Origin of the sequence: Kitasatospora sp. NPDC088346, assembly GCF_044740765.1 — a bacterium.
In the GTDB taxonomy this organism is placed as follows: Bacteria; Actinomycetota; Actinomycetes; order Streptomycetales; family Streptomycetaceae; genus Kitasatospora.
Genome location: NZ_JBIURH010000022.1, coordinates 56905 through 114021, shown reverse-complemented (window position 1 = coordinate 114021; position 57117 = coordinate 56905). Strand labels below are relative to the sequence as shown.

The 57117-nt window shown below is 72.5% G+C and carries 50 protein-coding genes and 1 tRNA gene (2 of these 51 cut by a window edge); 22 read left to right on the top strand and 29 right to left on the bottom strand.

Annotated features, from left to right (window positions below; translation table 11 throughout):
• The 11 genes from ACIOFR_RS25580 to ACIOFR_RS25530 form a co-directional block, all read right to left on the bottom strand.
• Positions 1–575, bottom strand: partial view of an aldehyde dehydrogenase family protein gene (locus ACIOFR_RS25580; RefSeq protein ID WP_401001204.1) — the beginning only. Its footprint begins 811 nt before the window's first position; the window shows 575 of its 1386 coding nt (coding positions 1–575); it begins with the start codon at positions 573–575; its stop codon lies beyond the left edge, outside the window.
• On the bottom strand, positions 576–1676 hold the full coding sequence (locus ACIOFR_RS25575) for a phenazine antibiotic biosynthesis protein (protein ID WP_401001202.1): 1101 nt from the start codon (positions 1674–1676) through the stop codon (positions 576–578).
• A 72-nt stretch (positions 1677–1748) separates the two neighbouring features.
• Complete coding sequence (locus tag ACIOFR_RS25570) at positions 1749–2141, bottom strand: YybH family protein (protein ID WP_401001200.1); 393 nt, start codon at positions 2139–2141, stop codon at positions 1749–1751.
• 6 nt (positions 2142–2147) lie between these two features.
• Complete coding sequence (locus ACIOFR_RS25565) at positions 2148–2951, bottom strand: arylamine N-acetyltransferase (RefSeq protein ID WP_401001198.1); 804 nt, start codon at positions 2949–2951, stop codon at positions 2148–2150.
• Between the two features lie 75 nt (positions 2952–3026).
• Positions 3027–4040: a 3-oxoacyl-ACP synthase III family protein gene (locus ACIOFR_RS25560; protein WP_401001197.1), complete on the bottom strand. Its 1014-nt coding sequence runs from the start codon at positions 4038–4040 to the stop codon at positions 3027–3029.
• 168 nt (positions 4041–4208) lie between these two features.
• Positions 4209–4547 carry a hypothetical protein gene (locus ACIOFR_RS25555; RefSeq protein ID WP_401001195.1) on the bottom strand — a complete coding sequence of 113 codons (339 nt, stop codon included), beginning with the start codon at positions 4545–4547 and terminating at the stop codon, positions 4209–4211.
• Positions 4544–6424 (bottom strand): anthranilate synthase family protein, encoded by a 1881-nt coding sequence (locus ACIOFR_RS25550; protein WP_401001193.1) that lies wholly within the window; start codon positions 6422–6424, stop codon positions 4544–4546. The genes ACIOFR_RS25555 and ACIOFR_RS25550 overlap by 4 nt, the downstream gene beginning before the upstream one ends.
• Complete coding sequence (locus tag ACIOFR_RS25545; protein ID WP_401001192.1) at positions 6421–7014, bottom strand: isochorismatase family protein; 594 nt, start codon at positions 7012–7014, stop codon at positions 6421–6423. Before ACIOFR_RS25545 ends, ACIOFR_RS25550 begins: the two co-directional genes overlap by 4 nt.
• Positions 7015–7078: 64 nt before the next feature.
• Positions 7079–7849 carry a 2,3-dihydro-2,3-dihydroxybenzoate dehydrogenase gene (locus ACIOFR_RS25540; RefSeq protein WP_401001191.1) on the bottom strand — a complete coding sequence of 257 codons (771 nt, stop codon included), beginning with the start codon at positions 7847–7849 and terminating at the stop codon, positions 7079–7081.
• 74 nt (positions 7850–7923) lie between these two features.
• The gene (locus ACIOFR_RS25535; RefSeq protein WP_401001189.1) at positions 7924–9147 is read right to left on the bottom strand and encodes a 3-deoxy-7-phosphoheptulonate synthase; all 1224 of its coding nucleotides are present in this window, start codon (positions 9145–9147) and stop codon (positions 7924–7926) included.
• Between the two features lie 115 nt (positions 9148–9262).
• A complete protein-coding gene (locus ACIOFR_RS25530; RefSeq protein ID WP_401001187.1) occupies positions 9263–9880 on the bottom strand; it encodes a flavodoxin family protein in 618 nt (205 codons plus the stop codon).
• A gap of 266 nt (positions 9881–10146) precedes the next feature.
• On the opposite strand from ACIOFR_RS25530, the gene tal reads away from it, so the two are divergent.
• Positions 10147–11343 carry a transaldolase gene (tal, locus tag ACIOFR_RS25525; protein WP_401001186.1) on the top strand — a complete coding sequence of 399 codons (1197 nt, stop codon included), beginning with the start codon at positions 10147–10149 and terminating at the stop codon, positions 11341–11343.
• Here the strand turns inward: tal and pabB are convergent.
• Together pabB and ACIOFR_RS25515 are read right to left on the bottom strand one after the other, a co-directional pair.
• Positions 11270–13417: an aminodeoxychorismate synthase component I gene (pabB, locus tag ACIOFR_RS25520; RefSeq protein ID WP_401001217.1), complete on the bottom strand. Its 2148-nt coding sequence runs from the start codon at positions 13415–13417 to the stop codon at positions 11270–11272. The genes tal and pabB overlap by 74 nt on opposite strands.
• 14 nt (positions 13418–13431) lie before the next feature.
• On the bottom strand, positions 13432–14199 hold the full coding sequence (locus tag ACIOFR_RS25515; protein ID WP_401001184.1) for a 50S ribosomal protein L11 methyltransferase: 768 nt from the start codon (positions 14197–14199) through the stop codon (positions 13432–13434).
• Between the two features lie 264 nt (positions 14200–14463).
• Here ACIOFR_RS25515 and ACIOFR_RS25510 point away from each other — a divergent pair, with 264 nt between their 5' ends.
• Positions 14464–16416: a helix-turn-helix domain-containing protein gene (locus tag ACIOFR_RS25510; RefSeq protein WP_401001183.1), complete on the top strand. Its 1953-nt coding sequence runs from the start codon at positions 14464–14466 to the stop codon at positions 16414–16416.
• A 7-nt stretch (positions 16417–16423) separates the two neighbouring features.
• Here ACIOFR_RS25510 and ACIOFR_RS25505 read toward each other — a convergent pair whose 3' ends face one another.
• From ACIOFR_RS25505 to ACIOFR_RS25495, 3 genes are all read right to left on the bottom strand, one after another.
• A complete protein-coding gene (locus ACIOFR_RS25505) occupies positions 16424–17671 on the bottom strand; it encodes an IS701 family transposase (protein ID WP_401001181.1) in 1248 nt (415 codons plus the stop codon).
• A gap of 326 nt (positions 17672–17997) precedes the next feature.
• Positions 17998–18852 carry an NAD(P)H-binding protein gene (locus ACIOFR_RS25500; RefSeq protein WP_401001179.1) on the bottom strand — a complete coding sequence of 285 codons (855 nt, stop codon included), beginning with the start codon at positions 18850–18852 and terminating at the stop codon, positions 17998–18000.
• Between the two features lie 59 nt (positions 18853–18911).
• Positions 18912–20111, bottom strand: a complete 1200-nt coding sequence (locus tag ACIOFR_RS25495) for an acyltransferase family protein (RefSeq protein ID WP_401001178.1) — start codon at positions 20109–20111, stop codon at positions 18912–18914.
• Positions 20112–20419: 308 nt separating this feature from the next.
• Between ACIOFR_RS25495 and ACIOFR_RS25490 the strand changes: the two genes are divergently transcribed.
• The 5 genes from ACIOFR_RS25490 to ACIOFR_RS25470 all read left to right on the top strand — a co-directional run bounded on the left by ACIOFR_RS25490 (position 20420) and on the right by ACIOFR_RS25470 (position 28215).
• Positions 20420–21430 carry an NADPH:quinone reductase gene (locus ACIOFR_RS25490; RefSeq protein WP_401001177.1) on the top strand — a complete coding sequence of 337 codons (1011 nt, stop codon included), beginning with the start codon at positions 20420–20422 and terminating at the stop codon, positions 21428–21430.
• A gap of 5 nt (positions 21431–21435) precedes the next feature.
• Positions 21436–22911 (top strand): MFS transporter, encoded by a 1476-nt coding sequence (locus tag ACIOFR_RS25485; RefSeq protein ID WP_401001175.1) that lies wholly within the window; start codon positions 21436–21438, stop codon positions 22909–22911.
• A gap of 192 nt (positions 22912–23103) precedes the next feature.
• A complete protein-coding gene (locus tag ACIOFR_RS25480) occupies positions 23104–23883 on the top strand; it encodes an alpha/beta fold hydrolase (RefSeq protein WP_401001174.1) in 780 nt (259 codons plus the stop codon).
• A gap of 183 nt (positions 23884–24066) precedes the next feature.
• Positions 24067–28038 carry an ATP-dependent RNA helicase HrpA gene (gene hrpA, locus ACIOFR_RS25475; RefSeq protein WP_401001172.1) on the top strand — a complete coding sequence of 1324 codons (3972 nt, stop codon included), beginning with the start codon at positions 24067–24069 and terminating at the stop codon, positions 28036–28038.
• Positions 28039–28141: 103 nt separating this feature from the next.
• Positions 28142–28215 (top strand) — tRNA-Asp (locus ACIOFR_RS25470).
• A gap of 366 nt (positions 28216–28581) precedes the next feature.
• Here the strand turns inward: ACIOFR_RS25470 and bldC are convergent.
• On the bottom strand, positions 28582–28788 hold the full coding sequence (gene bldC / locus ACIOFR_RS25465) for a developmental transcriptional regulator BldC (RefSeq protein ID WP_014137253.1): 207 nt from the start codon (positions 28786–28788) through the stop codon (positions 28582–28584).
• 535 nt (positions 28789–29323) lie between these two features.
• Entirely contained in the window at positions 29324–30247 is a 924-nt protein-coding gene (locus ACIOFR_RS25460; RefSeq protein WP_401001170.1) for a hypothetical protein, read from the bottom strand.
• 172 nt (positions 30248–30419) lie between these two features.
• On the opposite strand from ACIOFR_RS25460, the gene ACIOFR_RS25455 reads away from it, so the two are divergent.
• Entirely contained in the window at positions 30420–31580 is a 1161-nt protein-coding gene (locus ACIOFR_RS25455; protein ID WP_401001168.1) for a Glu/Leu/Phe/Val dehydrogenase dimerization domain-containing protein, read from the top strand.
• Positions 31581–31945: 365 nt separating this feature from the next.
• The gene (locus ACIOFR_RS25450; RefSeq protein ID WP_371498438.1) at positions 31946–32194 is read left to right on the top strand and encodes a DUF3073 domain-containing protein; all 249 of its coding nucleotides are present in this window, start codon (positions 31946–31948) and stop codon (positions 32192–32194) included.
• A gap of 146 nt (positions 32195–32340) precedes the next feature.
• Here ACIOFR_RS25450 and purM read toward each other — a convergent pair whose 3' ends face one another.
• The 3 genes from purM to ACIOFR_RS25435 all read right to left on the bottom strand — a co-directional run bounded on the left by purM (position 32341) and on the right by ACIOFR_RS25435 (position 36197).
• Entirely contained in the window at positions 32341–33426 is a 1086-nt protein-coding gene (gene purM, locus ACIOFR_RS25445; RefSeq protein WP_401001166.1) for a phosphoribosylformylglycinamidine cyclo-ligase, read from the bottom strand.
• 152 nt (positions 33427–33578) lie between these two features.
• Positions 33579–35156, bottom strand: coding sequence for an amidophosphoribosyltransferase (purF, locus tag ACIOFR_RS25440; RefSeq protein WP_401001165.1), 1578 nt, complete (start codon positions 35154–35156; stop codon positions 33579–33581).
• A gap of 219 nt (positions 35157–35375) precedes the next feature.
• Complete coding sequence (locus ACIOFR_RS25435; protein WP_401001164.1) at positions 35376–36197, bottom strand: diacylglycerol kinase; 822 nt, start codon at positions 36195–36197, stop codon at positions 35376–35378.
• A 126-nt stretch (positions 36198–36323) separates the two neighbouring features.
• On the opposite strand from ACIOFR_RS25435, the gene ACIOFR_RS25430 reads away from it, so the two are divergent.
• Together ACIOFR_RS25430 and ACIOFR_RS25425 are read left to right on the top strand one after the other, a co-directional pair.
• On the top strand, positions 36324–37607 hold the full coding sequence (locus tag ACIOFR_RS25430; RefSeq protein WP_401001162.1) for an adenylosuccinate synthase: 1284 nt from the start codon (positions 36324–36326) through the stop codon (positions 37605–37607).
• Between the two features lie 145 nt (positions 37608–37752).
• A complete protein-coding gene (locus ACIOFR_RS25425) occupies positions 37753–38358 on the top strand; it encodes a GNAT family N-acetyltransferase (protein WP_401001160.1) in 606 nt (201 codons plus the stop codon).
• 7 nt (positions 38359–38365) lie between these two features.
• Here ACIOFR_RS25425 and ACIOFR_RS25420 read toward each other — a convergent pair whose 3' ends face one another.
• Positions 38366–38788 (bottom strand): DUF350 domain-containing protein, encoded by a 423-nt coding sequence (locus ACIOFR_RS25420; RefSeq protein ID WP_401001158.1) that lies wholly within the window; start codon positions 38786–38788, stop codon positions 38366–38368.
• Positions 38789–38867: 79 nt separating this feature from the next.
• Here ACIOFR_RS25420 and ACIOFR_RS25415 point away from each other — a divergent pair, with 79 nt between their 5' ends.
• Positions 38868–39179, top strand: a complete 312-nt coding sequence (locus ACIOFR_RS25415) for a hypothetical protein (protein ID WP_401001156.1) — start codon at positions 38868–38870, stop codon at positions 39177–39179.
• Positions 39180–39184: 5 nt separating this feature from the next.
• Entirely contained in the window at positions 39185–40408 is a 1224-nt protein-coding gene (locus tag ACIOFR_RS25410; RefSeq protein WP_401001153.1) for a glutathionylspermidine synthase family protein, read from the top strand.
• Between the two features lie 7 nt (positions 40409–40415).
• On the opposite strand, the gene ACIOFR_RS25405 is transcribed toward ACIOFR_RS25410, so the two are convergent.
• Positions 40416–40901: an LURP-one-related/scramblase family protein gene (locus ACIOFR_RS25405; RefSeq protein ID WP_401001150.1), complete on the bottom strand. Its 486-nt coding sequence runs from the start codon at positions 40899–40901 to the stop codon at positions 40416–40418.
• Between the two features lie 233 nt (positions 40902–41134).
• On the opposite strand from ACIOFR_RS25405, the gene ACIOFR_RS25400 reads away from it, so the two are divergent.
• Positions 41135–42955 (top strand): NHL domain-containing thioredoxin family protein, encoded by a 1821-nt coding sequence (locus ACIOFR_RS25400; RefSeq protein WP_401001147.1) that lies wholly within the window; start codon positions 41135–41137, stop codon positions 42953–42955.
• Between the two features lie 42 nt (positions 42956–42997).
• On the opposite strand, the gene ACIOFR_RS25395 is transcribed toward ACIOFR_RS25400, so the two are convergent.
• Positions 42998–44302, bottom strand: coding sequence for a M18 family aminopeptidase (locus ACIOFR_RS25395; protein WP_401001144.1), 1305 nt, complete (start codon positions 44300–44302; stop codon positions 42998–43000).
• A 376-nt stretch (positions 44303–44678) separates the two neighbouring features.
• Entirely contained in the window at positions 44679–46508 is a 1830-nt protein-coding gene (locus tag ACIOFR_RS25390) for an acyl-CoA dehydrogenase (RefSeq protein ID WP_401001141.1), read from the bottom strand.
• A gap of 215 nt (positions 46509–46723) precedes the next feature.
• On the opposite strand from ACIOFR_RS25390, the gene ACIOFR_RS25385 reads away from it, so the two are divergent.
• Complete coding sequence (locus tag ACIOFR_RS25385; RefSeq protein ID WP_401001138.1) at positions 46724–47227, top strand: SseB family protein; 504 nt, start codon at positions 46724–46726, stop codon at positions 47225–47227.
• Positions 47228–47380: 153 nt separating this feature from the next.
• Complete coding sequence (locus ACIOFR_RS25380) at positions 47381–48331, top strand: pirin family protein (protein WP_401001135.1); 951 nt, start codon at positions 47381–47383, stop codon at positions 48329–48331.
• Positions 48332–48469: 138 nt separating this feature from the next.
• On the opposite strand, the gene ACIOFR_RS25375 is transcribed toward ACIOFR_RS25380, so the two are convergent.
• The gene (locus ACIOFR_RS25375; protein WP_401001132.1) at positions 48470–49198 is read right to left on the bottom strand and encodes a protein phosphatase 2C domain-containing protein; all 729 of its coding nucleotides are present in this window, start codon (positions 49196–49198) and stop codon (positions 48470–48472) included.
• Positions 49199–49634: 436 nt separating this feature from the next.
• Here ACIOFR_RS25375 and ACIOFR_RS25370 point away from each other — a divergent pair, with 436 nt between their 5' ends.
• Positions 49635–49856 carry a DUF5302 domain-containing protein gene (locus ACIOFR_RS25370; RefSeq protein WP_401001130.1) on the top strand — a complete coding sequence of 74 codons (222 nt, stop codon included), beginning with the start codon at positions 49635–49637 and terminating at the stop codon, positions 49854–49856.
• Positions 49857–49993: 137 nt separating this feature from the next.
• Here ACIOFR_RS25370 and ACIOFR_RS25365 read toward each other — a convergent pair whose 3' ends face one another.
• The 3 genes from ACIOFR_RS25365 to ACIOFR_RS25355 all read right to left on the bottom strand — a co-directional run bounded on the left by ACIOFR_RS25365 (position 49994) and on the right by ACIOFR_RS25355 (position 52301).
• Entirely contained in the window at positions 49994–51292 is a 1299-nt protein-coding gene (locus tag ACIOFR_RS25365; RefSeq protein ID WP_401001128.1) for an amidase, read from the bottom strand.
• Positions 51293–51340: 48 nt separating this feature from the next.
• Positions 51341–51574, bottom strand: coding sequence for a hypothetical protein (locus tag ACIOFR_RS25360; protein ID WP_401001126.1), 234 nt, complete (start codon positions 51572–51574; stop codon positions 51341–51343).
• Between the two features lie 79 nt (positions 51575–51653).
• Positions 51654–52301, bottom strand: a complete 648-nt coding sequence (locus ACIOFR_RS25355) for an ATP-binding protein (RefSeq protein WP_401001124.1) — start codon at positions 52299–52301, stop codon at positions 51654–51656.
• A gap of 303 nt (positions 52302–52604) precedes the next feature.
• On the opposite strand from ACIOFR_RS25355, the gene ACIOFR_RS25350 reads away from it, so the two are divergent.
• The 5 genes from ACIOFR_RS25350 to ACIOFR_RS25330 all read left to right on the top strand — a co-directional run.
• On the top strand, positions 52605–53465 hold the full coding sequence (locus ACIOFR_RS25350) for a hypothetical protein (RefSeq protein WP_401001122.1): 861 nt from the start codon (positions 52605–52607) through the stop codon (positions 53463–53465).
• A 165-nt stretch (positions 53466–53630) separates the two neighbouring features.
• On the top strand, positions 53631–54386 hold the full coding sequence (locus tag ACIOFR_RS25345) for a YcnI family protein (protein ID WP_401001120.1): 756 nt from the start codon (positions 53631–53633) through the stop codon (positions 54384–54386).
• Positions 54387–54488: 102 nt separating this feature from the next.
• Positions 54489–55196: an SCO family protein gene (locus ACIOFR_RS25340; RefSeq protein ID WP_401001117.1), complete on the top strand. Its 708-nt coding sequence runs from the start codon at positions 54489–54491 to the stop codon at positions 55194–55196.
• Entirely contained in the window at positions 55193–55708 is a 516-nt protein-coding gene (locus tag ACIOFR_RS25335; RefSeq protein WP_401001115.1) for a copper chaperone PCu(A)C, read from the top strand. The genes ACIOFR_RS25340 and ACIOFR_RS25335 overlap by 4 nt, the downstream gene beginning before the upstream one ends.
• A gap of 3 nt (positions 55709–55711) precedes the next feature.
• Positions 55712–57117, top strand: the 5' portion of a protein-coding gene (locus ACIOFR_RS25330) for a FixH family protein (RefSeq protein ID WP_401001112.1). 856 nt of this gene lie beyond the right edge of the window; the window shows 1406 of its 2262 coding nt (coding positions 1–1406); its start codon is at positions 55712–55714; its stop codon lies off the right edge, out of view.

The window sequence follows — 57117 nt, the reverse complement described above, 5'->3', positions numbered from 1 at the left end:
TGCGGGGTGAACGGCTCGCGGCGCGACGGGCGGACGGCGACCCGGTAGCCGAGCGCCAGGGCCTCCAGCCAGAGCGAGTGCGGGCCGGGGTGGTTGCCCGCCGCGTGCACCGCGAACACCTGACCGCGGCGGGCCCAGACGGCGCTGCCGCGCAGGGTGGCGTCGGAGCGCCACTCGCTGACGGCCCCGGCGGGCTGGGCCTGGTAGGCGGCGTAACCGGCCTGCTCGGCGGCGTCCACGATGGCGGCGGTGGCGTCCCGGACGACCGAGATCGGCACCCCGGAGACCCGGGCGACGGTGTGCTCGTAGGTGGCGAAGTCCAGTCCGTCGATGGTCTCCTCGGCGAAGATCCGGCCGGCCCGGGCGAGGGCGGCGATCCGTTCCTCGGCGGGCAGACTGGTCGCCCGGTGCAGGGCGGCCATCGTCCGGGTGACGAACAGTGCCGGCACCAGGCCGAGTTCGGCCACCGGCCGGCCGGTGACGTCCGGCACCACGATCCGGTTGCGGGCCCGGAAGGGCCCGTTCGGGCCGAGCGCGTCCAGCGCGATCAGACCCTCGTTCTCCTGCCGGGCCATCTAGTAGACCCCCTCGATCACGGTCTCGTTGTCGAACTCCTGGACGGGTGCGATGTCGGCGACCGAGTCGCCGATCTGCCCGGGCAGCGGCTCGATCCGGATGCCGGTGTCGCGCTCCAGGTTGTTGGGCATCAGCAGGCTCTTGCTGAGGTGGTGCATGACCACCTGGCCGCGCTCGCCGTAGCCGACGGTCCCGCCGGTCGCCGGGTCGACCACGCCGAAGCTCATGTACGGCGAGTACGGGTCGTAGATGCACGGGTCGTCGTCGGTCAGGCCGTGCCGCTCGCTGGCGTTGCCGAGGATCATCGTGCTGCCGTAACCGCTGTACAGGACGGCGTTGGGGAACACCTCGGTGCGGTAGAGGTGGCGGGTGTCCGGGTCCATCTGGGTGCCGACCCAGTTGATCGCCTTCACCTTCTCGTCGACCAGCTTGGCCAGGTCGGGGCGGCGGGCGATCCGCTCCAGCACCGGCGGGGTGCACATCAGCACGCCGATGTCCTGGGTCTCCAGCAGGTAGCCGACCTGGTCGACGATGTGCTCGGCGTACGCGCCGGCCTCGGCGCCCTTGCCCTCTGAGATCAGCTTCTTGACCCAGCGCGGGTCCAGGTCGACGGTGAAGGACAGGCCGCCGCGGACGGCGGTCTGCTGCTTGATCACGTCACCGACCATGTGCGGGCCGTTGGGCGCGACGGTCAGCCAGTTGACGCCCTGCGGCACGCCGTGGCCGTCCAGCTGGGCGCTGCTCCAGGCGAGCAGCTTGTCCAACCAGTCGCGCAGCAGCACGATCCGCTTGGGGGCACCGGTGGTGCCGCCGCTCTCGTAGACACCGACGACGTCGGGCCGGTCGCCGTAGCCGCGCGGGATGAGGTCCTCGGCCCGGACGTTGCGCAGCTCGTTGGCGAGGTTGGGGAAACGCGTCAGGTCCTGGTGGGTACGGATGTCGGTGAGCGGGTCGAAGCCCAGGTCCCCCGCCCGCTCCAGCCAGAACGGGGAGCCGGTCTCGGGCGAGAAGTGCCAGCGCATGGCGGCGCGGAGGAACTCCTCCGGGTCGGGCTGGGCGTCGAAGGGCAGGTCCAGCACCGGGTCAGCAGCGGGCGACACAACGGTTCCTTCCAACGGAGGGCGACGGATGGCGGGGGATGGCGGGGAGCGCGGGGAGCGCGGGCCCGGGACTCAGCGGTCGGTGCCCGGCGGGTTGTCGATGGCGTACCGCCAGACGCCGTCCGCGCCGCGGCGGGCCACGTCGGTGGCGGTGCCCCGGTCGTGCACCGGGGTGCCGTCGGGGGCGGTGCCCTCGATCAGGTAGTCGCCGATCAGCAGGGCGAGGTCGCCGTTGACGTAGGCGTGCCGCAGGGTGAGCCGGATCGGGAGCCCGAGGGCGAGGAACTCGGCGTTGGCGGCCCGGCGTTCGTCGCCGGCGACGGTCCGCCCGGGGGTGGTCACGAAGAGCGCCCCGGGTTCGAAGAGCCGGTCGACGGCGGCGAGGTCGCCGGAGTTGAAGGCCGCCTGGAACGCGTACGGCAGGTCGGCGGCCTCGGTGGGCAGCGGGCGGAGGGCGGTGGTCACGGCCGCTCAGCCCGTCTGCACGCCGGCCGTGGCGCCCGCGGTCTGCGGCGGGCTCGGCAGGCGGTCGAGGCTGAAGCCGAAGTGCGTCTTGTAGGCGGCCAGCACGGCGGCGTCGTCGGCGAGTTCCTCGCTGGAGCGCTCGCGGCCGGCCGCGAAGGAGAGCTGGTTGCCCTTGAGGGTGATCCGGCCGTCCTCGGTGCGGAGCGAGCAGAACACGTCCTGGAGGAACGGCGACTCGGGCGAGGTCCGCCACCACCACAGGGTGGGGGCGAAGTCGTCGAGGCGGGTCGGGCGGTCGTCCAGGCGGTACAGCGGCTTGCCGTTGAGGTGGATGTCGACGCCGCCGCCGGGGGCGTCGTGCAGTTGGTAGGCGCCGTCCGGGTCCTGCTGGACCTCGCGGGAGTCGAGCAGCAGCGGGTGGCGGCTGTTGCGGCCGAAGCCGACGTCCACCAGCCAGTCCACGCCGTCGAGTTCGACCTTGAGGGCGAGGTGGCACAGTGCCGGCCCGTACACCCCGCCCGGGCGGAAGACCCGGCCGGGGAGGATCTCGACCCGGTAGCCGAGCGCCTCCAGCAGGAAGGAGAAGGCCGGGTTGACCTCGTAGCAGCCACCGCCGCGGTGCTGGCGCACGATCTTGTCGAGCACCCGCTCGTCCATGTGGATCTGCTCGTCGAGGTGGTAGCCGAGGTTCTCGAACGGGACCGACAGGACGTGCCGCTCCTGAAGGTGCCGCAGGCCGTCGAGGTCGGCCCGCTCGGGCCGCCGGGCGCCGATCCGGCGCAGGTAGTCGTCCACCAGGGTGTCGTCCATCACCGTCTCCTTGGGTCAGTGGGGGTCTTCGGGGTGCCGGGCGGCCGGCCGCGGGCGGGACGCCCGCGGCGGCGGCTACCAGCGGAGCAGGGCCAGTCCCATGGCCATCCCGCCACCGAACCCGGCCAGCAGGACGAGGTCGCCGGGGGCGAGCTCGCCGGCCCGGGCGGCCTGGTCGAGGGTGATCGGGACGGACGCCGAACCGGTGTTGCCGAATTCCTCGAATGTGGTGCAGGTCCGCCCGGCGGGGATGCCCAGTTCGGCCGAGAGGTTTTCCAGCATCCGGCCGTTGGCCTGGTGCGGGACGAAACGGGACAGGGCGGCGGGGGTGGTCCCGGCGTCGGCGAGGAATTCGCGGACCGCGCCCGGGACGTTGTCGGCCACGAAGTCGCGGACGCCGCGGCCGTTCATCGTGAAGTAGTGCAGACCGCGCTCGACGGTCTCGTGCGAGGCCGGCAGGCGACTGCCGCCGGCCGGCACCTCGATCAGGTCGCGGTCCGCGCCGAAACTGGCGAGCCGGGTGGTCACCACCGCACCGCCGCGGGACGGGCCGAGCACGACCGCGCCGGCGCCGTCGCCGAACAGGATCGCGGTCCGCCGGTCGGCCGGGTCCAGGATCCGGGAGTACACGTCCGCGCCGATCACCAGGGCGTACCCGTCCGAGCCGGTCAGGATCCGCTCGGCCGTGGTCAACGCGAAGACGAAGCCGCTGCACACCGCGTTGACGTCGAAGGCGGCGGTGCCGGGCAGGGCGCCCAGCTCGTCGGCGACCACACAGGCGGTGGGCGGCTGCGGGGAGTCGGGGGTCGAGGTGGCGACCACGATCAGCGAGATGTCGGCGGCCCGCAGCCCGGCGCTCTCCAGCGCCGCCCGGGCGGCGATGACGGCGAGGTCCGAGGTGGCCTCGTCCGGCTTGGCGCGGCGCCGGTTGCGAATTCCGGTCTTTCCGTGAATCCACTCACCGGTGACGCCGGCCGGTTCTCCGGCCTCGTCATTGGTGATCACATGAGCCGGAAGGTACGAGCCGGTGCCCAGGACGGCGATCGCGGAAGATGACCGGGCCGGCGGGATCGTGCCCGTCGTGATCATTGTTCTTTTCCCCTCGTTTTCCTCGGGCTCATCCGTATCCGATCGTCCCGCGCGGGGAACTTCCGGAGCAAAGCCCTCGATCCGACCTTGTCAGGTAAATCACCGAAGTCCTCGGCGGTGGCGGGAATTCGGTGCGTCGGCCCGCGCCGGCGGCGGGCCGACGCACCGTCAGGCCAGGGCCGGGCCCAGCCCGGCCAGCCCGGCCGGCGCGGCCACGCCGTTCGGCCCCGAAGTGGTCGCCTCCAGGTCGAAGACCAGCCGCTCGGTGGGCGGGTACCCGATCAGCTCGGCGGCCCGGGTGGACAGCGGCTGCCCCAGGGCCTCCGCGGACTCCCACAGCTGGACGGCGCCCCACCGGTCGTTCTCCCGGTCGGCGATCCAGGCCTTCAGCAGCAGCCCCTCGAAGCCCGCCCAGCGGTCCACCGCCTCGTCCCGCAGGAAGGCCCGCAGCGAGTCGATGCTCTGCTCGGAGCCGGCCAGGTCCCACCACGCGACGACGACCTTCACCGGGCCGCCACCGCGCCCGCGCCGAGCACGTCGGCGATCATCGCGCCGACGATCCGCACGCCGTCCTGGGTGAGCACCGACTCGGCGTGGAACTGCATGCTGGCGAAGTGCGGGCCGCGCAGCGCGTGCACCTCACCGGTCTCCGGGTCCCGGCTGACCTCCACGGCGCCGACGCCGGGGGCGTCGAAGCGGTCGGCCGGGCTGAGCGCGGAGAAGGTGTTGTAGTAGCCGACCCGCTCGCGGGCGCCGAACAGGTCGATCTCCCGCTGCACGCCCTGGTTGGGCACCTCCCGGCGGCGCAGCCCGAGGCCGAGCGTCAGGCTGAGCACCTGGTGGCTGAGGCAGACCGCCAGGAACGGGCGGCGTTCGGCCAGCAACTGCCGTACGGCGGCGTGCAGGTGGGCCACCTTGGGATGGTCCAGGTCGCCCGGGTCGCCCGGCCCGGGGCCCATCAGCACCAGGTCGTAGCCGTCGAACGCGTACGGCTCGTCGAAGCGGCGCACCGTCACGTCCAGCCCGAGGGAGCGCAGTTGGTGGTCGGTCATCGAGGTGAAGGTGTCCTCGGCGTCCACCACCAGGACGCGGCGGCCGGCCAGTTCCGGGTGCGGGCGCTCGCGCTCGGCGTCGCCGGCCAGCCAGAAGCCGGCGATGGTGCCGTTGCGCTCCTGGAGGGCGGCCCGGACGCTGGGGTGCGAGCCGAACCGGGCCGGGCCGTCCGCCTCCAGGGCGGCCAGCAGCCCGGCGGCCTTCGCCCTGGTCTCGGCGACCTCGGAGAGCGGGTCGGAGTGGCGTACCAGGGTGGCACCGACGCCGATCCGCACCCGTCCGCCGGCGTCGATGTCGGCGGTCCGGATCAGGATCGCGGAGTCGAGGCTGCGCCCGCCGCGCTCGTCGCGGCCGATCAGCGCGGCGATGCCGCTGTAGTAGCCGCGGCCCTCGGGCTCGTACTTGTTGATCACCCGGGCGGCGCTCTCCAGCGGGCTGCCGGTGACCGTCGGGGCGAACAGCGTCTCGCGCAGGATCTCGCGCGGGTCGCGGTCGGTGCGGCCCTCGATGAAGTACTCGGTGTGGGCGAGCCGGGCCATCTCCTTGAGGTAGGGGCCGACCACCCGGCCGCCGGTGTCGCAGATCCGGGCCATCATCTTGAGCTCTTCGTCGACCACCATGTAGAGCTCGTCGGCCTCCTTGCGGTCGGCCAGGAAGTCCATCACCTCGGGCAGGCTGGGCCCGGCCGGCGGGTACCGGTAGGTGCCGCTGATCGGGTTCATCACGGCGGTGCCGCCCTGCACGCTGATGTGCCGCTCGGGGCCGGCCCCGACCAGGGTCCGGTCGCCGGTGTGGACCAGGAAGGTCCAGTAGGCGCCGGACTCCCGCTGCATCAGCCGGCGGAAGAAGGCGAGCGCCGCGCCGGTGCCGTACTCGGTGATGTCGGCGACGAAGTCACGCTTGATCACGAAGTTGGCGCCCGCGCCCTGGCCGATCTCCTCGGCGATCACCCGGCGCACCGTCTCGGCGTACTCCTCGTCGCCGATGTCGAAGTGGCCGCCGGTGAGTTCGATCCGGACGTCCGGGATCCGGGCCAGCGCCTCGGCGACCGGCACGGTCTCCTGCTCGGTGACGGACATCGCGATCAGCGGCGCCCCGTCGTCGGCGGCCTCGAACCGGCGCTCGGCCAGCTGCCGGTACGGGACCAGCACCAGCACCTCGTGCCGGCCGGCCGGACCGTCCTCGGCGAGCGGGATGTCGGCCAGCGTCGGCGGCAGCGAGACCTCGCCGGTCAGCACGTCGATCGCGCCGGCCGTGCCGGTCTCCGGCCGGTGCAGCAGGGCGAACGCGGGCGGCAGCTCCGCCAGCACCCGGCCCAGCAGGTCTCTCATGGCAGGATCTCCTTCGCGGTGAGGACGACGGCGCAGCGCCGGGCGGCGTACTCCAGCGCCATCCGGTGGTGGGCCTGGGAGAAGTCGGCGACGGCGTCGGCGACCAGGAAGGGCTGGATGTCGTTGGTGAAGGCCTCCACGGCCGTCATCAGGACGCCGACGTGCGCGTAGACGCCGCAGACGACCAGCTGGTCGCGGCCCTCGCGGCGCATCCGCTCCAGCAGGTCGGAGCGGAAGAAGGCGCTGTAGCGCCACTTGGTGAGCACCCAGTCCTCGGGCCGCGGGGCGAGCGGGTCGACGATCAGCCGGTCGGCCGGGTCGACCCGCATGCCCGGGCCCCAGAAGTCGGCGAGCAGGCCGCGCTCCTCGGGGGACATGCCGCCGGGCTGCGCGGTGTAGGCGACCGGTACGCCGAGCGCGGCGAGCCGGTCGCGCACCAGGGTCGCGTTGCGGACCAGGTCGTCGCCGGGTCCCTCGGCCGGCAGCGGCTTGAGGAAGTACCGCTGCATGTCGTGCACCAGCAGGACCGCGCGGTCGGGGTCGACCGTCCAGTCGGCGGTGTTGGCGGGCAGTTCGCCCGCGGTCGGCATCGGGTACGGCGTGATGGCGGGGATGCCCGCCGCCGGCCGTTCGGTCGTCGGGGTTGGCGTGCTGCTAGGCACCGAGACTCGCGCCTCCGTCCACGGTCAGGTCGTGCAGGGTGATGTGGCCCGCCTCGTCCGAGAGCAGGAAGACGACGGCGTTGGCGACGTCCCCGGGCTCGGCGAGCTTGCGCAGCGGGATCCCGACCCGGTACGCGTCGGGCCGGCCCTCGATGGTGTTGGTGCGCCCGGTGTCGTCCTGCCACATCGAGCTGAGCATCGGTGTGTCGGTCGATCCGGGGGCGACCAGGTTGCAGCGGATGCCGTGCCGGGCGACCTCCAGGCCGAGGCTCTTGGTGAAGAGCGTCGCCGCGGCCTTGGACGCCGCGTAGGCGGCCATCTCGCTGCGCGGGGTGACGGCGGCGTTGGAGGCGACCGTGACGATCGCCCCCCGGCCGCGCGGCACCATCCGGTTGACCACGGCGCGGGAGGTGTGGAAGACCCCGTTCGCGTTGACCGCGAAGGTGGTCCGCCAGTCCTCGTCGCTGAAGGTGCGCACCTCGCCGAGGCGCAGCACCCCGGCCGCGTTGACCAGGTACTCGATCGGGCCGAGCCGCCGTTCGACGTCCTCGACCACCGCCTCGACGGAGGCGGAGTCGGTGACGTCGGCGGGGCAGGCCTCGGCGCGGACGCCGTCGGCGGCCAGCTTCTCGACGAGTTCGGCGAGCCGCTCGGCGTCCCGGTCCACGGCGGCCACCAGGACGCCGCGTCGGCCCAGGGCCAGGGCGACGGCGGCGCCTATGCCGCCGGCCGCCCCGGTCACCAGGGCTACCTTGTTCTCCATGGGTCGGACCTCCCTACGTGCCGGTCCCGCCGCGCGGGCCGGCTGGTGTGGTTGGGGATGTCCGCGATCCGTCGTCAGCCCCGCCAGGCCAGGACCACGGACATGGCCTGGACCGGGTTGAGCCGCGGGTCGCAGAAACTCGTGTACCGCTCGCCGACCCCGCCGACCGTGCCGGCGTCCGCCGCGCACTCGGTGACGTCGTCCGGGGTGGTCTCCAGGTGGAGGCCGCCGGCGGTGCCGCCGGCCGCGAGGACGGACTGCTGGAAGCCCTCGACCTCGCGGACCACGGTCTCCAGCAGGCGGGTCTTCAGACCGCCCGGTGCGGTGACGGTGTTGCCGTGCATCGGGTCGGTGAGCCAGATGACCGGGTGGCCGGCCGCCCGGACGGCGTGGACCAGGGCGGGCAGGCGGTCGGTGACGGCCTGCGCGCCCATCCGGGCGATCAGGGTCAGCCGGCCGGGCTCCCGGTCCGGGTCGAGGATCTGGCACAGGGTCAGCAGCTCGTCGGCGGTCATGCCGGGACCGACCTTGCAGGCGACCGGGTTGGCCACCCGGGCGAGCAGGGCGACGTGCGCCCCGTCCACCTGGCGGGTGCGCTCGCCGATCCACGGGAAGTGCGTGGAGGTCAGCAGCAGGCTGCCGTTCTCGTCGCGCCGGACCATCGGCAGCTCGTAGTCGAGCAGCAGCGCCTCGTGGCTGGTCCACACCGGCGGGCAGATGGTGGAACGCTGGGCGGGGTCGAGCCAGCCGAGGTGGCCCATGGCGCGGGCGGCGGCCCGGTAGCCGGCCAGCAGGCGCTTCGGATCGGGCCGGCGGGCACCCGCCACCGGCTCCGGACCGTTGACCATGTGCCCGCGGTAGACCGGGAGTTCGAGGCCGTCGACCAGCTCGGTGTGGCTGGAGCGGGGCTTGCCGAACTGGCCGGCCATCCGGCCGACCCGGACCACCGGCTTGTAGGTGGCCATCTTGAGGACGCCGGCCAGGGCGTCCAGCAGCCCGGCCTTGCGGGCGACGTAGTCCTCGCCGCACTCCGCCGGGTCCTCGGCGCAGTCGCCGGCCTGCACCAGGTGCGCCTCGCCGTCGGCCACCTGGGCGAGCAGCGAGCGCAGTCTGCGGACGTCGTCGGCCTTGACCAGGGACGGGCTCGCGGCCAGGGCCCGCTTCACCCGGTCGAGTTCGTCGCGGTCCTCCCAGAGCGGCTGCTGGAGTGCGGTGCGGGCGGCGGTGAGTTCGTGCAGGTCGTCGTCCAACTCCCGCAGCGCGGGGTGTGAGCCGATGTCGAGCAGTGCGTTGTCCACTGGTATCTCCATGGTGAGGTCGCAGGCACGGCGGATCCGCGCCGCCGGCCCGGGTGGTACCGGAACAGAACGGAGTGCGGGGTGTGGGGGGCGGTCGGTGGGACGCCGGAGGGGGTCAGCCGGTCCTGAGGGCGCGGACGGCGCCCGCGACCTCGGTGACCCGGCGTGCCTGGTAGGCGATCGCGGCGAGGTTCTCCTCGTGCACCTGGCCCGGGCGGTTGCGCGAGACCGCGCTGCTGCCGTACGGGTTGCCGTTGTTGGGCTGGAACAGCACCGGATCGGTCGAGCCGTTGGCGACGATCAGCGAGCCCCAGTGGCAGAAGGCGTTGTGCAGGGCGAGGATGGTGGTCTCGTGGCCGCCGTGCGGGGCCGAGCCCGACGTGAACGCGGACACCGCCTTGTTGGCGAGCCGGCCGGGGATGGACAGCGGCGCCGTGGTGTCGATGAACCTGATCACCGCGGGTGCCGGCAGCCCGAACCGGACCGGGGAGCCGAACAGGATCCCGTCGGCCCAGTCGAGGTCGTCCAGGGTGGCCTCCGGGATGTCGCCGGTCGCCTCCCGCAGGCCTGCCGCGGCCTCCTCGGTGCCGGGCACGAATGTCTCCTCGGCGGGATCGGGGATCCTCCGCAGACGTACCTCGGCGCCGGCCGCTTCGGCCGCCTCCGCGGCGGCCCGGGCCAGCCGGTGGACATTTCCGGTGGACGAGTAATAGATGACAGCGACGTTTGTCATGACCGGTGTACTCCCTGACGCGGGTGGCTGCTCGTTTTGCCGATCCTGTTCCGGTCCGGCGGAAGCGGCCAACGCCGTAGGGGTCACTTCGTCAGGTGACCGATACTCCATCAGGTCGAACTGGAACTATCCGCCCCGGTTAGGACCTGACAAGGAAATACGAAGCCTGCCAAGAGACGGCAAATTCCCGCTTATCCTCGACCCGGGAGTACCGCATTACGGGACTGCGGGACCGGACTGGGAGCAGTGATCCAGCCTTGAAAGAATTGCCGCTGGCACCAGCGAATCACGGTCATCTGAGGCAGCTGGTCGCGGAGGGCGTCTCGCCCTGGCTGGACGGCATCCACCGCGGGCTGCTGGCCTCCGGCGCCCTGACCCGGCTGGTCGAGGACACCGGCGTCCGCGGCGCCACCTCCGACCCGGCCGCACTGGCCGACGCCCTCGCCCACGGCACCGCCTACCGCGACCAGTTGCTGCGCCTCGCCCACCACCGGGTCTCCGTGGACGGCGCCCTGTGGGCCGCCTCCGTCCAGGACCTCCGGCTGGCCTGCGAGGAACTGCGCGAGGTCTTCGAGTCGACGCACGGATACGACGGACTGGTGTCGATGGACCTCGACCCGCGCCTGGCCCACGACGCGGCGGCCACCGTCACCGAGGCCGCCGAGCTGGCCCGGGCCGTCGGCCGTCCCAACGCGCTGGTGAAGATCCCGGCCACCCCGGCCGGCCTGACCGCGATCCGTGACTGCATCGGCCTGGGGATCGGCGTGCACGCCACCGAGATCTACTCGGTGACCCGCTACACCCAGGTGGTGGACGCCTACTTCGACGGCCTGGAGATCGCCCACGCCGCCGACCGCCGGCTCGCCGTCATCGCCTCGGTGGCCTCGCTCCCGGTCGGCCGGGTCGACCACGAGGTGGACGGCCTGCTCGGCGAGCTCGGCAGCGAGGACGCCCACTCCCTGCTCGGGCAGGCCGCCCTCGCCGCCGCCCGGCTGCTGTACCGGGTCTACGAGGAGCACCTCGGCGGCGAGCGCTGGCGCACCCTGCGCGCCGCCGGTGCCCGCCCGCAGCGGCTGATGTGGACCGACACCACGGCCGTCGGCCGGGTCGGCCCCGGCACCGGCTACGTGGAGTCGCTGGTCTCCTGGGGCACCGTCAACGCGATGTCCCCCGGCACGCTGGATCAGGCCGCCCGGCACAGCCGGCTGCGCGGCGACACCCTGATGGGCCAGGCCGAGGCGGCCCAGAAGGTGCTGGACCGCCTCGGCCGGCTCGGCATCTCCTACGAGGCGGTGGTGCGCCGGCTGGAGACCGAGAGCGTCCCCCGCCTGGTCGACTCCTGGCTGCTGCTGCGGGCCTCGATCGCCGAGCAGCTGCGGATGGTCTCGGTCAGCGCGCCGGCTCCACAGCTGTGTCCCGGCGCTCCGCCCGGACCGGGCTCCGCCGCGCACCGGGATCACTGAGCCGACGTCCGGCCGGGAACTCCGTGCCGGCCAGCGCCACCACCGGGGCCGCCTTCACCGCGGTCTCCGCGAACTCCTCCTCGGGGTCGGACAGCGCGATCACCGCCCCGCCGACGCCGTACCGCACCCGGCCCGGGGTGGCCACCACCGTACGGATCACCACGCTCAGATCGGCCGCGCCGTTCAGCGAGAAGTAGCCGATCGCGCCGGAGTACACGCCCCGCGGGCCCTGCTCCAGCCGGTCGATGATCTGCATCGTCCGCCGCTTGGGCGCGCCGGTCATCGAGCCGGGCGGGAACGCGGCCCGTACGCAGCTCACCGCGGACTCCCGCGGCCGCAGCTGCGCCTGCACCACGCTGACCAGTTGGTGCGCCTTGGCGTAGGACTCGACCGTGAACAGCTCGGTGGCCCGGACGGACCCGATCTCGGCGCACCGGCCGAGGTCGTTGCGGACCAGGTCCACGATCATCAGGTTCTCGGCCCGGTCCTTCTCGCTGGCCAGCAGCTCGGCGACCAGCTCCCGGTCCTCCCGGTGGGTGGCGCCCCGCGGCCGGGTCCCCTTGATCGGGCGCGACTCGGCCAGCCCGTCGCGGTCCACCCGCAGGAAGCGCTCCGGCGAGGTGGACAGCACCGCGAGGTCCCCGAAGGAGAGCAGGGCGGCGTACGGCGCCGGGCTGATCCGGCGCAGGTAGCGGTAGCCCTCCCAGGGGTCCAGCGGGCCGGCCGCCTCCAGCATGTTGGTGAGGCATACCTCGTAGCTCTCGCCGGCCTCGATCTCCTGGAGGCAGGAGTCGACGAGTCCGAGGTAGGCCGGCCGGTCGTGGCGCGCCCGCAGCGGCCCGAAGGGCAGCGGCGGGCCGGCCAGGTGCAGCCGGCGGCCCTCGGTGAGGGCGAGTCGCTCGGTGGCCAGGTCGAGCCAGGCCTGCGCCCGCGCCTCGTCGCCGGCCTCGGCGAGGGCCAGCAGGTGGCTGGTGCCGGTGGCGTGGTCGAGCACCAGGGCGCGGCCGCTGAAGGCGAGCACCGCGTCGGGGGTGTCCGAGCGGTGCGCCCGGTCGCCGCCACACTCGGCCTTGAGCTCGTAGCCGAGGTAGCCGACCCAGCCCAGGGCGAACTCGCATGGCAGGTCCGGCAGTTCGGTCCGCAGGCCGCGCAGGTCGCGGTCCAGCCAGTCCAGGAACGGCCCGGCGACCACCTCGGTGCCGGTCGGTGAGTGGACGGTGACGGTCCCGTGCTCGACGTCGGCGACGGCGACCCGGCCCAGCGGCCCGGAGGCGTCGCCCATCACGGAGAACCGGCCCGCGCCCTCGTCCGGCCGGCTGCTGTCCAGCCAGTACGCGTAGGGGCCGCCGCGGAACAGGCGGTCGTAGGCGACCTCGTCGTCCCAGCGGGTGGGCAGGGTGCGGCTGAGCACCTTCAGCTCGCGGCGCGGCAGGAAGCGGTCGTCCGGGACGGGCAGCGCGCGCTCGGCCGGGCGCGGCGGGCGACCCTGGCGGCGGTTGTGGTCGGCGGCCATCCGCAGGAAGTTGGCGAGCAGCCGGCGGCCGTCGTCGCCGCCGATCGACTCGGGGTGGAACTGCACGCCCCAGAGCGGCAGGTCACGGTGGCGCAGGCCCATCAGCAGGCCGTCCGGCGTCCAGGCGGTGGCCTCCAGCAGCGGGGACAGTGCGTCCACGGTCAAGGAGTGGTAGCGGACGGCCCGCAGCGGCGAGGGCAGTCCCTCGAACAGGCCGGTGCCGTCGTGGCGGACCGGCGAGAGGCGGCCGTGGAAGGGCTCCGGGGCGCGTTCGACCCGGCCGCCGTGCAGGGCGGCGATCCCCTGGTGGCCGAGGCACACCCCGAGGGTGGGCAGTTCCCCCTTGGCCAGGATCTCCGCGCAGATCCCGAAGTCGGCCTCCCGCTCGGGGCTGCCGGGGCCGGGCGAGACGACCACGGCGTCGAAGCCGTCGAGCTGCTCGTAGCGCCAGGTCGGGTCGTCGTTGACGACCACGACGGGCTCCTGGCCGTTCACCTCGGCCAGGTAATGAAAGAGGTTGAATGTGAAGGAATCGTAATTGTCTATCAACAGGGTGCGCACGCCGTTCCCAGACTTCACAGCCGCTCACGCTCCCGCTCGGCGGAGCGCGGACGCGGCACGACGACCTCGCGCTGCGGCGGGGCGGTGACCTCCAGCAGCATGTGCTCGACCTCGTACGCGCCCTCCTGGACCGTCACCGCACGCACCATCCGCAGACCCCGGCCCGACTGGCCGGCGAGTCTCAGGAGGCTGAGCACGTCACCTCTGGTGCTGAAGTGCAGCAGCACCCGGCCGCCCGGGAGCAGCCGGTTCGGCGCCTCGGCCAGGAACCGGCGGTGGGCGGCGTAGCCGGGGTCGACGTAGGCCCGCTCGTGCATGTGCTCGTAGTGATAACCCTCCGGAGCCATGACGTAGTTGGAGCTCCAGAAGACGGTGTCGAACCGCTCGTCCGGGTCGAGCCCGTCGAAGAGGTCGCTGTGCACCGCGCGGACCCGGCCGGCCACCTCGTGCCGGGCCGCGTTCAGCTCGGTGTTGCGCACCGCCGCGGGGTTGATGTCGGAGGCGACCACCCGCTCGCAGCCCGCCAGCGCCGCGGCGACCGCGATCACACCGGCGCCGCAGCCGATCTCCAGCAGCGAGTCGAGCCGGCCGCCGGGCAGCCCGCAGGACAGGCCGAGGAGATCCAGGGCGATGCCGGTGGACGGCGAGTCGGCCGGGGCGAACACCCCTTCCAGCAGGTCCCACTCGCGCTGGTGGATCCGGAACGTCGATCGCCCGTCCTGGCGCATCCGCGACATCCGGCTCCGCTCCAACGAGCGCCTGTAGTCCGTGACCTCCAGCATCAGCTTCCCCTCACAAGCTCACCGGCCGATTCCCGCCCCACTGCTCTCGGGCGACTCAAGCCTCACTCAAGGGGTGCTGACAGCGAAAGGTGATCCGGCAACACACTGGGTGACGGATGGCGGTGGCCGGGACACCAGTGGGCGCGCCACATACCCCCCTTCCACTTGACCCACGGTTGACGAAGGGCTCGGCCTGCACATACCTTCCGGTATGCGGGCCGTCACACTGAATGACCGCAAATGGGGGAGAGGTGGGGAGGATCGGTGTTGCAGGGGCGTACCGAGGCGGCCGCATTCAGCGTCCTCGAATACCTGGCAAGCGAAGCGCCGGCCCAGCAGTTCGAGGACCTGGTGGAGGAGGCCCGGCTACGGGGCACCACCGGTGAGGAGCTGGAACGGCTCGAACGGCTGAAACAGCTGGGTCTGAGCATCCGCTCCCAGTCCAAACGTCGGCAGCAGCGCGAGGCGGGCCTGTCCGCCCTGGTCGACACGGCCCGGGACCTCGCCATGCCCTACGACCTGGACACCCTGCTGAAGGTGATCACCCGTCGGGCCCGGCTGCTGCTCGGTGTCGACATGTCGTACATCAGCTTCCCCGACGCCCAGCAGGGCTACATCTACGTCCGCACCTCCGACGGTCACACCTCGACGCTCAGCGTGGGCCTGCGCCTGCCCGACGGCGCCGGACTCGGCAGCAGCGTGCTGGCGAACCCCGCACCGTTCTGGACTCCTGACTACCTGTCGGACGAGCGCATCGCCCACAACCAGGCGATCGACGAGACCGTCCGCGCCGAGGGCCTGCACGCCATCATGGGCGTGCCGCTGAGCCACCGCAACCACCCGTTCGGGGTGCTGTACGTCGCGGACCGGAACGTCCGCCACTTCACCACCGACGAGATAGCCCTGATGAGCTCGCTCGGCGACCTGGCCGGTGTGGCGATCGAGAAGGCCCAGCTGCTCGACCAGACCAGCGCGACCGTCACCGACCTCGAACAGCACACCACCGAGGCGGAGGTCGGACTCCGGCTGGCCACCGAGCTGAGCGAGCTGCACACCCGGCTGATCGACCTGGCGCTGAGCGGCGGCGACCCGCACTCGCTGACCCGCGAGGTCTGCAAGCGCCTCGGCGGCGCGATCCGGGTCTACGCGGCCGACGGCACCGTGCTCACCTCCGCCTCCGACATGCCGGAGCGCGACGAGAACTCCGTGGTCCTGGCCGCGATGGACGCGCACGCCACCCGCGGACCGGTCAGGCTCGCCGACGGCACCTGGGCGGCACCGGTCAGTGCCGGCACCGTCGGCCTCGGCACCCTCTTCCTGCGCACCGACTCCCCGCTGGCCGACCGCGGCGAGCAGCTCACCCGGGTGGTGGCCCAGGCGGTGGCGATACCGCTGCTGCTGGAGAACAGCCGCACCGCGATCGCCGTGGGCCACGTCCGCGACGAGCTGCTGGACGAGCTGCTCGCCAACCCCCAGCGCCCGCCGCAGCAGCTGATGCTGCGCGCCCGCCGGCTGGGCATCGACCTGGGGAAGCCGCACGTCGTGGTGGTGGCCCGGCCGGAGGGCGAGGCGCAGGGCAAGGTCGCCACCTGGGCCTCGCTGTACGCCCACCGGATGAGCGGGCTCAAGCGCGTCCAGGACGGTCTCGCCGTCCTGCTGCTGCCGGGCACCGACCCGAGCGCCGCCGCCCGCGCGGTGACCGAGGAGCTGACACCGCTGCTCGGCCACCCGGTGACGGTCAGCGCGGCCGGCCCGGCCCTGGATCCGACCTCGGTCTTCCACGGCCACCAGGAGGCACTGCGCTGCCTGGACGCGATGACCGCGCTCGGCGCCACCGGCCGTTCCGCCTCCGCCCGCGAACTCGGCTTCTTCGGCGTGCTGCTGGCCGACAACCACGACGTCGACGGCTTCGTGGACTCCACCATCGGGCCGGTGCTGGACTACGACCAGCAGCGGTTCACCGAGCTCGCCCGCACCCTCAACGCGTACTTCGAGACCGGCAACAGCCCGACCTACGCCGCCCAGAAGCTGCACGTCCACACCAACACGGTGGCCCGCCGGCTGGAGCGGATCAGCGAGCTGCTCGGCCCCGACTGGCAGAAGCCGGAGCGGGCGTTCGAGATCCAGCTCGCCCTGCGGCTGTCCCGGATCCGGCAGGTCCTGCTGGACCGCCGCGAGGTCCCGGACGACGGCGCGGCGGGCGAGCACCGGGTCTGAGACCCGGTCAGGACGCATACCGCAGACCCCCCTCGGCCGCGCCGCGGCCCAGCATGGCCACCGCGTGCGCGGTCGAGGCGAGGGTCACGTGCCGGTGCCAGCCGCCGAACGAGCGGCCCGCGAAGTCCCGCACGCCGACCTGGTCGGCGACCTCGTTGAAGTCCCGGTCCACCCGGTCGAGCAGCCGGCCGAGCCTCAGCAGCGCGGCCGGCTGGGCCTCCACCAGGTCGGTCAGCCACAGCTCGGTGGGCCAGCGGCGGCCCGGCGCGCTCACGCCGAGCAGCAGCAGTTCGTCGCCGCGGATCCCGCGCACCGGCATGGCGGGCCGCACCGGCGGTCCGGGCAGCCGCACCTTGACCCCCGCGACCAGGCTCGTCCTGGGCGCGCCCTGGGCGGTGTGGTCGGACCACACCACCGGGCGGCGCAGGTCCCGGGCGGCGCCCATCAGCTGCTGCGCGGGCCGCAGTTCGGCCGTCCGGCCGGGCAGCGCGGCACCGGCCGCCGTCAGCGGCAGGTTGCCGTTGACGCGCACCAGCAGCGGGGTGGGCAGCGCGCGCAGCCGCCGCACGATCCGGCCGGCGTCCGCGTCGCCCGCGTCCACCACCACCGGGCGCATCGGCAGGCCCCAGCGCGAGGTCATCCCGCGGAACGCCTCGACCGCGCAGTCCCCGAGGCTCTCCGCGTCCACGCCGTCCGGGATGGACGCCTGGCTGCGCCGGGTGCCGTCCTCCAGCCAGGCCTGCGACAGGTGGAGCCGCCAGTTCACCGGGTAGCTGGACTCCGCCGAGGCGGCCCAGACCCCGATCGCCTGCTGGGCGTTGAGCACCTGGCCGAGCGAGGGGATGAACCTGCGGTCCACGCCCACCGAGTGCTCGCCGGCCTTCGGGATGACCGTCGGGCGCAGCACCCAGGCCTGCGGCGGCGCGATCCGGGCCAGGTGCTGTGCGAGCGCCTGGCGGACCGGGCCCCAGTCCCAGGTGGAGCTGGCGATGAAGTGGTGCAGGCTCTGCTCCGCCGCGGCGCCCCCGACCACGGTGGCGATGTTGCGGATCGACTTGCGCCCCTCCGCACCCAGCAGGCCGCGCACGTACTGCACGCCCTTGCGCCGTTGGTCGCTTCTGGGCAGCGAGGCGAGGACCACGGAGCAGAGCTCCTGGAGCATCACGTCGTGGTGCGGGTCGAAGGCCGCGGACGGCGCGGACTTCGACGCACCGGACGACTTGGGTGTACCGGGGTACAGGGCAAGGCTGCTCATGGGATCCCCCTCAGCTGGACGATGGGCTGGACCGCGCCGCTCCTCAAACGTAGGTCGGCAGCCCTGTCCGGCTAAGGTGCGCTCGTCACCCGGTTCGCCGCCCGGACGGTGGTCGCGCCACCACCCCCACCACCCGCCCTCCCGTGATCACGGCCTTCCCGCCGGGGACGGTGTGGTGGGCCCACCACACGCGGCAGGGCCCCCGCGGGGAGGCGGACCTGTGTCCGCGCTCCCCCCGGGGGCCCTGCCGTCCCTTCTCTTCCCTTCCGCCGCGGTCCCCGTTCCTGCCGGGGCCGCGTTCCCGGGCCCGCCCGGGCCCGTCGGCCTCAGCCGGTGAAGTCCGCCGCGTGGTCCGCCACCCACTCGGCGAAGCCGCGGGCCGGGCGGCCGGTGATCCGCTCCACGGTGTCGCTCAGGTGGCTGGGCACACCGTCCGAGTGCTCCCAGTAGCCGACCACCGCGTCCATCACCCAGATCGGCACGATCGGCTCCAGCGCGCGGCGGGCCTCGGCGTCGGTCAGCTCCTCGAAGACCAGCTCCCGGCCGGTCACCTCGCCGATGATCTCCAGCTGCCGGCGCTGGGTCACCGACTCCGGGCCGCTCAGGAAGTACGCCTGGCCCTCGTGCCCCGGCTCGGTGAGCGCCTTGACCGCGACCGCGGCGATGTCCTTCTCGTGGATCGCGTCGCTGTGCGACCCGGGGTACGGGAAGCGCACCCGGCCCTCGGTCCGGATCGACTCCGGCCAGCCCCACATCAGGATGTTGGTGGCGAAGTTGTGCGGCCGCAGGAAGGTGTAGCCGATGCCGGAGCCGGCGATCGCGTCCTCCACCGCCCGGTGCATCTCGGTGATCGGCTTCTGCTCGGGGAAGGCGTCCACCACGGTCTGCGAGGAGAGCAGGACGATCTGCTCGACCCCGGCGGCCCGGGCCGCGTCCAGGAAGTCGGCGATCCCCTGCGGCAGGGCGTAGAGGAACACCTTGCGCACCCCGGCCAGCGCGGCCGGCAGCGTCTCGGGGCTGAGCACGTCCGCCCGGACCACCTCGACGCCGGCCGGTACCGACAGCTTCTCGGGGTTGCGGGCGCTGGCCCGGACCTTGGCTCCCGCCGCGACCAGCTGCTCCACCACGGAAGCACCCACCTGGCCGCCGGCTCCGATGACGAGGATCGGCTCGGTGTTCATAACAGTCTCTCCTGGGTCAGGTCTGAAAGTCGGTCGGATGTCCTGCGTGCAGGGGTCGTTCAGCCGATCTGCGGCGCGCTGCGCTTGCGGGGCTTGGAGAACCGCTTGGTGATGGGGCGCTCGACCAGGGCGTACAGCGCCCAGGAGAGCAGGACGGCCACACCGGCCTCGGCGACCAGGACGGCGGCACCGACGGGGGCGGAGAACATCCGGTCGCCCAGCAGGGTCCGGCCGTAGGTCAGGACCACGAAGTGCAGCAGGTAGAAGGCGAACGAGATCTCGCCGAGCCACAGCATCGTCCGGTTGCGGAAGATGGTGAAGCGGTTCTCGGCGTCTGCGACGGCGGCGGCAGCGATCAGCAGGACGATCGGGATGATACAGGCCGCGCGCTGGCCGTACAGGTACGGCACGTAGTACGTCAGGACGTAGCCGGCGACCAGCAGCAGGCTCGACCAGATCATCCCGATGTTGCGCCAGCGGCCGTTCAGCACCGCGTGGGCGACCAGCATGCCGAGCGCGAAGTCCAGCAGGCGGACCGGCGGCAGGACGTAGCTGAACCAGTACTGCGAGACGGAGCTGAGCTCGCCGCCGGGGATGCCGGGGCCGGAGGGCAGCAGCGCGTAGGCGAGGGCGGGGGTGGCGATGATGCCGGCGATCGCGCCGCTGATCCAGTACTTCAGGTGCTGCGGGCGGATGCGCAGGAACAGGCGGTGCAGCAGCGGGAACGAGGCGTAGAAGACGGCCTCCGCACCGAGCGACCAACTCGGCGGGTCGACACTGAAGTTGAGGTTGAAGTCGGGTGCCCAGACCTGAAGCATGAAGAGGTTGGCGATGGCGTCGCGCATCGGTGTGTAGGCGCTGGCGAACAGGGCCATCGCCAGGCCCCAGGCCACCAGGTAGTTCGGGTAGATCTTCACGAACCTGCGCCGCCAGAAGGCCCTGGCGGTGTCCTGCTTTCTGGCCGACCAGGTCAGCACGAAGCCGCTGAGCACGAAGAAGAACGAGACGCCGAGACCGCCCATCTGGCCGACGACCTTGTACAGGTCGAACTCGGCGGCGTCGTCGGCGAGCACCCGCATCGACGGGATCGGCAGTCCGGCGTGGTAGGCGAACACCAGCAGCGCGGCGGGGAACCGCAGACCGGTCAGCGAGGGCAGCCGGGTGGTGAACGAGCGGCGGGAGCCGGGCGCCCCGGTGGCGGGGGCGGCGGTCGCGCCCTCCGTGCCGGGGCTCGTGACGACGAGCTGGTCGATGGCCATGGGAACCGTCCTGGGGATGCGGGCCGCGCCGGGCCTGAGGGGCCGGGGCGGCGGGGCGGGGGCGAGTGGGCGAAGCGGGCGAAGCGGGCGCGAGAAGGGAGTTCGCGGACTTCCGTGGTGCTGCCGGACCACCGGGGCGGCCCTGCCCCTCAATTGCACTACACGGTGTAGGTGAAGCTCTGCCCTGCACCGTGTAGTGTGTCAGGTGAACCGGTCGACCCCCTCCGACCTGCTGCTTTCAAACGGAGTTGACGAACGATCCGCTCGGCACGGGCCCGATCGCCGCTCCGCTGCCAGGATCAGGAACCATGCGCGCAGCCTTCATCGAGCAGTTGGGTCCGCCGCAGAACATCCACTACGGCGAGGTGCCGGCCCCGGTCGCGGGCCCGACGGACGTCCTGGTCGACGTCCTGGCGGTCTCGGTCAACCCGGTGGACACCTTCGTGAGATCGGGTGTGTTCCGGACCCCCGTCCCCTTCCCCTTCGTGATCGGCCGCGACCTGGTCGGCCGGGTCGCCTCGGCCGGACCGGGCGCCACCGGCTTCGCCGAGGGCGACCTGGTCTGGTGCAACAGCCTCGGCCACGGCGGCCGACAGGGCGCCGCGGCCGAGCAGGCCGTGGTCCCCGCCGACCGGCTCTACCACCTCCCCCCGGGGGTGGACCCGGTCCGGGCCGTCGCCGTGGTCCACCCCGCCGGCACCGCCCACCTGGGCCTGTTCACCCACGGACAGCTCCGGGCCGGCGAGACGGTCCTGGTGGGCGGCGCCGCGGGCAACGTCGGAAGTGCCCTGCTGGTGCTGGCCGCCGAGGCCGGCGCCCGGGTCGTCGCCACGGCGGCGGCCCGGGACGCCGAGTACTGCCGGTCGCTCGGCGCCGCCGAGGTGTTCGACTACCGCGACCCCGACCTCACCGGCCTGGTGCGCGCCGCCTGTCCACGGGGCGTCGACGTCCACCTGGACACCTCCGGCGCCAACGAGCTCGCCGGCACCGTCGAGCTGCTCGCCCCGCGCGGCCGGGTCGTGCTGCTCGCCGGGGCCGCCTCCAGACCCGAACTCCCGGTCGGCCCGCTCTACATGAAGGACTGCTCGATCAGAGGATTCGTCATCTCCCACGCCTCGACCGCCGAACTGGCCGAGGCGGCCGTGACCATCAACCGGCTGCTGGCCGCCGGACGGCTGAGCCCCCGCTCCGTCCGGCAGCTGCCGCTGAGCGCCGCCGCCGAGGTCCACCACCGCCTCGAACAGGGCGAGCTGAACGGCAGACGCGTCGTGCTCGTCCCCGAAACCCCGCCCCTGAACCCGTCCACCACCGAAAGGTAGAAGCCATGTCCTCCGCAGCAGCCGACCTGGCCGCCAGGCAGCGCCGCTCGGGCCTCACCCTGGCCCTGCTGGCCTTCGCCCAGCTGATCGTCTCCATCGACTACAACATCGTCTACGTGGCGCTCCCCGAGATCGGCAGCGGCCTCGGCTTCTCCGCCCAGACCCTGCAGTGGGTGGTCAGCGCCTACGCGGTGGCCTTCGGCGGGTTCCTCCTCTTCGGCGGCCGCGCCTCCGACCTGTTCGGCCGCCGCCGGATGTTCGTCCTCGGCCTCTCGCTGTACGCCGTCTCCTCGCTGATCGGCGGCCTGGCGAACACCCCCGCCCTGCTGGTCGGCGCCCGCGCCGTCCAGGGCCTCGGCGGCGCCTTCCTGTTCCCCGCCACCCTCGCCCTGGTGGTCACCAGCTTCACCGAGGGCAAGGAGCGCAACCGGGCGCTGTCGGTGTGGGCCGCGGCCGGCGCCAGCGGCATGGTGATCGGCTCGCTGCTCGGCGGCGTCCTCACCCAGGCCTTCGGCTGGCAGGCCGTCTTCTACGTCAACGTCCCGCTCGCCGGCGGCGCCGCCCTGCTCGCGCTCTCCCTGATCACCCCGGACGGCGCCCGCGAGAAGGGCCGCCGCTTCGACCTGCCGGGCGCGCTGACCGCCACCGTCGGCGCCACCCTGGTCGTCTTCACCCTGGTCCAGGCCCCCGAGTCCGGCTGGACCTCCCCGCTGATCCTCACCAGCGCCGTGGTCGGCCTGGCCCTGGTCGCCGCCTTCATCGCCATCGAGGCCCGCAGCTCGGACCCGCTGATGCCGCTGCGGCTGTTCCGCAACCCCAACCTCAGCACCGGCGTCGCCACCACCTTCCTGTTCATGGCGACCTTCGGCACCCTGCTGTACTTCCTGACCGTCTACTTCCAGAACGTGCACGGCTACAGCGCGCTGGAGACCGGCATCGCCTTCCTGATCCCGATGGTGGCCGGCTTCCTCGGCTCCATGCTCGGCGGCCGGCTCGCCACCCGCTTCGGCATCCGGCCGACCCTGATCGCCAGCTTCGTGATCGGCGGCGCCGGCACCCTGGCGATGGGCCTGGCGATGTCCCCCGAGGGCTCCTACCTCGCGCTGCTGCCCGGCCTGGTCGTGCTCAGCGTCTGCCAGGGCGTCATCTTCACCACCATGTTCGCCGCCTCCTCCACCGGCGTGCACCCGTACGAGCAGGGCATCGCCTCCGGCATCGTCTCCACCGGCCAGCAGGTCGGCAGCGCGGTCGGCCTGGCCGTCCTGGTCGCGATCGCCAACTCCGGCACCGACGGACTGACCGGCGAGGCCCTGCGCACCGCCACCAACGACGGCCTGCGCACCGCGGTGTTCGTCGCCACCGCCGGCATCGTCCTGCTGGTCCTGGTCGCGCTCAACTTCAAGCGGGCCCCGCAGGCCGCGGCGGAGCCGGAGGCCGGACAGGCCGCGCCGGCACCGGTCGCCGAGGCCGTCGCCTCCTGAATCCGGCCGGCGGCGCGCGGACCTGACACTCTGTCGATCGTCCGCATGCGAGGCACCGCGGCGCCGGACTTGAATGGACCCGGGACACCGCGCCGCAGCCGACTGCCCTACACGGAGTAGATCAACAGCAACACCCGGCGGTACCTCCGTCGTCCGTGTTGTCCCCCCGACACCACAAGGAGAGAAACCACCATGCCTTCCGTCTCCGCAGGCACCGCCCAGGTCAGCTACCGGACCGAGGGCTCCGGCCCGGGCCTGGTCCTCATCCACGGCACCGGTTTCGGCGCCGAGGGCACCTGGGGCCACCTGGTCGAGCACTTCAAGGACCGCCGCACCGTGATCCTGCCGGACTTCTCCGGCTGCGGTGAGACCACGGACGACGGCGGCGAGCTGACCGTCGAGATCCTCGCCGAGCAGATCATCGCCGTCATCGAGGAGGCCGGCGACGGCCCGGTCGACATCGCCGGCTTCTCGCTCGGCTCGGTGGTCGGCGCGGCCGTCGCGGCGACCCGCCCGGACCTGGTCCGCCGGCTGGTCCTCACCGCCGGCTGGACCCACCCCGGCGACGAGTACCTGCGCAACATGATGTCCGCCTGGCGCGCCATGGCCGGCAACGCCGAGGCCTTCGGGCGGTTCGGCACGCTGACCGCGTTCAGCCCGGGCTTCCTCAACATCCTGGGCAAGGAGACGATCGAGAACATCGTCGCGGGCAACCAGGCCACCGAGGGCGCCCTGCGCCACATCGACCTCAACCTGCGACTGGACATCCGCGACCTGCTGCCGAAGATCGAGGCCCCGGCCCTGGTGATCGGCTGCACCCAGGACATCACCGTTCCGGTCGCCCTCACCCGCGACCTGCACGCCCAGCTCCCGGGCAGCACCTACGCCGAGCTCGACAGCGGCCACGTCGCCGTCCTGGAGAAGTCCGCCGAGCTGGTCAAGCTCGTCCAGGACTTCATCCACCAGGACTGACCCGCCCTTCGAGCGCCCCTCGGGAACCCCCCGAGGGGCGCTCGGGGCGTCCGGACCGCCCCCGCCCGCCCCGCCGGACGATCCACCACGGCCGCCTCACCTCTCCCTCCGGTTGTTCTGTGACACTTGAAGGGTTGAAAAACCGAGGTGCGCCCCGCCCGTGCCTCCCTGCAACCTAGAGGGATGCCCCCAGTGAGTTCTCCCGTAGCCCAGCCCGCCGATGCAGCCACCATCGGAGCGCTGGCAGCCCGGCTGCCCGAGCTGATGCTCCGCGACCAGCAGCGGATCGGCCGACGGCTGGACGGCACCCGCCGGGTCCGCAGCCCCGAGGCCCGCCAGAAGATCGCCGAGGAGCTGGCCGCCGACGTCGCCAGGGCCGAGCTCAGAGTGGAGCAGCGCCGCGCGGCCGTCCCCGCGATCAGCTATCCGCAAGAGCTCCCGGTCAGCCAGAAGAAGGACGACATCCTGGCCGCGATCCGCGACCACCAGGTGGTGATCGTCGCGGGCGAGACCGGCTCCGGCAAGACCACCCAGATCCCGAAGATCTGTCTGGAGCTGGGCCGCGGCGTCAAGGGCCTGATCGGCCACACCCAGCCCCGCCGGATCGCCGCCCGCACGGTCGCCGACCGGGTCGCCGAGGAGCTGGACACCCCGCTCGGCGAGGCCGTCGGCTGGAAGGTCCGGTTCACCGACCAGGTCGGCCAGGACACCCTGGTCAAGCTGATGACCGACGGCATCCTGCTGGCCGAGATCCAGACCGACCGCGAGCTGCGCCAGTACGACACCCTGATCATCGACGAGGCCCACGAGCGCAGCCTCAACATCGACTTCCTGCTCGGGTACCTGAAACAGCTGCTCCCCCGCCGCCCCGACCTCAAGGTCGTGATCACCTCGGCGACCATCGACCCCGAGCGCTTCGCCGAGCACTTCGGCGACGCCCCCATCGTCGAGGTCTCCGGCCGCACCTACCCGGTCGAGGTCCGCTACCGCCCGCTCGTCGAGGAGGGCACGGACGAGGACGACGCGGACCGCGACCGCGACCGCGACCAGGTCCAGGCGATCTGCGAGGCCGTGGAGGAGCTCCAGGCCGAGGGCCAGGGCGACATCCTGGTCTTCCTGTCCGGCGAACGCGAGATCCGCGACACCGCCGACGCCCTCACCAAGCTGAGGCTGAAGTTCACCGAGATCCTCCCGCTCTACGCCAGGCTCTCCTCCGCCGAGCAGCACCGGGTCTTCCAGCGCTCGAACAGCCGCCGCGTGGTGCTCGCCACCAACGTCGCCGAGACCTCGCTGACCGTCCCCGGCATCAAGTACGTGATCGATCCCGGCACCGCCCGGATCTCCCGCTACAGCCACCGCACCAAGGTGCAGCGGCTGCCGATCGAGGCGATCAGCCAGGCCAGCGCCAACCAGCGCAAGGGCCGCTGCGGCCGCACCTCGGACGGCATCTGCATCCGGCTCTACTCGGAGGAGGACTTCCTCTCCCGCCCCGAGTTCACCGACGCCGAGATCCTGCGCACCAACCTCGCCTCGGTCATCCTCCAGATGACCGCGGCCGGCCTCGGCGACATCGCCGCCTTCCCGTTCCTCGACCCGCCGGACTCGCGCAACATCAAGGACGGCATCAGCCTCCTGCACGAGCTCGGCGCCCTCGACCCGGACGAGAAGGACCACCGCAAGCGCCTCACCCCGCTCGGCCGCAAGCTCGCCCAGCTGCCGGTGGACCCCCGGATGGCCCGGATGGTGCTGGCGGCCGACGAGCTCGGCTGCGTCCGCGACGTGATGGTGATCGCCGCCGCCCTCTCCATCCAGGACCCCCGCGAGCGCCCCGCCGAGAAGCGCCAGGCCGCCGACGACCGGCACCGCCGCTTCACCTCCGAGACCTCCGACTTCCTGTCCCACCTGGCCCTGTGGCGCTACGTCAGGGAGCAGCAGCAGGAGCTCTCCTCCTCGGCCTTCCGCCGGATGTGCAAGTCCGAGTTCCTGAACTACCTGCGGATACGCGAGTGGCAGGACGTCTACACCCAGCTGCGCACGGTCGCCAAGCAGCTCGGCGTGACGATCGACGAACCGCACCCGGACGCCGAGCCCGACGCCGACCGGATCCACCAGGCCCTGCTGTCCGGACTGCTCTCCCACATCGGCCTGTTCGACGTGGAGAAGCGCGAGTACGGCGGCGCCCGCGGCTCGCGGTTCGCGGTCTTCCCCGGCTCGGGCCTGTTCAAGAAGCCGCCGCGCTGGGTGATGTCCGCCGAGTTGGTGGAGACCTCCCGGCTGTGGGCCCGGGTCAACGCGAAGATCGAGCCGGAGTGGGTCGAGCCGCTGGCCGGCCACCTGATCAAGCGGACGTACAGCGAGCCGCACTGGGAGAAGAAGGCCGGCGCCGTGCTGGCGTACGAGAAGGTGACGCTGTACGGCGTCCCGATCGTCGCCCAGCGCAAGGTCAACTACGGCCGGATCGACCAGGAGCTCTGCCGCGAGCTGTTCATCCGCAACGCGCTGGTGGAGGGCGACTGGGAGACCCACCACCGGTTCTTCGCGGCCAACCGCACGCTGCTCTCCGAGGTCGAGGAGCTGGAGAACCGGGCCCGCCGCCGCGACATCATGGTGGACGACCAGACCCTCTTCGACTTCTACGACGCCCGGCTGCCGGAGGACGTCGTCTCCACCCGGCACTTCGACTCCTGGTGGAAGAAGGCCCGGCACGACCAGCCGGACCTGCTGAACTTCGAGAAGTCGATGCTGATGAACGAGTCGGCCGGCGGGGTCACCGAGGCCGACTACCCGGACTACTGGCAGCAGGGCAAGCTCCGCTTCAAGCTGACGTACCAGTTCGAGCCGGGCAGCGACGCGGACGGCGTGACCGTGCACATCCCGCTGCCGGTGCTGAACCAGGTCACCTCCGAGGGCTTCGACTGGCAGATCCCGGGCCTGCGCGCGGAGCTGGTCACGGCGTACATCCGGGCGCTGCCGAAGGCGCTGCGGCGCAACTTCGTCCCGGCCCCGGACTTCGCGGCCGCCGCGCTGCGCCAGGTGCGGGACCGTCAGGAGCCGCTGTTGCCGACCCTGGAGCGGGTCCTGCAGCGGATGTCGGGCATCGTGATCCCGCCGGAGGCCTGGGACGACTCCCGGGTGCCGGACCACCTGCGGGTGACCTTCCGGGTGGTGGACGGCAAGCGCAAGCTGGCCGAGTCCAAGGACCTGGAGGACCTGCGGCTGAAGCTCAAGCCGAAGCTCAGCGAGACGCTCTCCTCCGCCGCGTCCGGTCAGGGCATCGAGCGGCGCGGCCTGAACGCCTGGCCGGAGGGGCTGCCGACGCTGCAGCGCACCTTCGAGCAGCGCTCGCGCGGCCACTCGCTGCGGGCCTACCCCGCACTGGTGGACGAGGTCGACTCGGTGGCGATCAAGCTCTACGACACCCCGGAGGACCAGCAGCAGGCGATGTGGGCCGGCACCCGGCGGCTGCTGATGCTGCGGATCAACTCCCCCGCCAAGTCGATCCAGGGCCGTCTGGGCAACCAGGCCAAGCTCGCCCTCTCGCACAACCCGCACGGCTCGGTGCCCGCCTTGTTCGAGGACGTCGTGGCGGCCGCCACCGACCGGCTGATGGCCCTGCACGGCGGCCCGGCCTGGGACGAGGCCGCCTTCACCAAGCTGTACGACAAGGTCCGGGCCGACCTGTACGAGCTGTCCGCGGACACCACGCTGAAGACGGCGACCGCACTGATCGCCTTCCAGAAGGCGTCGAACCGGCTGAAGACGGTGAGCAGCCCGGTCCTGCTGACCGCGGTCAACGACGTCCGGCTGCACCTGGCGTCGCTGGTGCACGCCGGCTTCGTCACCGAGACCGGCTGGCAGCGGCTGCCCGACCTGAAGCGCTATCTGATCGCGGTCGACCGCCGTCTGGAGGCGCTGCCGAACCACCCACAGCGGGACCTCCAGCACCTGCAGAAGGTCCAGGACGTCCAGCGGGCCTACGGCGAGCTGCTGGCCAGGGTCCCGGCCGGCCGGCAGCCGTCGGCGGAGGTCCGGCAGATCCGCTGGATGATCGAGGAGCTCCGGGTGAGCTTCTTCGCCCAGGGGCTGGGCACCCCGGCCCCGGTCTCCGAGAAGCGCATCCTCAAGGCGATGGAGGCCGCCGCGGGCACGCTCTGAGCTGCGACGGGGGCCTCCGGCGGCCGGTTCGACCTGGGGGCCCCACATGCAGTACGATCTGTCTTGTTCGCAGCGAGAGCAGGCGGACGAGGATCAGATCTCTGGTCCCGTGGAGCAGTTGGTTAGCTCGCCACCCTGTCAAGGTGGAGGTCGCGGGTTCAAGTCCCGTCGGGATCGCCGTAGCGAGAGGCCCGGAACCGTAAGGTTCCGGGCCTCTGCGTTTTCCCCGACGCCCCGTCAGGCCCGTCGGACGCCTCGCACCTACCCCGTCCAGGTCTAGACCACAAGGTAACGGACGCGTGACGGGCGTCACTTATCTTTTCCTGAGATCCGAGATCCCGAACCCCCCTCGGAGTCGCCATAATTTAATATATAAAATTGCACTGGTATTCACTGAATTCCCCCCACCCCCACCGGCCCCAATAGGAATGCCCGATTCCGGGCGCCCGCCGCTCGGATTTCCGGACATGCCGAAGGGGCCGCATCCCGGACCCGGCGGAGTCCAGGGATACAGCCCCTTCGGAAATGACGTCAGCGAGGCCGTCAGGCCTCGGTACGCTGCGCCGGAATCCCGGCCAGCAGAGCACGCACCTCCGCCTCACGGTACCGGCGGTGGCCGCCGAGAGTGCGAATAGACGTGAGCTTGCCGGCCTTGGCCCAACGGGTAACCGTCTTGGGGTCAACGCGGAACATCGTGGCTACCTCTGCCGGCGTCAGCAGCGGCTCAGCGTCAGGGGTACGAGCGGTCATGAGCGGCCTCCTCGGGAGAACCGAACCAGGGCGGTTCTATCCTTCAAATTCTGCACCTTGGCCCGCGATGCCCGAAATGGCACAGACGGGCCGAGTCGGTTATAGGACGAACGGCTTGTCCTGGTGTCTACAACTACACCATCCGTCCAGCCCCATCGACCAAACCGCCAAAATTGACCCCTCACGGGTTCAAGAGTGACGGAAGGCCATGGACCCTCCCATAGCGGACAGTCACCCTGCGGTGACGTCCGGTTACGACAGGACCAGACCCGCTGTTTCTCCGCAAAGGACACACTGCCGTCAGATCCACCCAAAAGTGGACACACCTGAGTGAACTTGGGCTGGTTGTCCCATTTTTGCACATAGGGGTAAGTTCGCGTCAACGGTGAGTAGTGTCACGTTCGAGAGGTATTGACCCGAACCGGGACCATGGTCACGGGCCGGGAGCCGAAGGTCCGTACCTTCCTCACCACATCCTCACCCGTCCCACTGACATCGGACCAGACCCCCGCGGCCCGCACGGGATGAGCGGCCGTCAGCTGGTGTGCCGCAGCGCCAGCACCCGCCGCCAGCGCGCCGTCACCGACTCGTACGCCCGGGCCGCCGCCGCGCCGTCCCCGGCCCGCAGGGCGCCCAGCCCGACCTCGATCTCCCCGACCGAGTGCTCCTCGGCCAGCCAGCCCGGCCCGAGCAGGTGCACCAGCCCGCCGTAGTCCAGTTCCACCAGGGAGCGCGGGTGGAACTCCTCCAACCACCGGCCGACCTGCTCCACCCCCTTCACCAGCCCGCGCGGCCGCCCCGGCTCCGCGGGGGTGCGCAGCCGCAGCGCCCGGTACCCGCGGGCCACCCGGCGGCGGGCCTGCACCATCGAGGTCAGGTAGAACAGCGCGGCCGGCTCCCCGCCGCCCTCCCCGCCGCCCTGCGCGCCACCGGCCGGCACCGCGGGCAGGTACCGGCGGTCCTCCTCGCCGAACGGCACGAACCAGCGCAGCGGCACCTCCCACCGGCTGCTCTGGATCCACGGCCGGGCGTCCGGGTGCGCGAGGCGCCAGCGCTCGTGGTCGGCCGTCGCGGCGGCCCGCGCGGCCGGCGGCAGGACGGTGTCCAGCAGGGCGGCCGGCAGCGCCGCGGACAGCTCGTCCAGCGCCTGCCAGCAGCGCAGCCGGGTGGTCCACGGGCAGATGTAGGTGACCCCGTCCACCACCCGCACGTGGGCCCGGCCGTCCTCGCGCTCGGGCAGCGGGCGCGGGGTGCGGGCCGCCAGCTCGGCCAGCGCCGCGCGCTGCTCGGCCAGCGCCGTCCCGGTGACCGGCCGGTCCGGTCCGGCCGCCTGCGGCCCGTGCGCGGCCGCCCAGGCCTGCCAGCGGGCCCGCTCCGGCTCCGGGTAGGCGGCGAGCGGCTCGTACACCCGCAGGTGCGCGGCGTACGGCGGCAGAACCGAGGTGTGCACAGCGGTCACAGACCGCATCGTCGCACGTACCCCGGGCCACCGGGGAGGGTGCCGACCGGGCCGTCGGTCCGTTATGCCTCAGGGACCGTCAGGGGGCAGCTCGGGGCCCGCCTCCGGGGCTAGGCTTCGACACAGACGCCCGCACCACAGTCGCGGGCCCGCAAATACTGGAGTCACCACAGTGACCGACGTACACACCGCATCCGCCTCGCACACCGCACCGGGCGTGCTCGGCAGGATCTTCGGTACCGCTCAGGACGGCACGCCCGGCGACGGCCACGAGCAGGTCGTCCTCTGCCACGACCGGTCCTCCGGGCTCAAGGCGATCATCGCCATCCACTCCACCGCGCTCGGCCCCGCCCTCGGCGGCACCCGCTTCCACCGGTACGACACCGAGGAGGAGGCACTGGAGGACGCGCTGCGGCTGTCCCGCGGCATGAGCTACAAGAACGCGCTGGCCGGGCTCGACCTCGGCGGCGGCAAGGCCGTCATCATCGGCGACCCCAACGAGGTGAAGACCGAGGCGCTGCTGCGCGCCTACGGCCGCTTCGTGCAGTCCCTGCGCGGTCGCTACATCACCGCCTGCGACGTGGGCACGTACGTCCAGGACATGGACGTGGTGGCGCGGGAGACCGAGTTCGTCACCGGCCGCTCGCCGGAGAACGGCGGCGCCGGCGACTCCTCCATCCTCACCGCCTTCGGCGTCTTCCAGGGCATGCGCGCCTCCGCGCAGGCCCGCTGGGGCCAGCCCACCCTGCGCGGCCGCCGGGTCGGCGTGGCGGGCGTCGGCAAGGTCGGCCACTACCTGGTCGGCCACCTGGTCGCGGACGGCGCCTCGGTGGTCGTCACGGACGTCTCCGAGGCCGCCGTGAACCGGGTCCGGGCCGCCCACCCGGAGGTCGAGGTGGTCGCCGACAGCGCCGCCCTGCTCCAGGCCAAGCTGGACGTCTACGCCCCCTGCGCGCTCGGCGGCGCGCTGGACGACCTCACGGTGGCCGCGCTCGGCGCGGAGGGCACCGCGGTGGTCTGCGGCGCGGCCAACAACCAGCTGGCCCACCCCGGCGTCGAGAAGGACCTGGCCGACCGCGGCATCCTCTACGCACCGGACTACCTGGTGAACTCCGGCGGCGTGATCCAGGTCGCGGACGAGATCGAGGGCTTCAACTTCGAGCGCGCCAAGAACAAGGCCACCAAGATCTTCGACACCACGCTGGAGATCTTCACCCGGGCCTCGCTGGACGGCGTCCCGCCGGCGGTCGCCGCCGACCGCCTGGCCGAGAAGCGGATGCGCGAGATCAGCGCCCTGCGCTCGGTCCTGCTCCCCGGCGCACGCAGGGCCTGACGCTGAGTGAGGGGGGCGGATCCGGTTCGCCCCCCTCGCATCACAATGTGGAACCGGATTCTCAGTTCGTAGCCCGATCGGGGGATCCTCGGGGCCCCGTCAGGGGATAATCTCTGCGGGTACGACGGGTCCGGCCAAGCTCCGGGCAGCCTGGAAAAGCCCCGAAACCCTCCTGTGACCTGGATCGACCCGGTCTCGGGGGGCGACGGTGCGCGCCACGTCACACGCGTGACGTACCGTACGGCGGCGGAAACAGGTACCGTTAATGCTCCAAGGGACGGCTTTCCCACTTCGGGCAGGCCGGCCTGATGATCCACACGTGTCAGACTCGGGGCCGTGAGCCCCATCGTTGAGGGGGTCGACCCATGGGGCGCGGCCGGGCCAAGGCCAAGCAGACGAAGGTCGCCCGCGAGCTGAAGTACAACAGCGGCGGGTTCGATGCCAACCGTCTGTCCAGCGAGCTGGGCGTATCGCCCTCTACCGCTTCGATCGAGCCTGAGCCGATCGAGGACGAGGACGAGGACGATCCCTACGCGGCGTACGCGGATTACTACGCCGACGATGAGGACGACGACGCGGAGGCCGACAGCGGCCAGTCCCGCCGCCGGGCGTAACAGCTGACTCCGGGCCGGTCCGGGCGCTCATCGAGCGCCGGGCCGGTCTTCGGCGTACCCGCGGACGGCCGCCGCCGCACACGCCCGAGGGGCCCCCGGTGTTCCGGGGGCCCCTCGGTGTGACGGGCGGGGCTCCGGGCCCCGGCTCAGGCGAGTTCGAAGCCGTCGTACGCGTTGTAGAGGGCCGCGCCGCCGTCGTGCTCGGCCCCGCGGTCCACGATGTCGCCCAGCAGCCAGGCCTCGACGCCGCGGTCCTCCAGGATCGACAGCACCACGTCCACCGACTCCGGCGGGACGACGGCGACCATGCCGACGCCCATGTTCAGGGTCTTCTCGATCTCCGGCGCGGTCATCCGGCCGACCTGGGCGACGGTCTGGAAGACCGGCAGCGGCGACCAGGTGCCGCGGTCCAGGCGGGCGTGCAGGCCCTCCGGGATGACCCGGGCCAGGTTGGCGGCGAGGCCGCCGCCGGTGACGTGCGAGAAGGCGTGGACCTCGGTGGCCCGGGTGAGGGCGAGGCAGTCCAGCGAGTAGATCCGGGTCGGCTCCAGCAGCTCCTCCCCGAGGGTCCGGCCGAACTCCTCGACCTGGCGGTCGAGCTTCCAGCCGGCCTGGTTGAGCAGCACGTGGCGCACCAGCGAGTAGCCGTTGGAGTGCAGGCCGGAGGCGGCCATCGCGATCACCACGTCGCCCGCGCGGACCCGCGCGGCGCCCAGCAGCGCGTCGGCCTCGACCACGCCGGTGCCGGCCCCGGCCACGTCGTAGTCGTCCGGGCCCAGCAGGCCGGGGTGCTCGGCGGTCTCGCCGCCGATCAGCGAGCAGCCGGCCAGGGTGCAGCCCTCGGCGATGCCCTTGACGATGGCGGCGACCCGCTCAGGGTGGACCTTGCCGACGCAGATGTAGTCGGTCATGAAGAGCGGCTCGGCGCCGCAGACCACCAGGTCGTCGACGACCATGCCGACCAGGTCGTGGCCGATGGTGTCGTGCTTGTCCATGGCCTGGGCGATGGCCACCTTGGTGCCCACGCCGTCGGTGGCGGAGGCCAGCAGCGGGCGCTCGTAGCGCTTGAAGGCGGAGGCGTCGAAGAGGCCGGCGAAGCCGCCGATGCCACCGACCACCTCGGGACGGTTGGTCTTGCGCACCCACTGCTTCATGAGCTCGACGGCGCGGTCGCCGGCCTCGATGTCGACGCCTGCGGCGGCGTAGGTGGCGCCGCTCTGGTTGCTGGTCACTGCGGTGGCCCTTTCGGGTCAGTGGGGGCTGGAAATCAGGGGGTGGTCAACCACAGGGGCGCGGGAGTCGACGCGGCCGCGGCACGGGGTGCGTACCGGTGCGGCCGCGCGGTCCCCCGCGCCCCTGCCGTGGTTGCCCATCGGGACACGCTCTACGGTCGCCGCAGCGCGTCCGCCGCGCCGGCGCCGCCGAGCAGCGACTGCACGCCGTCCAGGTCGCTGGTGGGCTTGCCGCGGACGGCCTGGGCCTTCTGGCCCCCGGCGATCTCGGCCTCCAGCAGCAGCTTGCCGAGCAGCGCCGGGTCCGGCAGCTCCATCGGGTACTCGCCGTCGAAGCAGGCCCGGCAGAGGTTGTCCTTGGGCTGTGCGGTGGCCTCGATCATGCCTTCGATCGAGATGTAGGCGAGCGAGTCCGCGCCGAGCGTGCGGCCGATCTCCTCGATGGTCATGCCGTTGGCGATCAGCTCCGCCCGGGTGGCGAAGTCGATGCCGAAGAAGCACGGCCACTTGACCGGCGGCGAGGAGATCCGGATGTGCACCTCGGCGGCGCCCGCCTCGCGGAGCATCTTCACCAGCGCGCGCTGGGTGTTGCCGCGGACGATCGAGTCGTCGACGACCACCAGGCGCTTGCCCCGGATGACTTCCTTGAGCGGGTTGAGCTTGAGCCGGATGCCGAGCTGGCGGATGGTCTGGCTGGGCTGGATGAAGGTGCGGCCCACGTAGGCGTTCTTCACCAGGCCGGAGCCGTACGGGATGCCACTGGCCTCGGCGTACCCGATCGCGGCGGGGGTGCCGGACTCGGGCGTCGCTATCACCAGGTCGGCCTCGACCGGGGCCTCCCTGGCCAGCTTGCGGCCCATCTCCACCCGGGAGAGGTGCACGTTGCGGCCGGCGATGGAGGTGTCGGGGCGGGCCAGGTAGACGTACTCGAAGACGCAGCCCTTGGGCTTGGCCTCGGCGAAGCGGGACGTCCGCATGCCGTTCTCGTCGATGGCGATGAGCTCGCCGGGCTCCACCTCGCGGATGAAGGAGGCGCCGCAGATGTCGAGCGCCGCCGTCTCGGAGGCGACCACCCAGCCGCGCTCCAGCCGGCCGAGCACCAGCGGGCGGATGCCCTGCGGGTCGCGGGCGGCGTAGAGGGTGTGCTCGTCCATGAAGACCAGCGAGAACGCGCCCTTGACCTTGGGCAGGATCTCCTTGGCGGTCTCCTCGATGGAGAGGTCCGGGTAGCCGGCCAGCAGGGCCGTCACCAGGTCGGTGTCGTTGGTCGCCGCGGACCGGCCGGAGCGGGAGACGTGCTCCTCGCCCGGCAGTTCGGCGACCATCGCCGCCAGTTCGGCGGTGTTCACCAGGTTTCCGTTGTGCCCGAGGGCAAGCGAACCGTGAACGGTCGCCCGGAAGGTCGGTTGGGCGTTCTCCCAGACCGAGGACCCGGTGGTCGAGTAGCGGGCATGTCCGACGGCGATATGCCCGTGCAGGGATCCCAGCGAGGTCTCGTCGAAGACCTGGGAGACGAGCCCCATGTCCTTGAAGACCAGAATCTGGGAGCCGTTGCTCACTGCGATGCCCGCGGATTCCTGTCCGCGGTGCTGCAGGGCATAGAGGCCGAAGTACGTGAGCTTCGCGACCTCCTCGCCGGGGGCCCAGACTCCGAAGACGCCGCAAGCGTCCTGGGGGCCTTTCTCGCCGGGAAGAAGATCGTGATTGAGTCGTCCGTCACCACGTGGCACGCCTTCGAGTCTAGGGCAGTTCCGCACGCCTTCCCGAACAGGGGAGCCCCCGGATATTGGCCGATCGAATGGCGACGCGCGTAGACAAAACCCCTTACACGCCGGCGCATTTCTCGATCGGCAATTGGGTGAACCGGCGCACGCCCTTGTCACGCGCGCCCGGCGCGCGGATCGCAAAGCTGACGCACCGTCGAATCGCACACCCCGACGTGATGCTGCTCACCCGGCGGGCAGCATCAGTTCCCACGCCCCGGCGTGGACCGTCCAGGTGCGCGCCCGGACCGGCCCGACCCTTGCGCCGTCCGCCTCGTAACCGAAGTGCCGGCCCGCCACCCGCAGCGCGGCGACCCGGTGCCGCTGCACGGCGCCGCCCAGGTCGACGGTGAGCTCCAGGACCCCGTCCACCGGCACCACCCTCAGCAGCCGGACCGGCTGGTGGAGGTCGGCCAGCAGCCGGCCGTCCGCCTCGACCCTCAGTTCGACCCCGGACGCCTTCGCCTGCTCGGCCGCAGCGAATTTCGCCCATAGCGAACGCAAGCCACCCGGCCGGCCCAACGGATCGCCCTGCTGCGGGGGTGCGATCCGGACCTCGGAGAGCACCACCCCGCCGCCGTCGTCCACCACCAGGTCCAGCTTGCGGGGGGCGCCGCCGAGCACCACCCGGGCCGCCGCGACCGGCTCCACCGGGACCCCCAGCGCCCGCAGCGCCCCGGTGCCCGCGGGCCGGCCCACCGGAACCGCGCCGACCGGGTCCGTACCCAACTCGCGCTGGCGGTGCAGGGCCTGCAGCACCCGCTGGAGCGCCAGATCGGATCCGATCACGACCGGTCGGCGGCGACCCCGGTGCGACAGCACCCGGTCGAGTTCGGACGGGCTCTCGGGCAGTGCCACCTTGACGTCCGCGCCGCCGCACAGCACGTCCTTGGCGATCCGCACCGACTCGCCGTCGGTCCGCCTGGCCACCGGGTCGAGGAGGACCAGCAGCGGGCCGGGGCCGCCGCGGTCCGCGGGGTGGGATGCGGGCGTGGACAGGGACGACACGACCGGTCCTTCCTCAGGTAATCTCTCGGTGCAAGAGCCCCTTGCGCTATTGCGCCAGGGGCTTCGTCTATCTCGGGTCAGACTGCGGCCTACGCAGGATGCCCCAACCGGAAGGGGTGTACGCCTGTGCCGGCACTCGTGCTCGTTGGCGCCCAGTGGGGGGACGAGGGCAAGGGGAAGGCGACCGACCTCCTCGGTGGCTCCGTCGACTACGTCGTTCGTTACCAGGGCGGCAACAACGCCGGCCACACGGTGGTCATCGGCGATCAGAAGTATGCACTGCACCTGCTGCCTTCCGGCATCCTCAGCCCGAATGTGACGCCGGTGATCGGCAACGGCGTCGTCATCGACCCGGGCGTGCTGCTCTCCGAGCTCAGCGGTCTGAACGAGCGGGGCATCGACACCTCGAAGCTTCTGATCTCGGGCAACGCCCACCTGATCACCCCGTACCACCGCACCCTGGACAAGGTCACCGAGCGCTTCCTCGGCAAGCGCCGGATCGGCACCACCGGCCGCGGCATCGGCCCGACCTACGCGGACAAGATCAACCGCGTCGGCATCCGGGTGCAGGACCTCTTCGACGAATCGATCCTCCGCCAGAAGGTCGAGGCGGCGCTGCACGACAAGAACCAGCTGCTGGTCAAGCTCTACAACCGCCGGGCCGTCCCGGCCGAGCTGGTGGTCGAGGAGTACCTCGGCTACGCCGACAAGATCCGCCCCTTCCTCGCCGACACCACGCTGGTGCTGGACGAGGCGCTGAAGGCGAACAAGGTCGTCCTGCTGGAGGGCGGCCAGGGCACCCTGCTGGACGTGGACCACGGCACGTACCCGTTCGTGACCTCGTCCAACCCGACCGCGGGCGGCGCCTGCACCGGCGCGGGCATCGGCCCGACCAAGATCGACCGGGTCATCGGCATCCTGAAGGCGTACACCACCCGCGTCGGCTCGGGCCCGTTCCCGACCGAGCTGCTGGACGAGGACGGCGACGCGCTGCGCCGGATCGGCGGCGAGCGCGGTGTGACCACCGGTCGCGACCGCCGCTGCGGCTGGTTCGACGCCGTGATCGCCCGCTACGCGACCCGGGTCAACGGTCTGACCGACTTCTTCCTCACCAAGCTCGACGTCCTCACCGGCTGGGAGCAGATCCCGGTCTGCGTCGCGTACGAGATCGACGGCAAGCGCGTCGACGAGCTCCCGTACAACCAGTCCGACTTCCACCACGCCAAGCCGGTCTACGAGACGCTGCCGGGCTGGTCCGAGGACATCAGCAAGGCCCAGACCTTCTCCGACCTGCCGAAGAACGCGCAGGCCTACGTGAAGGCGCTGGAGGAGATGTCGGGCGCCCCGATCTCCGCGATCGGCGTCGGCCCCGGCCGGACCGAGACGATCCAGATCAACTCGTTCATCTGACCGCAGGCGCGCCCGCGCGCTCGCCGGCCGGCCCGAAGGCCCCGCACCCGGGTGGTGCGGGGCCTTCGCACTTCCCGCTCCCACCTCATTGCACTAGTTCATATTCATCTTGCATCTAGTTCAAACTGGGGCTAGCTTCGGGCCCATGACCGCCAAGACGCCCGTCCCCGTCACCCTCACCGGCACCCACGTCCGGCTGGAGCCGCTCGCCCCCGAGCACACGCCCGACCTGTTCGCGGCGGCCGGCGGCGACGAGGAGGTCTGGCGGTGGATCCCTGTGCCCGTCCCGCGGACCGAGCAGGAACTGCGAAAGGTCGTCGGCGACCGGATCGCCGACCCGAACTGCCTGCCGTTCGCGGTGATCCAACTCGCCACCGGCCGCGCGGTGGGCGTGACCTGCTACTACGACTTCAGCGCCGAGGACGAGCTGTTGGAGATCGGCGGCACCTGGTACGGCCGCTCGGTGTGGCGCAGCGCGATCAACACCGAGTCCAAGCTGCTGCTCCTTCACCACGCGTTCGAGGAGCTCGGGGTCGGCCGGGTCTGCTGGAAGACCGACCACCTCAACGAGCGCTCGCAGAACGCCATCCGGCGGCTCGGTGCCAGCTACGAGGGCACGTTCCGGCGGGCCAGGCGGCGGCCGGACGGGAGCTGGCGGGACAGTGTCTGGTTCTCGATGCTCGGCGACGAGTGGCCCGCCGCCAGGGCCCGGCTGAGCGAGCGGCTGGCAGCGGGCCACCGGGCCGGCTGAACCGGGGTCAGGCGATCGAGGCCGCGACGATCGCGGCGACCGAGACGTTGCACGCGGCGGTGACCCACACCGCCGGGTGCGGCTCCGGGTCGACCAGGATGGCGCCCAGCCGGCCCGGGGTGAGCAGGTCGACCAGCCAGAACGCGACCGCCATCAGCACCAGCCCGAGCAGGCCGAACAGCGCGGTCGAGGCCAGGCCCTTCCCGAACTCGTCGTAGGTGTAGAGGATCGCGGTGAAGACGATGCCGCCGATCCCGAGCAGGGCCGAGCTGAGCACCAGGGCCGCGTTGCGGTTGCGCTCCTCCCAGATCTGCCGGCCGAGCCTGCCCGGGGTCAGCAGGTCGACCAGGCCGACTCCGAGCAGCAGCAGGCCGATGCCGACCGCGCCGAACACGGCGGCGTGTCCCAGGCCGTTGGCGATGTCGTTCATGGCGGGTCCCCCTCGCGTCAAGGATCGGCAAAAGATATCCCATGGCCGGCGTCCCGAGGCCGCCGAGTACCATCCCCGCATGACCCGGCACCCCACCGAACCGGCCGCCCGCCGGCGCTCCGGCGCCGTGGCCCTGGGCATGGTCGGCACCCTCGCCCTGGCCCTGACCGGCTGCGCGGCCGACGACGCCGCGCCGCGCCGCTGCGTCGACCCCGGGACCCTCAAGGTGCTGGACGACCACTCCTGCGGTGACAGCCGCTCGGCCGGCCGCTGGTACTACTGCGGCTCCGGCTCACTGACCGCGGCCGGCGGCACATTCGAACAGGCCGCCACCAAGCGCGGCGGTTTCGGCTGCCCGAGCGGCGGCGGATCCGGCTCGGGCGGGGGCTGACCGCGGTGCGCCGGCACACCCTCGAACCGCGCCCGGGCTGGCAGGCCACCGTCGAGGGCCAGGGCCTGATCTACGCCGTCTGCGAGGACCCCTGCAACCAGGGCGGCCCGCACGCCTACTGGGACGAGAGCGCGTACTACGAGTTCTCGCTGCCCGAGGTCGAGGCACTGGAGGAGGTGGTCGAGGAGCTGCACGCGCTGAGCCTGGCGGCCGCCGACCACGTGGTGCGCACGGGGCGCTTCGCGGACTACGGGATCACCGACCCCCGACTGGCCGAGGTGGTCGCGGAGTCCTGGCGGCGCAGGGCGGAACAGCCCGCGCTCTACGGACGGTTCGACCTCGCGTACGACGGGACCGGTCCGGCCAAGATGTTCGAGTACAACGCGGACACCCCGACCTCGCTGATCGAGGCGGCGAGCCCGCAGTGGTTCTGGATGGAGGAACGCTTCCCCGGCGCCGACCAGTGGAACTCGCTGCACGAGCGGCTGGTCGCCGCCTGGGCCCGGCAGAGTCCCCTGCTGCCGCCCGGTCCGGTGCACTTCGCGCACTCGCGCGGCGACACCGAGGGCGAGGACTGGATGACCACCCTCTACCTCCAGGAGACCGCCGAGCAGGCCGGGCTGACGACCTCCTCGATCGCCATGGAGGACATCGGCTGGGACGGGCTGACCGGGCGCTTCGTCGACCTGGAGCAGCGCTTCATCCGCTCGGTCTTCAAGCTCTACCCGTGGGAGTGGCTGGTCGGGGACGAGTTCGGCGGGCAGCTGCTGGACGGCATCGACCTCGGCGGCGCGACCGGCTCGACCCTGTGGATCGAGCCGGCCTGGAAGATGCTGCTCTCCAACAAGGCCCTGCTGGCCGTCCTGTGGGAGCTCAACCCGGGCCACCCCAACCTGCTGCCCGCGTACCTGGACGGGCCGCGCGAGCTGGCCGGCACCACCGGGTACGCGGCCAAGCCGCTGCTCGGCCGGGAGGGGGCGGGCGTCCGGATCGTCGGACCCGACGGCTCGCAGACCCGCCTGGCCGACTGGGCCGGCGACCCGGACCGGTACGGCGCAGAGGGGTCCTGCTACCAGCAGCTGCACCCACTGCCCGACTTCGACGGCAACCGCCCGGTGCTCGGCGCCTGGGTGGTGGACGGCGAGGCCGCCGGGCTCGGCATCCGCGAGACGGACGACAGCCCGATCACCCACCAGGGCGCCCGCTTCCTCCCGCACCTCATCCGCTGAACGCGGCTCAGTCGTTGTGCGAGACCAGCTGGTCCACGCAGACGGCGACCGCCAGCACCAGGCCGGCGTCGGCGCCGTCCGCGACCCGGACGCCGTAGGTGTCCCGGATCCGGAACCACTTGCGGGACACCTCGGCGATCTCCTCGCCGTCCTGCTCGACCCGGAAGTCCTTGTCGATCAGGTCGCCGTGGATCTCCCACTCGCGGCCGTCCTCGAACTCCACGTGGTACTTGTCGCGGAACGGCGTGAAGAGCTTCTTGCGGACGGTGGCGACCACGTCCCCGTCGGCGTTCTCGATCTTCATGGCGTCCCGGACCGTGATCACCTTCTCCTTGATCACGGCGACCACCTGCCCGGCCGCGTCCTTCAGCTCGAAGGTGTCGCGCAGCCGCAGCACCTTCCCGTCCACCAGGAACGCCTTCTCGCCGTCCTCGCTCTCGATCCAGTAGTCGTCGCCCACCGCGAACAGCCGTTCCCTGACCACGTACTTCATCCCGCAACCCGCCTGTCGTCGCCGTCACTGCCCGGTCCGACCGCCCGAAGACCCCGGCGGCCGCCGCCAGCGTAGACCCGGGGCCGCCGTCCCACGCCGGGGGCCGACCGGTGGCCGGGACGTGTCGGAGCCCGCGGCGCCGGTGCGGCGCGCCGACGGGTCCGGGGACCCCCCCCGGCCCCGCGCGGCGGGCGCCCGGAATGCGGGCACCGTGCGTGGGGTTTGTTGGAGGCATGGCTTATCGAGCACGCGTACGCGCCCCCGAGCTGGTGGGCAAGGGTGGCTGGCTGAACACCGGCGGCAAGGATCTGTCGCTGGCGGACTTCCGCGGCAAGATCGTCGTACTGGACTTCTGGACGTTCTGCTGCATCAACTGCCTCCACGTCCTGGACGAACTCCGGGAGCTGGAGGAGAAGCACCGCGACACCGTCGTGATCGTCGGCGTCCACTCGCCCAAGTTCGTCCACGAGGCGGACCACCAGGCCGTGGTCGACGCCACCGCCCGGTACGAGGTGCACCACCCGGTGCTGGACGACCCGGAGCTGGTGACCTGGAAGCAGTACGCCGTGCGGGCCTGGCCGACCCTGGTGGTGGTCGACCCCGAGGGGTACGTGGTGGCCCAGCACGCCGGGGAGGGGCACGCGCACGCGATCGCCCGGCTGGTCGAGGAGCTGGAGACGGAGCACACCGCCAAGGGCACGCTGCGCCGCGGCGACAGCCCGTACGTCCCGGCCGAGCCCGCGGCGGGCGACCTGCGCTTCCCCGGCAAGGCCGTCCGGCTGCCCGACGGCCACTACCTGGTGGCCGACTCCGGGCACCACTCGCTGGTCGAACTGGCCGAGGACGGCGAGACGGTGCTGCGCCGGATCGGCGACGGGGAGCGCGGGCTGGTGGACGGCGCCGCGCCGCGGTTCAGCGAGCCGCAGGGCCTGGCGCTGGTGCCGGACGGCCTCGGCCTCGGCTACGACGTCGTGGTCGCCGACACCGTCAACCACGCGCTGCGCGGGGTCCGGCTGGCCGACGGCACGGTGACCACCCTGGCCGGCACCGGCCGACAGTGGTGGCAGGGCTCCGCCACCGAGGGCCCGGCCCGCGAGGTGGACCTCTCCTCGCCGTGGGACGTCGCCTGGTTCGACGGCCGGGTGTGGATCGCGATGGCCGGTGTGCACCAGCTCTGGGCGTTCGACCCGGCCGGCGGCACCGTCGGCGTCACCGCCGGCACCACCAACGAGGGCCTGGTGGACGGCCCCGCGGCCGAGGCCTGGTTCGCCCAGCCGTCCGGTCTGGCCGTCTCCGCGGACGGCGAGCGGCTCTGGGTCGCCGACGCGGAGACCTCCGCGGTGCGCTGGGTTTCACGTGAAACACTCACCGTGCACACCGCCGTCGGCACCGGACTGTTCGACTTCGGCCACCGCGACGGCGCGGCCGGGCAGGCCCTGCTCCAGCACCCGCTGGGCGTCTCGGTGCTCCCCGACGGCTCGGTGGCGGTCTCGGACACCTACAACCACGCACTGCGCCGCTTCGACCCCGCGACCGGCGAGGTGACCACCCTGGCCACCGACCTGCGCGAGCCCTCCGGCGCGGTGGTGGTGGACGGCGACATCGTGGTGGTGGAGTCCGCGCGGCACCGGCTGACCAGGCTGCGGCTGCCCGAGGAGGCCGTCCGGGTCGAGTCGGTGGCGCACCGCACCCGGCGGGCCGCCACCGAGGTCGCCCCGGGCCGGCTGCTGCTGGACGTGGTCTTCTCCGCCCCGAGCGGCCAGAAGCTGGACGAGCGCTACGGCCCCTCCACCCGGCTGCTGGTCAGCTCGACCCCGCCCGAACTGCTGGTCTCCGGCGCGGGGGCGGACAGCGCGCTCTCCCGCGAGCTGGAGCTGTCGGCCGAGGTCACCGAGGGGGTGCTGCACGTCTCGGCGATGGCGGCGTCCTGCGACGACGACCCGGAGATCGAGTACCCGGCCTGCCACGTGCACCAGCAGGACTGGGGCGTCCCGGTGACGTTGACGCCGGGTGGGGCGGACCGGCTGCCGCTGGTGCTGGCCGGCATGGAGTGACGCCGCGTCGGTCGGGGCCCCGCCCGGGGCCCCGACGGGCCGTCAGCCCTCCAGGAACGCCTTGATCGCGCCGGCCAGCAGGTACGGGTCGTTCGCCCCGCACAGCTCGCGGGCGGAGTGCATGGACAGCGCGGCGATGCCGCAGTCCACCGTGGTGATGCCGAGCCGGGCCGCCGTGATCGGGCCGATGGTGGTGCCGCAGGGCATGGCGTTGTTGGAGACGAAGGTCTGCCACGGCACGCCGGCCTTCTCGCAGGCGGCGGCGAAGACCGCGCGGCCGACACCGTCGGTGGCGTAGCGGTTGTTGACGTTGACCTTGAGGATCGGGCCGCCGTTCGGCATCGGGTGGTGGCCCGGCTCGTGGCGCTCGCTGTAGTTGGGGTGCACCGCGTGGCCCATGTCCGAGGAGAGGCAGACGGTGCCGGCCAGGGCGCGGGCCCGGTCCTCGGCGGTGCCGCCGCGCGCGTGGACGGTGCGCTCCAGGACGTTGCCGAGCAGCGGGCCCTGCGCACCGGTGTCGGACTCGCTGCCGGTCTCCTCGTGGTCGAAGGCGGCGATCACCGGAATGTAGGGCAGCTTGCCGGCGTCGGCGGCGACCACGGCGGCCAGCGCGGCGGTGGAGGCGTGCACGGAGAGCAGGTTGTCCAGTCGCGGCCCGGCCAGCATCTCGCGGTGGCGCCCGAGGTAGGAGGGCGGCTGGACGTCATGGGTCATCAGGTCCCACCCGGCGATGTCGCCGGCCGACACCCCGGCCCGCTCCGCGACGAACTCCATCAGCAGCCCCTCGGTCACGTCGCCGATTCCCCAGATCGGCGTCAGGTGACGCTGCTTGTCGAGCTTGAGGCCCTCGTTGACCTGGCGGTCCAGGTGGATGGCGAGCTGCGGGACGCGCAGCAGCGGCTCGTCGATCTGCACCAGCCGGGTGGAGCCGTCGCGCAGCACCAGCCGACCGGAGAGGCCGAGGTCGCGGTCGAGCCAGGTGTTCAGCGGCACCCCGCCGTAGATCTCCACGGCCACCTGCCGCCAGCCGGCCGACCCGGTGTCCGGTACCGGCTTGACCCGCAGGTTGGGCGAGTCGGTGTGCGAGCCGACGACCCGGAACGGGGTCTGCGGGCCCGCCCCCTCGGGGACGTACCAGGCGATCATCGCGCCGCCGCGGATCACGTACCGGCCCCCGGTCGTCCCGTCCCACGCGTCGGTCTCGGAGATCCGCCGGAACCCGACCTTCTCCAGCCGCTCCGCGGCGCTCGCCACCGCGTGGAAGGGCGAGGGTGAGGCGGTGAGGTAGGCGATCAGGTCGTCGGTGTGCGTCCGGTCGAAGTAGGCCGGGCGGGCAGCGGTCGACATGTTGCTCCTGAGTTGAGGGAGTTCGGACGCCGGATGGGGGACCGGCTCCGCACCTGAGCATATGCCCGTACACGGACATGACACCGTGAACTCAAGAACGGTGACACAACGGTGAGCATTGATGCCCAGCTGCGACATCGGCCCCGGCCCCGGCACCTGCGGATCGGCTTCCCGACGGGTGTTTCCGGGCCTCCCGACCGGCCGGTCCGGGCTTCCCCGGTGTCCCGGAGCAGGACCGGACGGCCTGCGGCGACCGGCGGCGACCGGCGGCGACCGGCGGCGACCGGCGGCGACCGGCGGACGGAACACCGCGGGGCCCGGTGGTGTACCGGGCCCCGCGGTGTGAGGGTGGGTCAGGCGGTCGGAACGGCGAGGCCTAGAAGGCCTCCTCCGCGAGGTCCATGATCTCGTTGTCGACGCCCTCGGCGATCAGGCGCTGCGGGGTGACGGTGGGCAGGACGTTGCGGGCGAAGAAGCGCGCCGCGGCGACCTTGCCCTGGTAGAACGGGACGTCCTTCTCGGAGGCGCCCGCCGCCAGCTTCGCCAGCGCCACGGAGGCCTGACGCAGCAGCAGCCAGCCGACCACGACGTCGCCGGAGACCATCAGCAGGCGGGTGGTGTTGAGGCCCACCTTGTACATGTTCTTGACGTCCTGCTCGACCGAGGAGAGATCGGCCAGCAGCTTGCCGACGATCGCCTCCAGGTCACCGGCGGCCTTGGCGAGCAGCTCGCGCTCGGTGGCCAGGGCGTCGCCGCCCTCGGCCGCGCCGAGGAACTTCTGGATCTGCTCGGAGACCGCGGTCAGCGCCTGGCCGCCGTCCTTGACGATCTTGCGGAAGAAGAAGTCCAGGCCCTGGATCGCGGTGGTGCCCTCGTAGAGGGTGTCGATCTTGGCGTCCCGGATGTACTGCTCGATCGGGTACTCCTGCAGGTAGCCGGAGCCACCGAAGGTCTGCAGGGACTGGGCGAGCTGCTCGTACGACTTCTCCGAGCCGTAGCCCTTGACGATCGGCAGCAGCAGGTCGTTCAGGCGCTCGGCGGCCTCGTCCTGCTCGCCGCGCAGGCGGGCGGCGAGGACGTCGTCCTGGGTGGAGGCGGTGAACAGGACCAGCGCGCGCATGCCCTCGGCGTACGCCTTCTGGGTCATCAGCGAGCGGCGGACGTCCGGGTGGTTGGTGATGGTGACCCGGGGGGCGGCCTTGTCCAGGAAGTTGGAGATGTCGGCGCCCTGCACGCGCTCCTTGGCGTACTCCAGCGCGTTCAGGTAGCCGGTGGAGAGGGTGGCGATGGCCTTCGTGCCGACCATCATCCGGGCGAACTCGATGATCTTGAACATCTGGCGGATGCCGTCGACGGTCTCACCGAGCAGCCAGCCCTTGGCCGGGTGCTTGGCGCCGAAGGTCAGCTCGCAGGTGTTGGAGGCCTTGAGGCCCATCTTGTGCTCGACGTTGGTGGCGTAGACGCCGTTGCGCTCGCCGAGCTCACCGGTCTGCCAGTCGAAGTCGAACTTCGGCACGATGTAGAGGCCGAGGCCCTTGGTGCCGAGCTTGCCGCCCTCGGGGCGGGCCAGCACCAGGTGGATGATGTTCTCGGACATGTCGTGCTCGCCCGAGGTGATGAAGCGCTTCACGCCCTCGATGTGCCAGGAGCCGTCCTCCTGCTTGACGGCCTTGGTGCGGCCGGCGCCCACGTCGGAGCCCGCGTCCGGCTCGGTCAGCACCATGGTGGAGCCCCACTGGCGCTCGACCATGCGCAGCGCGACCTGCTGCTGCTCCTCGGTGCCCTCGTCGCTCACGACGCCGGCGAAGGCCGGGCCGGAGGAGTACATCCAGATCGCCGGGTTCGAGCCGAGGATCTGCTCGGCGAACGCCCAGACCAGCGAGGACGGGGTGACCTGGCCGCCGATGGCCTCCGGGATGCCCAGGCGCCACCACTCGGCGTCCATGAAGGTCTGGTAGCTCTTCTTGAAGGAGGCCGGCACCGGGGCGGTGTTGGTCTCCGGGTCGAAGACCGGCGGGTTGCGGTCGGCGTCGACGAAGGACGCGGCGAGGTCGTTCTCGGCGAGGCGCGAGATCTCGCTGAGGATGTTCTTCGCGGTGTCGACGTCCATGTCGGCGAACGGACCGGTGCCGTACACCTGGTCGCGGCCGAACACCTCGAAGAGGTTGAACTCCACGTCCCGCAGGTTGGACTTGTAGTGACCCATGGCCGTTTTCTCCGGTTCGTCGCTTCCGGGGGTCCGCCGCTACGAGCGCCCCACTTACCCGCCAGTAGGCTCCATGATGCTACCGGTTGGTAACTTGTTCAAGCCCTCGAACGTGAAAGCGCTATGAACGTGGTCACGTCCCACAACCCGGGACCCCTGCGCATTGTCCGGATCAGCCGCCGCACAAGGACCCCCGGGCCCGATAGCCTGTCCCTGTGTACGGCTATGAGCAGACCGCATACCAGGGCGACCCCTACCAGCAGCAGACCATGCAGCAGGGGATGAACGGCATGCCCGGCTCCGGTCCGTACGGCGACCCCCAGCAGGCCACCCCCCAGCAGTCTCTCTACCCCGAGCCGTCCCCGCCATCCCTCGCGGACGCCGTCCGGGCCTTCACCACGGGCTCGATGCCGGTCGAGGACTTCCAGGCCATCTTCATCACCTCCAAGGTGTTCTGCCCCCGCGGCGACCGTCCGGGCTTCCTCGCCCTGCACAACACCCCGACGCCGGTGATCCCGATGTTCAGCTCGGTCAAGGAGCTGCGCCGCTACGCCGGCAAGGAGTCCAAGCACTTCAGCGTCAGCGGCGCCGAGGTGCTCGACCTGCTGCCCACCGGCTACGGCTTCGCGCTCGACATGGAGGGCGAGCACCGAATGGTGTTCGACGCGAAGGCGGTCGAGCAGATGGTCGACTTCACCATGCGCCGGATGTACGGCTGAGCCTCCCGGCCGCCGCGCGACACCCCTGACACACCCGAGCAGACCGTCCGGGGCGGCAGCGGCGCAATATGGTTGAAAGTTCAACCTTGCGGTTGGTTGAGAATTGAACTACTCTGGCGGATGTAGGCCACACACCCCCCGAAGGAGGCCGACATGCCCGCCGTGACCGTCGACAACCCGCTGACCCTCCCGCGCGTCGCCACCCCCGACCCGACCCTCACGGTGCCCCGGCCGGTCGTCTCGGTGGTCACCGCCCCCGAGGGCTTCGAGGGCGAGGGCTTCCCGGTCCGCCGGGCGTTCGCCAAGGTCAACCAGAAGTTCCTCGACCCGTTCATCATGATGGACCAGATGGGCGAGGTGGAGTACGCCGCGGGCGAGCCCAAGGGCACCCCCTGGCACCCGCACCGCGGCTTCGAGACCGTCACCTACCTGATCGACGGCGAGTTCATCCACCAGGACTCGCACGGCGGCGGCGGCCACCTCGGCGGCGGCGACACCCAGTGGATGACGGCCGGCTCCGGCATCCTCCACATCGAGACCCCGCCCGAGTCGCTGGTCACCTCCGGCGGCCTGTTCCACGGGATCCAGCTCTGGGTCAACCTCCCGGCCAGCGACAAGATGACCGGCCCCCGGTACCAGGACATCCACGGCGGCCACGTGAAGCTGCTCTCCACCCCGGACGGCGGCGCGGTGCTCCGCCTGATCGCCGGCGAACTGGACGGCCACCGGGGCCCCGGGTCCACCCACACCCCGATCACCCTGATGCACGCCACGGTCACCCCCGGCGCGCAGCTCACCATCCCCTGGCAGCCGGACTTCAACGCCCTGGTCTACGTCCTCAACGGCGACGGCAGGGTCGGCGCGGAGGGCCGCCCGGTGCACACCGGCCAGGCCGCGGTCTTCGGCGCCGGTGACACCGTCACCGTCTCGGCCGACACCAGGCAGGACGCCCGGCACCCCAACCTGGACGTGATCATCCTGGGCGGGCAGCCGATCCGTGAGCCGGTCGCCTGGTACGGCCCGTTCGTGATGAACAGCCACCGCGAACTCCAGCAGGCGATGGAGGACTTCCAGTCCGGCGCCTTCGGGCACCCGATCTCCTGACCGACCGACGAACCGATCATCACCGCATCGGACCGGCGGGCCGTTCGGTTCCGGGCACGGGAGCCACGGGCGCCGCAGACGCGCGGGAGCTGCGGGCGCGGGCGGGCTCAGACGCGGGCGGGCTCAGACGCGGGCGGCTCAGACGCGGGCGTGGACGGCGGAGGCGTCGTCGTGGGCCTGCGCCCGCGGCCACCGCTCGCAGCGGGGGTCGGTCCGCTCCGCCGCCCGGACCCGGTCGATCAGGGCGTCCGGACCCGACGCGGACATCAGCCGCAGGGCGTCCGACCAGTCGCCCAGGGCGAAGAGGTCGGTGAAACGCGCCGCGCCGTCGCTGAGGGCGGCCACCGCGGACAGCTCCGCCAGCCGCACCCGGCCCGTCTCGGCGTACTCCGCAGCCCTCGGCGAGGCGGCGACCGTGCGCGGCCCGGGCCCGGCGGTGCGGGCCCCCGGGACCGGACGGCGCGACCCGACCACCCGGGGCGGACCGTCCCTGAGCCCCAGGACCAGCAGCGAATCGCCCAGCACCAGGTACTCCAGTGCCTCGCCGACCACCCGGGCCGCCACCACCGTGGCGGCGGGCGTCCGGGGATGGGCCAGGTCGCAGCGCCCGCCGTGCAGGGCCGCCGTCTCCACGACGGCGTCGGCCAGGCACTCGCCGATCGACCGGTCGGCCCGACCGGTCAGCCGGGCGAGCAGGCGCACCCCCAGCCGTCGGACGTACCAGGCGGTCCCGTGGCTGCAGCCCGACTCCCGGCCGTCCGGTGGGCCCAGCCCGTCGAGCAGCACCAGGGCCTCCGGCGTGGCGGCGGTGAAGTCCTCGTTCGCGCGGCCCGGTCGGCCCGGCTCCCCAGCGAGCTGTACCTGCATCCCGTCAGTGTGGCGGGGGCGGCGCGGCGGGGAACAGACTCCGGACCGTGATCCCTGCCGGGCGGGTGCACGGCACCACCGGTGGCACCCGTCCGAACCGGAACATACCGTCGTACTGTCGACCGTTCGCGCGAGGAGTCGGCGCGCGCTGGCAGTCTGGAGCAACGGCATGGTCTGGCAGTTCTTCGTCCTCGTGATCGCCGCGATCGGCTTCCCCGTGCTCACCCTGCTCTACCTGATCGGCGGGCCCTACTTCCCGGACGAGCACCACCCCGAGCAGCACTAGGGCTTGACCGGCCCGGTCGATCTTGTCCGGAGGCCGTCGGGTGGGCCGTCGGCCGGCCGGATCGCCCGGGCGGGCCGCGGTGGCAGCGGGACGGGGCCGCGACGTGGCAGTCTGTGCCTGCACATCAGCTCCCGTCCAGGAGGTCCCCGCATGAGCAGCGAAACAGCCGAACCCGAGCACCAGTCGGCCCCGGAGCCCGAGGCCGCCGCGGCAGCGGACGACGTCAAGGCGAAGTTCCTCGCCGCGCTGGAGCGCAAGCACGGCGGCAAGGCGGGCGGCGGCGCCGGCGGCGCAGGCGGCGAGTCGAAGATCCACGGCGCGCACAGCGCCGCGGGCGGCAAGCGCACCTTCCGCCGCAAGAGCGGCGGCTGACGGTCGGTCGGAGCAGGGGTGGGCCGCACGGCGGCTCGCCCCTGTTCGCGTTCCCGGGCGCGGCCGGACCGGCCGTTGCTCCGGACCAGCCGTCCGCCGGGACCGGCCGTTGCTCCGGGACCAGCGGTTGCTCCGGATCAGCCGTCCGCCGCGATCAGCCGTTCCTCGATCAGGGCCGCGAACGCCAGCAGGTCCTCGTCCCCGCCGGCCGGTCCCACGCACTGGAGCCCCAGCGGGAGGCCGTCCAGCCGCCCGGCCGGGAGGGTCACCGCGGGTACGCCCGCGAAGCTCCAGGGCAGTGACATCACCGCGTCACCCGTGCTGTCCAGGCCCCGCGGGGCCGGGCCGGTGGCCGCCGGGGTGAGCCACAGGTCGATCCCCTCGGCCGTCGTCCGGTCGGCCAGCCGGCGCCGGAAGGCGTCCCTGGCATGCAGGGCCGCGGTGTGGTCGGCCGCGTCGATCTCGTGGCCGCGCCGGATCTCGGCGGCCGTCTCCGGCCGGTAGAGGCCGCCGAACCGGGGGAACAGGTCGCGGTGCTCCCGGGCCAGTTCGTAGCGGTCCACCAGGAGCAGGTGCCGGACCAGGGCGTCGAAGTCGCCCAGCACCTCGACGGCGCGGATCTCCAGACCGCCGTCCCGCAGCCGGCGGATCGTGTCGTCGAACTCCGCGCGGGCGCTCGGCCGCACCCGGTCGAGGTAGGCGCCGACCGGCACCCCGCAGACCGGCGGACGCCCGGGCTCCCGGGGGGTCCAGCGGTCGCACAGCACCCCGGCGGCGAGCCGGGTGCCCGCCAGGTCGGAGGTGAACACGCCCACCGTGTCCAGGCTCGGGGAGTGCGCGACCACCCCGTCCACCGGGATCCGCCCGTACGTCGGACGGAAACCCACCACCCCGCAGTAGGCCGCCGGGCGGATCACCGAGCCGACCGTCTGGGTGCCGATCGCCAGCGGGACCAGGCCCGCGGCGACGGCCGCGGCCGAACCGCTGCTGGATCCACCGGGCGTGTGCGCCGGATCGTGCGGGTTGCGGGTCGCGCCCGGCGCGCGGACGGCGAACTCGGCGGTCACCGTCTTGCCCGCGATCAGCGCGCCCGCCGCCCTCAGCCGGCCGACCAGCGAGGCCTGCGGGCCGCCGAGCACACCGGGCGGCAGGGCCGAACCCGCGTGCGTGGGCAGTCCGTCGACCCGGACCACGTCCTTGACCCCGACCGCCACGCCGTACAGCTCCGGGCGGTCCGCGGCGGCCGGCCAGGACTCCTCCAGCCGCCGGGCCTCCTCGACCAGCCGGTGGTACCGGCCGGGCTCGGGCACGAACGCCCGGACCACCGGGTCCAGCCGGTCGATCAAGGCGCACAGCCGCTCGACGTACGCGGACGGCGGGACCTCCCCCGCGCGCAGCGCCGCGGCCTCCGGCACCAGCGGGATCATCGGCTCCATGCCGTCAGGCCGCCCGGACCGCACCGGCCCGGACCGGCGGGGGCGTCGTCACTCGTGCTCGGTCGGCAGGTACGGCGCCTCGCGCAGGAACAGCGCCCCGCAGCTGTGGCAGTGCAGGTTCGGGTGCTCGACCCAGTGCTTGGCGTCGCGGGTCTCGGCGCCCGGATCCAGCTCCCGGCCGCACATCGCCACGATCGTGTCCCCGCGCACGATGTGCCAGGTCTTCACCTCGCCCGACGCAGCACCCGCCGGACCGTACTCGGCACGCATCTGATGAATCATGGGATCCATGCTCCGAGGGCTCCGGCGGGCGGGCAACTCCAGCGCCCGGGGACGGCCCGCGAGCGGACCGGGCGGGGGCTCAGGAGGCGCGCAGCAGCGCGTCGTCCTGCCACTTGAGGACCTTGTCGAAGCTCACGATCGCCCCGCGCAGCGGATGGTTGCGCAGCTGCACGTGGTCGGTGAGGGCGTGGATGAGGAACAGGCCGCGGCCGCTCTCCGCGGCGAGGTCGGGCAGGGCGTCGAGATCCGGGGTGCGCACCAGGGCCGGGCGGCCGGCCGGCAGGACGTGGGTGTCGTACGGCGCGGGGCGGTCGGCCGGGCGGGAGCGGTGGCCGGCCAGGATCCGGGCGGGCAGCGAGGCCCGGCCGCGCCGGGTGCGGCAGCGGCCGCCGGGGCGGACGGCGGCGAGTGTGCCGGCCGGGCGGCGCAGCGGCGGGACGGCGGGCGAGACGGGCGCGGCGATCGGCGGCAGGCCCGGGCCGGAGTCGACGACCTCGATGCGCAGGCGGTCCCCGGTGATGGATGCGGTGACCTGGAAGCCCTCGTCGGGCCGGCCGGTCACGGCGTGCTCGACCGCGTTGGCGCAGGCTTCGGTGAGGGCGACCCCGAGGTCGTAGGCGATCTGGGGGTCGACGCCGGCGGAGTCCATCGCGCCGAGCAGGATGCGCCGGGCCAGCGGCACGCTCGCCGGATCGCGCTTGAGGTGCAGAGTCCACCAGATGTCCACGGGAGGTCCCTCCTGGCTGCGGCTCCACATACAACTAGGTATCTCCGACCGATCCGGCGCCGAACCGTCCGTCCGGGTCGCGACCACCCGTCCGGCGGATGGACTGAGGTGGGACTCTGTGCCGAGCGGCGCACTGGCCGGCGCGCACGCCGGGCCCGAACGGGGCAATCGGATGACATTCCGATCCCGGGGGCGGCCCGGGTGAGGACGGCCGGGGCCGACCCCGGGTCCTGGCTGGGGGTTTCCGGGGATCCGCGACCCTCCCTCGGGCCGTGCGGCGGGCGGTGAGATGATGGCCCGGCCATGACCGACAGCCACGCCGCCCCGCGCCGAGGAGCCGCCGGACACCCGACCGGGGTGCCGGCTGCCGCCTGGGACCTGCGGCTGGCGCGGGCGGTGCCGTTCGCGCTGGTGTGCACGTTGATCGCCGCGGCCGGGCACGCCCTGGTCGGCGGCGGCGCGGTGGTCCTGCCCGCGCTGGCGATCGGCTTCGCGGCGGTCCTCGCCGTGGCCGTCCTGCTCGGCGGCCGGGAACGGTCGATGACCGCGATCGCCGGGGCACTCGGAGTGGGCCAGCTGGGCCTGCACCTGCTCTTCCACTGGGCCGGCGCCGCGGCCGGCGCGGGCGCCGCGATCGGCTCGATGGCCTCGATGCCGGGCATGCCGTCGGCCGGACCACCGGCCACCCTGCCGGAGCTGGCCGGCCGGCTGCTCTGCGACGACCGGCCCGGCGACGGGCTCTCCGCCGTCCCGCCCGGCCGGACCGCCGAGCAGGTGGTGAGCGCCGCCGGTCTCGACCCGCAGGCGTACGCCCTCGCCGGCTCGCACCCGGGCGGCGCGCACGCGGCCGCGGCGTTCGGGATGAGTCCGGCGATGCTGCTCGGCCACCTGGCCGCGGCTCTGGTCGCCGGCTGGTGGCTGCGGCGCGGCGAGGAAGCCCTGTGGCGACTGCTCCGGGTCGCGGCGAGCGCCGCGCAGGAGTGGGCGCACCCGCTGCGCGGCGTGTTCGCGCTGGTCGCGGCGGTGCTGCTGGGCCTGCCCGCGGGCGAGGGGAAGACCCGTCGGCCCGGTGGGCCGGCGGATGACTGGCGGCTGCCCGGGGTGGCGGCGCTGCGGCACAGCGTGCACCGGCGGGGCCCGCCGGCGGCGGCCTTCGCGCGCTGACCCGCGAGCCCGTACGACGTCCTCGGACGCGGCGGGCCGGGCGCGCCCAGGCACAGCCGTACCCGAGCGCGGTACGGCAGTCGTCCACCGCCACAGCCCCCCCGTGCACACGTACGCCGCCGTTCCACGGCCCGCCCGTGCGCCGTCTCCCCATGGAGCAACCTGATGCGTACCCTTCCCGCCCGCCGGATCGCCACCGTCGCCGTCGCCGCGGCCTCGGCCGTCGTCGCCCTGGCCGCCCCCGCCTTCGCGCACGTCACCGTGCAGCCCGGCAACGCCCAGCAGGGCGGCTACTCCGCCGTCGCCTTCCGGGTGCCGAACGAGAACGACAACGCCGCCACGGTGAAAATCGAGGTGAGCCTGCCGATGGACCACCCGATGGCCTCCGTCCGCACCGAGCCCATCCCGGGCTGGACCGCGACCCTGGAGAAGAGCAAGCTCGACAAGCCGCTCAAGTCGCACGGGCAGGACATCAACGAGGCCGTCTCGAAGATCACCTGGACCGCCAACGACGGCACCAAGATCGGTCCCGGGCAGTTCCAGGACTTCAAGGTCTCGCTCGGCGCGCTGCCCACCGACACCGACAAGCTCACCTTCAAGGCGCTGCAGACCTACGACAACGGCGACGTGGTGCGCTGGATCGAGGAGGCCAAGGACGGCCAGCCCGAGCCCGCCAAGCCCGCCCCGAGCCTGACCCTGACCGCCGCTCCCGCCAAGGCCGGCGCCTCCCCCGCGGCGGCCGGCGACCACCACGCCGGTGACGCCGCCAAGGGCGGCGAGTCCACCGCGCAGGCGGCCTCCTCCTCGGACGACGCCACCGCCCGCACGCTCGGTGTGGTCGGCATCGTCGTCGGCGTGATCGGCGCGGCCCTCGGCGTGGCCGGTCTGCGCCGCAAGAACAGCAGCAGCTCCGCCTCCTGACCCCTGGCCGGCGGGGGCCGTGCCGCCGCCCGGCCCGGGCCACCGTCCCGGGCCGTGGTGCGGCCCCCGCCGGCGACACTCGCGCATGATCGGATCATCCCCATGGCACGTACGACGTCCATCGCGAAGCCCCGCCCGTCGACGAGGTCCCGGCTGCTCGGCGCCGCCGCGTTCGCGCTGGCGGGCACGCTCGCGCTCACCGGCTGCAGCTCCTCCTCCTCGGGCGGCGCCGGCACCGGCGACGGCGCCGCCAGGATCAGCAAGGAGAGCAGCGACTCCCCGTACCGGGGCAGCGTGCTCAAGAAGCACTTCGACAAGCCCGACCTGACGCTCAGCGACACCAGCGGACAGCCCTTCGACCTGCGGACGCAGACCGCGGGCCGGGCCACCCTGCTGTTCTTCGGCTACACCAGCTGCCCGGACGTCTGCCCGACCACCATGGGCGACATCGGCGTGGCGATGTCGAAGCTCTCCGCCGAGGACCGCAAGAAGATCAACGTGGTCTTCGTCTCCACCGACCCCGCCCGGGACAACCCCACGGTGCTGCGCACCTGGCTCGACTCGATGGGCAAGGACTTCATCGGGCTCACCGGCGACCTGGACAAGGTCAAGGCCGCCGCCAAGACGCTCGGCGTCCTGGTCGAGGACCCGATCGTCAACGCGGACGGCTCGGTCACCTCCTCGCACGGCGCGCAGGTCCTCGCCTTCCTGCCCGGCGACGACAAGGCCCACCTGCTCTACATGAGCAACACCCCGCTCGACACCTACGCGCACGACCTCGCGCTGCTGGCCCAGGGCGTCGCAGCGTGAGCCGGACCTTCCGCCACGGCGCGCTGGCCGGCGCCGGACTCTCCCTCGTCCTGGCCGCCGGCGCGATCACGGTCGCCTGCGGCTCCGGGGACACGGCCGGCGCGGCCGCCCGGGGCGGCGCCGACGCGGCGGGCGGCACCGGGGCCAAGCTGGTCGTCTCCGACCCGTACATCCCGGTGCCCGCCGTCGCCGGCGGGATGGGGGCCGGGTACCTGACCGTCCGCAACGACGGCGGGGACGCCGACCAGTTGCTCGGCGTCTCCAGCCCCGCGGCCGGCTCGGTCACGCTGCACCGGTCCTCCGAGACGACCATGCAGGAGGTCGGCAGCCTCCCGGTGCCCGCGCACGGCACGCTGCAGCTCGCCCGGGGCGGCACCCACCTGATGATCATGGGATGGCAGCGGCCGCCCACCGTCGGCGACGAACTCGAACTGGACCTCACCTTCGCCAAGAGCGGCACGATCTCGGTCAAGGTGCCGGTCAAGCCGCTGACCTACCGCCCGGGGAGCTAGCCGATGCTGCTGATGCTGTTGCGGAAGAGGATCGCGGCCCGGGCCCTGGTGGCCGTACTCGGCGCGGTCGCGGCGCTGCTGATCGGCGGGGCCGGGACGGCGTCCGCGCACGCGACGCTGGTCAGCACCGACCCGGCGCAGAACGCCGTCGTGCCGACCGCGCCGACCGCCGTCACCCTCACCTTCAGCGAAGGCGTCTCGCTCTCCGCCGACTCGGTGCGGGTCCTCGACCCGGCCGGCAAGGCCGTCGACGCCGGGGACCCGGCGCACGTGGACGGCAAGGCCGACAGCGCCCGGGTCGGCCTCGGGTCCGGCCTGGCCAACGGCACCTACACGGTCGCCTGGAGAGCCGTCTCGGAGGACTCGCACCCGGTCGGCGGAGCGTTCACCTTCTCGATCGGCGCGCCCTCCGACACCTCGGTCTCGGCCTCCGCCGTCCAGGGCGCCAAGGCGGACACCGCCGTCGCCGCCGCGTACGGCACCGGCAGGACCGTCGCGTACGCGGCCTTCGCCCTGCTGGCCGGAACCGTCGCGTTCGTGCTGCTGTGCTGGCCCGGCGGCGCCGCCGTACGGCAGGTGCAGCGGCTGCTGATGACCGGCTGGATCGCGCTGCTGGTCGCCACCGTGGCGGTACTGCTGCTGCGCGGCCCGTACGAGCGGGGGACCGGGCTCTCCCAGGCCTTCGACCTCACCCTCGTCCGCAGCACCCTGGACGAGCGGATCGGCACCGCGCTGGCGGCCCGGCTGCTGCTGCTGGCGGCGGGCGGGGTGTTCCTGTCGCTGCTGGTGGGGCAGTTGGGGCAGCCTCAGCCGGGGGCGCCGGGGGCGCCGGGTGCGCCGGGTGCGCCGGGTGCGCGCGACGAGCGGGGTGCGGGTTCCCGTGGGTCGTCCGCCACCCCGGGGGCCGACCCCGAGGAGGCCGAGCTGCGGCGGCTGGAGCTGCGCGCCGCCGAACGGCCGCAGCGGGACGCCCGGCTCGGGCTCGGGCTCGCCGGCCTGGTGCTCGCCGTGGCACTCTGCGCGACCTGGGTCGGCGCGGACCACTCCGCGGTCGGCATCCAGGTCTGGCTCGCGCTCCCGATGGCCACCGCACACCTGCTGGCGATGGCGGTCTGGCTCGGCGGACTGGCGACCCTGCTGGTCGGACTCCGCCACGGCCTGGAGCTCGCCGCCGTCGAACTGTTCTCCAGAATGGCGTTCGCCTGCGTCACGGTGCTCGCCCTGACCGGGCTGTACCAGTCCTGGCGCGGGCTGGGCAGCTGGTCGGCCCTGGTCGACACCGAGTACGGGCGGCTGCTGCTGATCAAGATCGGGTGCGTCGCCGCGATGGTCGGGGTCGCCTGGATCTCGCGTTCGTGGATCGCCCGACTCCGGGTCGCCGAGCCTGCGGCGGCGGGAGCCGGAGCGGG

Coding starts and splice junctions, on each gene's coding strand:
- ACIOFR_RS25340 (WP_401001117.1), top strand. CDS start 54,489: ATGGCACGTACGACGTCCATCGCGAAGCCCCGCCCGTCGACGAGGTCC.
- ACIOFR_RS25550 (WP_401001193.1), bottom strand. CDS start 6,424: ATGAGAGACCTGCTGGGCCGGGTGCTGGCGGAGCTGCCGCCCGCGTTC.
- ACIOFR_RS25560 (WP_401001197.1), bottom strand. CDS start 4,040: ATGATCACGACGGGCACGATCCCGCCGGCCCGGTCATCTTCCGCGATC.
- ACIOFR_RS25390 (WP_401001141.1), bottom strand. CDS start 46,508: ATGGGTCACTACAAGTCCAACCTGCGGGACGTGGAGTTCAACCTCTTC.
- ACIOFR_RS25395 (WP_401001144.1), bottom strand. CDS start 44,302: ATGTCGACCGCTGCCCGCCCGGCCTACTTCGACCGGACGCACACCGAC.
- ACIOFR_RS25450 (WP_371498438.1), top strand. CDS start 31,946: ATGGGGCGCGGCCGGGCCAAGGCCAAGCAGACGAAGGTCGCCCGCGAG.
- ACIOFR_RS25500 (WP_401001179.1), bottom strand. CDS start 18,852: ATGAACACCGAGCCGATCCTCGTCATCGGAGCCGGCGGCCAGGTGGGT.
- ACIOFR_RS25375 (WP_401001132.1), bottom strand. CDS start 49,198: ATGCAGGTACAGCTCGCTGGGGAGCCGGGCCGACCGGGCCGCGCGAAC.
- bldC (WP_014137253.1), bottom strand. CDS start 28,788: ATGACCGCTCGTACCCCTGACGCTGAGCCGCTGCTGACGCCGGCAGAG.
- ACIOFR_RS25425 (WP_401001160.1), top strand. CDS start 37,753: ATGACCGCCAAGACGCCCGTCCCCGTCACCCTCACCGGCACCCACGTC.
- ACIOFR_RS25545 (WP_401001192.1), bottom strand. CDS start 7,014: ATGCCGACCGCGGGCGAACTGCCCGCCAACACCGCCGACTGGACGGTC.
- ACIOFR_RS25360 (WP_401001126.1), bottom strand. CDS start 51,574: ATGATTCATCAGATGCGTGCCGAGTACGGTCCGGCGGGTGCTGCGTCG.
- ACIOFR_RS25415 (WP_401001156.1), top strand. CDS start 38,868: ATGACCCGGCACCCCACCGAACCGGCCGCCCGCCGGCGCTCCGGCGCC.
- ACIOFR_RS25420 (WP_401001158.1), bottom strand. CDS start 38,788: ATGAACGACATCGCCAACGGCCTGGGACACGCCGCCGTGTTCGGCGCG.
- hrpA (WP_401001172.1), top strand. CDS start 24,067: ATGCCCCCAGTGAGTTCTCCCGTAGCCCAGCCCGCCGATGCAGCCACC.
- ACIOFR_RS25565 (WP_401001198.1), bottom strand. CDS start 2,951: ATGGACGACACCCTGGTGGACGACTACCTGCGCCGGATCGGCGCCCGG.
- ACIOFR_RS25480 (WP_401001174.1), top strand. CDS start 23,104: ATGCCTTCCGTCTCCGCAGGCACCGCCCAGGTCAGCTACCGGACCGAG.
- ACIOFR_RS25490 (WP_401001177.1), top strand. CDS start 20,420: ATGCGCGCAGCCTTCATCGAGCAGTTGGGTCCGCCGCAGAACATCCAC.
- ACIOFR_RS25345 (WP_401001120.1), top strand. CDS start 53,631: ATGCGTACCCTTCCCGCCCGCCGGATCGCCACCGTCGCCGTCGCCGCG.
- ACIOFR_RS25540 (WP_401001191.1), bottom strand. CDS start 7,849: ATGGAGAACAAGGTAGCCCTGGTGACCGGGGCGGCCGGCGGCATAGGC.
- ACIOFR_RS25350 (WP_401001122.1), top strand. CDS start 52,605: ATGACCGACAGCCACGCCGCCCCGCGCCGAGGAGCCGCCGGACACCCG.
- ACIOFR_RS25505 (WP_401001181.1), bottom strand. CDS start 17,671: ATGAGCAGCCTTGCCCTGTACCCCGGTACACCCAAGTCGTCCGGTGCG.
- ACIOFR_RS25365 (WP_401001128.1), bottom strand. CDS start 51,292: ATGGAGCCGATGATCCCGCTGGTGCCGGAGGCCGCGGCGCTGCGCGCG.
- ACIOFR_RS25495 (WP_401001178.1), bottom strand. CDS start 20,111: ATGGCCATCGACCAGCTCGTCGTCACGAGCCCCGGCACGGAGGGCGCG.
- ACIOFR_RS25380 (WP_401001135.1), top strand. CDS start 47,381: ATGCCCGCCGTGACCGTCGACAACCCGCTGACCCTCCCGCGCGTCGCC.
- ACIOFR_RS25530 (WP_401001187.1), bottom strand. CDS start 9,880: ATGACAAACGTCGCTGTCATCTATTACTCGTCCACCGGAAATGTCCAC.
- ACIOFR_RS25400 (WP_401001147.1), top strand. CDS start 41,135: ATGGCTTATCGAGCACGCGTACGCGCCCCCGAGCTGGTGGGCAAGGGT.
- ACIOFR_RS25405 (WP_401001150.1), bottom strand. CDS start 40,901: ATGAAGTACGTGGTCAGGGAACGGCTGTTCGCGGTGGGCGACGACTAC.
- ACIOFR_RS25370 (WP_401001130.1), top strand. CDS start 49,635: ATGAGCAGCGAAACAGCCGAACCCGAGCACCAGTCGGCCCCGGAGCCC.
- ACIOFR_RS25515 (WP_401001184.1), bottom strand. CDS start 14,199: ATGCTGGAGGTCACGGACTACAGGCGCTCGTTGGAGCGGAGCCGGATG.
- ACIOFR_RS25485 (WP_401001175.1), top strand. CDS start 21,436: ATGTCCTCCGCAGCAGCCGACCTGGCCGCCAGGCAGCGCCGCTCGGGC.